At 68.9% G+C, this 52,926-nt stretch carries 23 protein-coding genes; 13 read left to right on the plus strand and 10 right to left on the minus strand.

Annotated features, from left to right (window positions below):
* From dnaX to ACE3T5_RS08320, 8 genes are all read left to right on the plus strand, one after another.
* Window positions 1–1,742 (plus strand): DNA polymerase III subunit gamma/tau (gene dnaX, locus ACE3T5_RS08285; RefSeq protein WP_374666396.1); only part of this gene is annotated, 1,742 nt, incomplete at its 5' end.
* Window positions 1,743–1,755: 13 nt separating this feature from the next.
* Entirely contained in the window at window positions 1,756–2,088 is a 333-nt protein-coding gene (locus tag ACE3T5_RS08290) for a YbaB/EbfC family nucleoid-associated protein (RefSeq protein WP_374666398.1), read from the plus strand.
* A gap of 7 nt (window positions 2,089–2,095) precedes the next feature.
* Window positions 2,096–2,689, plus strand: a complete 594-nt coding sequence (gene recR / locus ACE3T5_RS08295) for a recombination mediator RecR (RefSeq protein ID WP_374666400.1) — start codon at window positions 2,096–2,098, stop codon at window positions 2,687–2,689.
* Between the two features lie 5 nt (window positions 2,690–2,694).
* A complete protein-coding gene (locus tag ACE3T5_RS08300; RefSeq protein WP_374666402.1) occupies window positions 2,695–3,114 on the plus strand; it encodes an MAPEG family protein in 420 nt (139 codons plus the stop codon).
* 103 nt (window positions 3,115–3,217) lie between these two features.
* On the plus strand, window positions 3,218–4,252 hold the full coding sequence (locus tag ACE3T5_RS08305; protein WP_374666404.1) for an ABC transporter substrate-binding protein: 1,035 nt from the start codon (window positions 3,218–3,220) through the stop codon (window positions 4,250–4,252).
* An 86-nt stretch (window positions 4,253–4,338) separates the two neighbouring features.
* Window positions 4,339–5,298, plus strand: coding sequence for a Bug family tripartite tricarboxylate transporter substrate binding protein (locus ACE3T5_RS08310; protein ID WP_374666406.1), 960 nt, complete (start codon window positions 4,339–4,341; stop codon window positions 5,296–5,298).
* A gap of 87 nt (window positions 5,299–5,385) precedes the next feature.
* The gene (locus ACE3T5_RS08315; RefSeq protein ID WP_374666408.1) at window positions 5,386–6,204 is read left to right on the plus strand and encodes an ABC transporter ATP-binding protein; all 819 of its coding nucleotides are present in this window, start codon (window positions 5,386–5,388) and stop codon (window positions 6,202–6,204) included.
* Window positions 6,201–7,040: an ABC transporter permease gene (locus tag ACE3T5_RS08320; protein WP_374666410.1), complete on the plus strand. Its 840-nt coding sequence runs from the start codon at window positions 6,201–6,203 to the stop codon at window positions 7,038–7,040. Before ACE3T5_RS08315 ends, ACE3T5_RS08320 begins: the two co-directional genes overlap by 4 nt.
* A gap of 24 nt (window positions 7,041–7,064) precedes the next feature.
* Here the strand turns inward: ACE3T5_RS08320 and ACE3T5_RS08325 are convergent, their stop codons facing one another.
* Window positions 7,065–8,606 carry a transglycosylase SLT domain-containing protein gene (locus ACE3T5_RS08325; RefSeq protein WP_374666412.1) on the minus strand — a complete coding sequence of 514 codons (1,542 nt, stop codon included), beginning with the start codon at window positions 8,604–8,606 and terminating at the stop codon, window positions 7,065–7,067.
* Window positions 8,585–9,358 carry a hydroxyacylglutathione hydrolase gene (gene gloB, locus ACE3T5_RS08330; RefSeq protein WP_374666414.1) on the minus strand — a complete coding sequence of 258 codons (774 nt, stop codon included), beginning with the start codon at window positions 9,356–9,358 and terminating at the stop codon, window positions 8,585–8,587. The genes ACE3T5_RS08325 and gloB overlap by 22 nt, the downstream gene beginning before the upstream one ends.
* On the opposite strand from gloB, the gene ACE3T5_RS08335 reads away from it, so the two are divergent.
* The 4 genes from ACE3T5_RS08335 to ACE3T5_RS08350 all read left to right on the plus strand — a co-directional run bounded on the left by ACE3T5_RS08335 (window position 9,357) and on the right by ACE3T5_RS08350 (window position 15,312).
* A complete protein-coding gene (locus ACE3T5_RS08335) occupies window positions 9,357–10,154 on the plus strand; it encodes a class I SAM-dependent methyltransferase (RefSeq protein ID WP_374666416.1) in 798 nt (265 codons plus the stop codon). The genes gloB and ACE3T5_RS08335 overlap by 2 nt on opposite strands.
* The gene (gene rnhA / locus ACE3T5_RS08340) at window positions 10,151–10,606 is read left to right on the plus strand and encodes a ribonuclease HI (protein ID WP_374666419.1); all 456 of its coding nucleotides are present in this window, start codon (window positions 10,151–10,153) and stop codon (window positions 10,604–10,606) included. Before ACE3T5_RS08335 ends, rnhA begins: the two co-directional genes overlap by 4 nt.
* A 140-nt stretch (window positions 10,607–10,746) precedes the next feature.
* Window positions 10,747–12,147, plus strand: coding sequence for an efflux RND transporter periplasmic adaptor subunit (locus ACE3T5_RS08345; RefSeq protein WP_374666421.1), 1,401 nt, complete (start codon window positions 10,747–10,749; stop codon window positions 12,145–12,147).
* A 15-nt stretch (window positions 12,148–12,162) separates the two neighbouring features.
* Entirely contained in the window at window positions 12,163–15,312 is a 3,150-nt protein-coding gene (locus ACE3T5_RS08350; protein ID WP_374666423.1) for an efflux RND transporter permease subunit, read from the plus strand.
* 23 nt (window positions 15,313–15,335) lie between these two features.
* On the opposite strand, the gene ACE3T5_RS08355 is transcribed toward ACE3T5_RS08350, so the two are convergent.
* From ACE3T5_RS08355 to ACE3T5_RS08390, 8 genes are all read right to left on the minus strand, one after another.
* Window positions 15,336–16,691 carry a TylF/MycF/NovP-related O-methyltransferase gene (locus tag ACE3T5_RS08355; protein WP_374666425.1) on the minus strand — a complete coding sequence of 452 codons (1,356 nt, stop codon included), beginning with the start codon at window positions 16,689–16,691 and terminating at the stop codon, window positions 15,336–15,338.
* The gene (glp, locus tag ACE3T5_RS08360) at window positions 16,691–17,974 is read right to left on the minus strand and encodes a gephyrin-like molybdotransferase Glp (RefSeq protein ID WP_374666427.1); all 1,284 of its coding nucleotides are present in this window, start codon (window positions 17,972–17,974) and stop codon (window positions 16,691–16,693) included. The genes ACE3T5_RS08355 and glp overlap by 1 nt, the downstream gene beginning before the upstream one ends.
* Window positions 17,971–18,588, minus strand: coding sequence for a molybdenum cofactor guanylyltransferase MobA (gene mobA, locus ACE3T5_RS08365; RefSeq protein ID WP_374666429.1), 618 nt, complete (start codon window positions 18,586–18,588; stop codon window positions 17,971–17,973). Before mobA ends, glp begins: the two co-directional genes overlap by 4 nt.
* A complete protein-coding gene (gene moaA, locus ACE3T5_RS08370) occupies window positions 18,585–19,700 on the minus strand; it encodes a GTP 3',8-cyclase MoaA (protein WP_374666431.1) in 1,116 nt (371 codons plus the stop codon). Before moaA ends, mobA begins: the two co-directional genes overlap by 4 nt.
* A 36-nt stretch (window positions 19,701–19,736) precedes the next feature.
* Window positions 19,737–20,156 carry a BLUF domain-containing protein gene (locus ACE3T5_RS08375; RefSeq protein WP_374666433.1) on the minus strand — a complete coding sequence of 140 codons (420 nt, stop codon included), beginning with the start codon at window positions 20,154–20,156 and terminating at the stop codon, window positions 19,737–19,739.
* Window positions 20,157–20,228: 72 nt separating this feature from the next.
* Window positions 20,229–20,648, minus strand: a complete 420-nt coding sequence (locus ACE3T5_RS08380; protein WP_374666435.1) for a BLUF domain-containing protein — start codon at window positions 20,646–20,648, stop codon at window positions 20,229–20,231.
* 63 nt (window positions 20,649–20,711) lie between these two features.
* Window positions 20,712–22,145, minus strand: coding sequence for an aldehyde dehydrogenase family protein (locus ACE3T5_RS08385; protein ID WP_374666437.1), 1,434 nt, complete (start codon window positions 22,143–22,145; stop codon window positions 20,712–20,714).
* Between the two features lie 56 nt (window positions 22,146–22,201).
* The gene (locus ACE3T5_RS08390; protein ID WP_374666439.1) at window positions 22,202–22,570 is read right to left on the minus strand and encodes a hypothetical protein; all 369 of its coding nucleotides are present in this window, start codon (window positions 22,568–22,570) and stop codon (window positions 22,202–22,204) included.
* Window positions 22,571–22,811: 241 nt separating this feature from the next.
* On the opposite strand from ACE3T5_RS08390, the gene ACE3T5_RS08395 reads away from it, so the two are divergent.
* The gene (locus tag ACE3T5_RS08395) at window positions 22,812–52,826 is read left to right on the plus strand and encodes a calcium-binding protein (RefSeq protein WP_374666441.1); all 30,015 of its coding nucleotides are present in this window, start codon (window positions 22,812–22,814) and stop codon (window positions 52,824–52,826) included.
* Window positions 52,827–52,926 lie beyond the last annotated feature (100 nt).

A 52,926-nucleotide genomic window follows, 5' to 3' on the forward strand; every position in this document is an offset into this window, starting at 1 on the left:
AGCAGCGGCTGCATCACGCCTACCTGTTCACCGGCACGCGCGGCATCGGCAAGACCACCGTCTCGCGCATCCTGGCCAAGGCGCTCAACTGCGTGGGTCCGGCGGGCGATGGCGGCATCACGGCCGAGCCCTGCGGGCAGTGCGCGGCCTGCCGCGACATCGACGCCGGCCGCTTCGTGGACTACACCGAGCTGGACGCCGCCTCCAACCGCGGCGTGGACGAGGTGCAGGCCCTGCTGGAGCAGGCGGTCTACAAGCCGGTGCAGGGCCGCTTCAAGGTGTTCATGATCGACGAGGTCCACATGCTCACCGGGCATGCGTTCAACGCCATGCTCAAGACGCTGGAAGAGCCGCCCGAGTACCTGAAGTTCGTGCTGGCCACGACCGATCCGCAGAAGGTGCCGGTGACGGTGCTGTCACGCTGCCTGCAGTTCAACCTGCGGCCGATGGCGCCCGAGACCGTGCAGGAACACCTGGCGCACGTGCTGCAGGCCGAGCAGGTGCCCGCCGAGGCCGGCGCGCTGCGGCTGCTCTCGCGTGCTGCGCGCGGGTCGATGCGCGATGCGCTGTCGCTCACCGACCAGGCCATCGCCTTCGGTGGCGGCGAGGTGCGCGAGGAGGGCGTGCGGTCCATGCTGGGCGCGGTGGACCGCAGCCATGTGTTCCGCCTGATCGAGGCCCTCGCGGCGGGCGATGGCCGCGCGGTCGTGGAGACGGTGGAAGGCCTGCGCAGCCAGGGCCTGGCCGCCGCCGCGACGCTGGAGGACATGAGCCTCATCCTGCAGCGCATGGCCGTGGTGCAGGCGGTGCCTTCGATGGCCGCGGCCAGCGACGACCCCGAGGCCCGCGAGACGGCCCGCCTGGCCGGCCTGCTGCCAGCCGACCAGACCCAGCTGCTGTACAGCCTGTGCCTGCACGGCCGCGCCGAACTGGGACTGGCACCCGACGAGTACGCCGGGCTCACCATGGTGCTGTTGCGCCTGCTGGCCTTCCAGCCGCCGCCCGATGGCGGCGCGGCTGAAAAAAAAACACTGAACGCGCCTGAGGGGGCGCGCCCGACGGCGCCGGCACCTGTGGCAGCGCAGGCCGTGGCCGTACCGCCCGTGGCTGGACCGCCCGTGGCCGCGCCGCACGAGCCGATCCCTGCTGCCGCCGCGGCCTCCGGCCCCGCTACGCCCCCTGGGCAGCGCCTGCCCGTGGTCGACCCGTCGCCGCCTGCCCGTGTGCCGGCGGTCGCTGCGCGGCCGCCCGCCGCCGCACCCGCGGGCGAGGTGCTGGGCATGCCGGTGCGCCTGCAGCCCGAGCCCCTTCGCGAGGCGCAGGCGGCGGCCACCCCGGCGGTCATCCCCACGCCGGACGGCGACTTCTGGCAGGCGACGGTGCAGGCGCTGGTGCAGGCCGAGGCCGTGACGGCGCTGGTGCGCGAGCTGGCGCTGCAGTCGCAGCTGGTGGGCCGCGACGAGGGCCACTGGCTGCTGCGCGTGGAGCGCGAGTCGCTCAACCAGCCGGCCAGCCGCGAGCGCCTGCGCAGCGCGCTGCAGGCCGCCGGCCATGCGGTGGCCCTCTCGGTCGAGGTGGGCCCCGTCACCGACAGCCCGGCGCGGCGCCTGGCCGAGGCGCAGGCCCGACGCCAGCGCGCGGCCGAGCAGATCATCCTGGACGACCCGTTCGTGCAGCGGATGATGCGTGACTTTGGCGCGAGAATCGTGCCTGGCAGCATCAAACCCGTCGAAAGACACTGAAAGATCCCACACCATGATCAACAAAGGGCAACTCGCCGGCCTCATGAAGCAGGCGCAGGCCATGCAGGACAACCTGAAGAAGGCGCAGGAGGAGCTGGCGCAGATCGAGGTCACCGGCGAGTCGGGCGCGGGCCTGGTGAAGGTCGTCATGACCTGCAAGCACGACGTGAAGCGCGTCACCATCGATCCCAGCCTGCTGGGCGACGACAAGGACATGCTCGAGGACCTCGTGGCTGCCGCCTTCAACGCCGCCGTGCGCAAGGCCGAGGAGACCAGCAACGAGAAGATGGGCAAGCTCACCGCCGGCATGCCCGGCCTGCCCGGCGGGATGAAGTTCCCGTTCTGAGGGCCTGGTGGCCGAGACCGCCCTGCCTGCGCTGGTCGAGGCGCTGCGGCGCCTGCCGGGGGTGGGCGTGAAGTCCGCCTCGCGCATGGCGTATCACCTGCTGCAGCATGACCGCGAGGGCGCCGTGCGGCTCGCGCACGCGCTCACCCACGCGGTGGAGGGCGTGCGGCACTGCAGCCTGTGCCACACCTTCACCGAGGAGGCGGTCTGCCCCACCTGCCGCGATCCGCGGCGCGACCGCGCCAAGCTGTGCGTGGTGGAGACGCCGGCGGACCAGGCCGCGGTGGAGCGCACGCAGGCCTATGCCGGCCTCTACTTCGTGCTGATGGGCCGGCTGAGCCCGCTCGATGGCATCGGTCCGCGCGACATCGGCCTGGCCAAGCTGTTCGAGCGCGCCACCGGCGGCGAGGTGCAGGAGGTGATCCTCGCCACCAACTTCACCGCCGAGGGCGAGGCCACCGCGCACGTCATCGGCGAGGCCCTCAAGCAGCGCGGCCTGCAGGTCACCCGCCTGGCGCGGGGCGTGCCGGCGGGCAGCGAACTCGAATACGTCGATCTGGGCACCATCGCGCATGCGCTGGTGGACCGCAGGAGCAGTTGATGGGAATGGGATACGGTGTCGCGCGATTCACGGTCGCCTACTGGTGCGTGCTGCTGGCGGCATTGATGCCGATCGCCTGCGCGGGCCTCGCGAAGTACCGTGGCTTCGGCAAGCCGCGGCGCGAGGGCGGCTACGACAACGCGGATCCGCGCGGCTGGCTCGCGCGGCAGCAGGGCTGGGCCGCGCGCGCGAATGCCGCGCAGTCCAACAGCTGGGAGGCGCTGCCGTTCTTCATGGGCGCGGTGATCATTGCCCACCAGCTCGGCGCGCCGCAGACCCGCGTCGACATCCTGGCGGTGCTCTTCATCACCCTGCGCACGATCTACGTCGTGATGTACGTGGCCGACCTGCCGCGCACGCGATCGGCCATCTGGACCCTGGCCTTCCTCATCAACCTCGGCATCTTCTTCAGCGGCTGGCGCTGACCCCTCTGCGCGTTACGTGGAAACCCGCAGGGGATCCTCCCGATGCGGCGCGACGACGCGCTGTCTAACCTGCGGGCAGTCCGAGAAGAACAGAGAGGCACGCATGTCCGTCACGCTCAGCCGCCGCCAGTTCGCCGCGCTGGCCGCCGCCGTGGTGGCCGCGCCTGCGCTGCGCGCGCAGGGCCGGCCCGAGAAATCCAAGGTCGCCATCGCCGTCGGTGGCAAGGCGGCCTTCTACTACCTGCCGCTCACCATCGCCGAGCAGCTGGGCTACTTCAAGGCCGAGGGCCTCGATGTCGAGATCGCCGATTTCGCGGGTGGCTCGCGCGCGCTGCAGGCCGTGGTGGGCGGCTCGGCCGACGTCGTGAGCGGGGCCTACGAGCACACCATCAACCTGCAGGGCAAGAACCAGTACTTCCAGGCCTTCGTGCTGCAGGGCCGTGCACCGGCCATCGCCCTGGGCGTCTCCACCAAGGCCATGCCCGGCTACAAGACCGTGGCCGACCTGCGCGGCCGCAAGATCGGCGTGTCCGCGCCGGGCTCGTCGACCAACATGGTGGCCAACCTGGTGCTCTCGCGCGCCGGCATCAAGGCATCGGAAGTGAGCTTCATCGGCGTGGGCACCTCCGCCGCGGCGCTGGCCGCGCTGCGCTCGGGCCAGATCGACGCCATGAGCAACGTCGACCCGGTGATGACCATGCTGGAGCAGAAGGGCGAGGTCAAGATCATCAGCGACACGCGCACGCTCAAGGGCACGCAGGAGGTGTTCGGCGGCCCCATGCCGGCCGGTTGCCTGTATGCGCCGCTCGAGTTCGTGCAGAAGCATCCCAACACCTGCCAGGCGCTGGCCCACGCGATCGTCCACGCGCTCAAGTGGCTGCAGACTGCGGGCCCGAGCGACATCATCAAGACCGTGCCCGAGGGCTACCTGCTGGGGGACCGCGCGCTCTACCTCGCGTCGTTCAACAAGGTGCGCGAGGCCATCGCGCTCGACGGCATGATCCCGGACGAGGGCGCGCGCACGGCGCTGCGCGCGCTGGCCAGCTTCGAGCCCTCGGTGAAGGCAGACAAGGTCGAGCTCGCCAAGACCTACACCAACGAGTTCGCGCGCCGCGCGAAGGATCGCTACAAGGCCTGAGGGTTTCCACCAGGGCGGCTGACAGGAGACTGACAGCGCCCGGTCCGACCATGGCGTCACCGGGTCTTCACCCGGCTGGAGACACCATGCGACGCGATCAATTCCTGAAATCCCTGGCGGTGTTCGCCGCCGCCGGCACGGCCGCGCCCTGGGCGCTGGCGGCGCCCACGCTGAAGATGATGATCCCGGCCAATCCCGCGGGCGGCTGGGACACCACGGGCCGCGCGCTCGGCAAGGCCATGATGGAGGCGCGCCTGGCGGACGCAGTGCAGTACGAGAACAAGGGCGGTGCCGCGGGGGCCATCGGCCTGGCCCAGTTCGTCAACTCGGCCAAGGGCGATCCGAACGCGTTGCTGATGATGGGCGCGGTGATGGTGGGCGGGCTGATCACGGGCAAGTCCCCGGTGCAGCTGCAGCAGTGCACGCCCATCGCGCGGCTGACGAGCGAGTACAACGTGTTCGTGGTGCCGGCGGCCTCGCCGCTGCGGACGATGAAGGACGTGGTGGACCAGCTGAAGAAGGACCCCGGCAGCGTGAAGTGGGGCGGCGGTTCGCGCGGTTCCACCGAGCACATTGCCGCCGCCATGCTGGCGCGCACCGTGGGCGTGGACCCGAAGAAGGTGAACTACGTGGCCTTCCGCGGCGGCGGCGAAGCGGTGGCGGCAATCCTGGGCGGCAACGTCACGGTGGGCGGCAGCGGCTACAGCGAGTTCGCCGAGCACATCGCGGCCGGCAAGATGCGCGCGATCGGCGTCACCTCGCAGAAGCGCCTGCCCGGCATCGCCGTGCCCACCATGAAGGAGCAGGGCTACGACGTGGTGCTGGGCAACTGGCGCGGCCTCTATGGCGCGCCGGGCCTCTCGGCGGAGCAGCGCGCGGCACTGACGGACCTGGTCGTGAAGACGACCAAGCACAAGAGCTGGCAGGAGGCGCTGGACAAGAACGGCTGGACGGCCGCCGTGCTGGCTGGCAAGGACTTCGAGGATTTCGTCGACTACGAATTCACCAGCCTGCGCGCGATCATGTACCTGTCGGGGATGCTCTGAAGCCCTGAGGCGCGGCGTGCCCCGGGGCGGCCAGCCCGTGCAAGCCCCAGGGCCGCGCCTCGCGCGGCTTTGCTACGCTTGGCCTCCATGACCGCGCCGGCGCTGGAACTCGACGACATCACCGTGTCCTTCCGCGCCGCGAAGCCGGGCGCGGCCGGCTACACCGCGGTGGCGGCCCCCACGCGGCAGGTGGCGGCCGGCGAGTTCGTCTCGGTGGTCGGGCCCACGGGCTGCGGCAAGTCGACCCTGCTCAACGTGGGCGCCGGCCTGCTGCAGGCCTCGGCAGGCACGGTGCGGGTGTTCGGCGAGCCCCTGCAGGGCCTGAACCGCCGCGCCGGCTACATGTTCCAGTCCGATGCGCTCATGCCCTGGCGCAGCGCGCTCGCCAATGTGATGGTCGGCCTGCAGTATCGCGGCGTGCCCGAGGCCGAGGCCCGCGCGCAGGCCGAGGGCTGGCTGGCCCGTGTCGGCCTCACCGGCTTCGGCGACCGCTATCCGCACCAGCTCTCCGGCGGCATGCGCAAGCGCACCGCGCTCGCCCAGGTGCTCGCGCTGGACCCGGACATCATCCTCATGGACGAGCCCTTCAGCGCGCTCGACATCCAGACCCGTCAGCTGATGGAGAACGAGGTGCTGGCGCTCTGGCAGGCGCGTCGCAAGGCGGTGCTGTTCATCACGCACGACCTGGACGAGGCGATCGCCATGAGCGACCGCGTCGTGGTGCTCTCGGCCGGTCCGGCCACGCGGCCCATCGGCGAGTTCACGATCGATCTGCCACGGCCGCGCGACGTGGCCGAGGTGCGCACCCATCCGCGCTTCGTGGAGCTGCATGGCGCCATCTGGGCCGTGCTGCGCGACGAGGTGCTCAAGGGCTACCAGCAGCAGCTGCGCAAGGGGGCGGCATGATCCTGGATCCCCGCGCCAGCGAGCGCAACCTGCGGCTGTGGCAGATCGGGGTGCTGGTCGCGGTGCTCGTGGTGTGGCACCTGGCCTCGCGGGACGCGCAGACGGCCTTCTTCCTGGGCGAGCCGGTGAAGGTGGCGGGGCGCATCTGGTCGTGGTTCCTGCCGTTCGAGCTGCCGCCGAACGCGCTCTTCACCGAGGGCCTGCCGGGCCGCGCCGACATCTACGTGCACCTGGGCGTGACCCTGCTGGAGACGGTGCTCGCCTTCGTCATCGGCACCGTGCTCGGTCTGGTCGTGGGCCTGTGGCTGGCGCTGGCGCCCACGGCCAGCGCGATCCTCGACCCCTACATCAAGGCGCTCAACGCCATGCCGCGGGTCATCCTGGCGCCGATCTTCGCGCTGTGGTTCGGGCTGGGCATCTGGAGCAAGGTGGCACTGGCGGTCACGCTGGTGTTCTTCATCGTGTTCTTCAACGTCTACCAGGGCGTGCGCGAGGTCAGCCCGGTCGTGCTGGCCAATGCCCGCATGCTGGGCGCGAACCGCCGGCAGCTGCTGCGCACCGTCTACCTGCCCAGTGCCACCAGCTGGGTGTTCTCCAGCCTGCACACCTCCGTGGGCCTGGCCTTCGTGGGCGCGGTGGTGGGCGAGTACCTGGGTTCGGCGCGCGGCGTGGGCTACCTGATCCTGCAGGCCGAGGGCACCTTCGACGTCAACACCGTGTTTGCGGGCATCGCGGTGCTCACGGCCTTCGCGCTCGCGCTCGATGCGCTGGTCGGCGTGGCGGAACGGCGCCTCATGACCTGGCAGCCGCGCCAGGGCGAGACCGAGAAGCTGTAGCGGGCGCGGCGTGCCGCGCAGGCCTCAGCGGCGCACCGGCTTGGCCGCCGCGCGGCGCGGCGCCGGGGCCACGTTGCGCGCGCCCTTCTTGCCCGCGGCGCGGGTCGCGGCCGGGCGCACCGGCAGGTGCAGCACGATCTGCTGGCCGGCCTTGAGCGCGCTGGTGACGCCCAGGTCGTTCCATTCGGCCACCTGCACCGGGTTCAGCCGGTAGCGGCGGGCCAGCGCCGTCACGGAGTCCTTCGGGCCGGCCTTCACCACCGTGCGCCGGGTCGTGACCACGGGTTCCAGGCGCAGCTGCCCGTTGTCGGCCACATGGCTGCCGACGTCGTCCCCCGCATTGCGGCGCGGCACGATCAGCACCGAGCCGGCCTTGATCAGCATGCGCGGCGGAATGGCGTTGACGGCGCGCAGCTCGGCCTCGGACATGCCGACGCGTTTCGCGGCCTCGGCCGCGCTCAGCGTGGCGGGCACGCTCCAGGCTGTCCAGCTGGCGAGCTTGCCCTCGGTATAGGCCTCGAAGTTGCGCTTGAACACGTTGGCGTTGTCCCAGGGCAGCAGGATCTCGGGCGTGCCGGCGGCCAGGATGACGGGGCGGTGGTGCTGGGGGTTGAGCGCCTTGAAGTCGTCCAGCGACACGTCTGCCAGGCGCGCGGCCAGCTGCACGTCCATGTCGCGGGTGAGCGTGACGGTCTGGAAGTACGGGTGGTTCTCGATCACCGGCAGGTCCACGCGGAAGCGCTCGGGGTCGGCCACCAGGTTCTTCATGGCCTGCAGCTTGGGCACGTAGTTGCGCGTCTCGTTGGGCATGGCCAGGTCGGTGTACCGGGTCGGCTGGCCCGCGCGCTGGTTGCGTGCGATGGCGCGGCCGACGCTGCCTTCGCCCCAGTTGTAGGCGGCCAGCGCCAGGTGCCAGTCGCCGAACATGCCGTACAGGCGCTGCAGGTAGTCGAGCGCCGCGCGGGTGGAGGCCAGCACGTCGCGCCGGTCGTCACGGAACACGTTCTGCTTGAGGTCGAAGTCCTTGCCGGTGGCGGGCATGAACTGCCACATGCCGGCTGCGCGGGCACTGGAGACGGCCTGCGGGTTGAAGGCGCTCTCGATGAAGGGCAGCAGGGCCAGCTCGGCCGGCATGTTGCGGCGCTCCAGCTCCTCGACGATGTGGAACAGGTACTTGCGCGAGCGGTCCGTCATGCGCTGCAGGTACTCCGGGCGCGAGGCATACCACTGCTCGTGGTGACGCACCAGGTCGGTCTGCAGGTCGGGCATGGCGAAGCCGGTGCGGATGCGCGCCCACAGGTCGGGCGGCGGCTCCAGCGGGGCGACCGAGCGCGAGGCCAGCTCGGCCGGCGCCAGCTCGGACAGCGGGCCGGCGGGGTAGGCTGCGGGCAGGGCGGGCGCGCGCGGCGCGGCCGCCGGGGCGGCCGCAGGGGGCGGTGCGGGTGGCGTGGCGGGCGCCGCGGGGGCGTCGGCCGGGGCCGTCCCGGTGGTGGCGCAGCCGGCCAGCAGCACGGCAGCGAAGGCGGCAAGCAGGCCGGCCAGCTTCATCGGAAATCGTTCTTCCATTGTCGGATGGCGGCCAGCACGGCCACCGGATCGGCAGGGTCGGCGCCGGCGTGCAGGCGGGCGGCCGCTGCGACCGCGGGCTCGGCGGTGCGCAGGAAGGGGTTGATGCGCTGCTCGCGGGCCAGCAGCGCGGGCAGCGTCGGCTCGCCGCGGGCGCGCAGCGCCACGCATTCTGCCTCGTAGGCGCGCAGGTCCTCGTTGTCGGGCTCCACGGCGCGCGCGAAGCGCAGGTTGGACAGCGTGTACTCGTGCGTGCAGCACACCCGGGTGCTGCCGGGCAGCGCGGCCAGCCGCGCGAGCGAGGCGTGCATCTGCGCCGGCGTGCCCTCGAACAGGCGGCCGCAGCCGCCGGAGAAGAGCGTGTCGCCGCAGAACAGCAGGGGCGCCCCATCGACTTCGGCGCAGTGGTAGGCAATATGGCCGGCGGTGTGGCCGGGCACGTCGATCACCTCGAAGCGCAGGCCCAGCACCTCGACCGCGTCGCCGTCGGCGAGCGGGGTGAAGGGCTCGGGGATGCGCTCGCGCGCCGGGCCCCAGACGGTGGCGCCGGTGGCCTCGCGCAGGGCAGCCACGCCACCGGTGTGATCCGGATGATGATGGGTGACTAGAATCGCGACCAGCCGCAGGCCATTGGCTTCGAGGCAGGCCCGCACGGGCGCTTCGTCACCGGGATCGACCACGAGGGCCTGCCGCCCGTCGTGCAACAGCCACAGGTAGTTGTCCTGGAAGGCGGGCAGCGGCAACAGCTTCATGAGCGACCAGTTTATCGGAATGCAGCAATGGTTCGAAACGCCTCCCGGCCAGTACCTCCTGGCCTGGGAACAGGCCGCATTCGACCGTGCGGTGGGTGACATCTTCGGCTACCACGCGCTGCAGCTCGGCGTGCCCGAGGTCCGTGCGCTGGCCACCAATCGCATGCCCCACAAGTGGCTGGCCGTGTCCCGGCCCGAGCTGGCCACGCCCGCCACGTCCGCAGCCCTGGTGACCGACTTCTCCGCGCTGCCGTTCGAGTCCGCCAGCATCGACCTGGTGGCGCTGCCGCACTCGCTGGAGCTGCACCTCGATCCGCACACCACCCTGCGCGAGGTGGAGCGCGTGCTGGTGCCCGAAGGCAAGGTGGTGGTGTGCTGCCTCAACCCCGCCAGCCTGTGGGGCCTGCGGCAGCGGCGCGGCCACCTGTGGCGGCGCATGGGCTTCGGCGAGCTGTTCCTGCCCGACGCCGGCGAGTTCATTGCCTACCGGCGCCTGCGCGACTGGCTGCGCCTGCTGGGCTTCGAGGTCGAGCGCAGCACCTTCGGCTGCTGGCGTCCCGCCTTCGCGACCGAGGCCTGGTTGCAGCGCAGCGCTTGGATGGATGGCCTCGGCGAGCGCTGGTGGCCGTTCTTCGGCGCCGCCTATTTCATCGTGGCCGTCAAGCGCGTGCGCGGCGTGCGGCTGATCGGCCCGGCCTGGAAGACGGCCCAGTCGATCGCCACCGCCCCCGTGCCCATGGCCAACCGCAGCCATCGCGCGCGCGGCGGCCGGCGGCCCCACCGGATCACCGGATGAACCCGATCGAGATCTACACCGATGGCGCCTGCAAGGGCAATCCCGGCCCGGGGGGCTGGGGCGTGCTGCTCAAGGCTGGCGCGACCGAGAAGGAACTGCATGGCGGCGAGGCCAGCACCACGAACAACCGCATGGAGCTGATGGCCGTGATCCAGGCGCTGGAAGCGCTGAAGCGGCCCTGCGCGGTGACGCTCTACCTGGACAGCCAGTACGTGCTGAAGGGCATCACCGAGTGGCTGCCCGGCTGGAAGGCCAAGGGCTGGCGCACCGCCGGCAAGACGCCGGTGAAGAACGTGGACCTGTGGCAGCGGCTGGATGCGCTGGTGCAGAACGGCGGGCATCGCATCGACTGGCGCTGGGTGCGTGGCCACAATGGCGACCCGGGCAACGAGCGCGCGGATGCGCTGGCCAACCTGGGCGTGCAGGCGGCCTCGACACGCGGGCGACTGTAAACGGCGGGTAAAGCCGTCTGCACGGGGGCGTGCGCGCCCGGGGTTTCACCGCGGGCTGCGCGCGCCACCGGCATTCCGCTGCTACATTGGCCGTTTCGCCGGCCGCGGGCCGCGCGCACCCCCCCTACAACAGCAGTTTCATGGCATTGAAGGCATTCCATACCGTCGTGGCGGTCGTCGGCATCGCGGCCGCCTCGGGCGTGGCTTGGTGGGTTCAGAACAAGCCGGCCGCACCGGCAGCAGATGCATCGGCACCCTCGGCACCCGCTCGCGGCGCACCGGGTGGTGCGCCGGGTGGCGGGCCGGGTGGGGGCCCGCAGCGGCCGCCGGCCGTGGAGGTGGCGCGCGTCGAGGTCGTGCGCCTGACGGACGACGCCCAGGCGGTCGGCAGCCTGCGCTCGCGCCAGAGCGTGGTGCTGCGGCCCGAGGTCTCGGGGCGCGTCAGCCAGATCCTGTTCCGGGATGGCGAACGCGTGCGCAAGGGGCAGTTGCTGGTGCAACTGGACGACCAGCTGCCGCAGGCCCAGGTGAAGCAGGCCGAGGCCGAGCTGTCCATCGCCCGCGCCAACCACAAGCGCAACCAGGAACTGGTGGAACAGAAGTTCATTGCCCAGCGCGCGGTGGACGAAAGCGCGGCCAACCTGGAGGTGGCCGAGGCGAAGCTGGCATTGGCCCGGGCCACGCTGGCGCGCCTGCGCATCGTGGCGCCGTTCGACGGCATCACCGGCATCCGCAACGTGAGCGTGGGCGACTACCTGAAGGATGGCGCCGACATCGTGAACATCGAGGACCTGGAAGCGATCTACCTCGACTTCCGCCTGCCCGAGCGCTACCAGTCCAAGGTGCAGCCGGGCCAGACCGCGCTGGTCGACCTCGACGCGCTGCCCGGCCGCCGCTGGCGCGCGACCATCCTGGCCATCGACCCGCTGGTGGATGCCAACGGGCGCTCGGTCGGCGTGCGCGGCTGCATCGACAACCGCGCGCTGGCGCTGCGACCCGGCATGTTCGCCCGCGTCAACACCGTCTTTGCCGTGCGCGAGGGTGCCCGCGTCATCCCCGAGGAAGCCATCGTCCCGCAGGCCGGCCGGCAGTTCGTCTACCGGCTCGCCGATGGGCCCGACCAGGACGCCAAGGTCGCCCGGCGCGTCGAGGTGAAGGTCGGCACGCGCCAGCCCGGCCGCGTGGAGATCCTCGAAGGCCTGAACCCCGGCGACGTGATCGTGACGACGGGCCAGCAGCGCATCCAGCGCGATGGCATGGCCGTGCGCGTGCTCGAACTCGGCCGCGGTGGCCCCGGCGGGCCGGGCGCGAACGGACCCGTGCGCGGCCCGCAGGCCGCGGCCAGCGGGCCGGTGGCGGCCGCAGCGCAAGCCGCGGCGTCCGGCTCGGTGGCGGCGGGTGCGGCGCCCGGCGCACGTGCCCGGGGCGGCGCGCAGATCGTCGAATCCGGCCCGGGCAATCCCTGCCTGGTCGCCGGGGCCCCACGGCCCGCGCCGGGCGCGCCTGGCGCACGCCCCGGCCCTCGGCCGGCTGGTGCCTGACACCCGGAGCGCCCCATGCAACTGCCCGAGATCTCGATCCGCCGCCCGGTCTTCGCGACCGTGCTGTCGCTGCTGGTGGTCCTGGTGGGCCTGGTCAGCTTCAACCGGCTGTCGGTGCGCGAATACCCCAAGATCGACGAACCGGTCGTCACCGTCAGCGTGCGCTACCCCGGCGCCTCGGCCGAGGTCATCGAGTCGCAGGTCACCAAGCCGCTGGAGGACTCCATCGCCGGCATCGATGCGGTGGACGTCATCACCTCCATCAGCCGGGCCGAGCAGAGCCAGATCTCGGTGCGCTTCCGCCTGGAGAAGGACGCCGATGCCGCCGCCGCCGAGGTGCGTGACCGCACCTCGCGCGTGCGCAACCGCCTGCCCACGGCCATCGACGAGCCGGTGATCGCCAAGGTCGAGGCCGATGCCTTCCCCGTGATCTGGATGGCCTTCACCAGCGACACGCTGAACCCGCTGCAGATCAACGACGTGGTCAACCGCATCGTCAAGCCTCGCCTGCAGACGGTGACCGGCGTGGCCGACGTGCGCATCTTCGGTGAGCGCAAGTACGCCATGCGGGTCTGGCTCGACCCCGACAAGCTGGCCGGCTACCGTCTCTCCACCCAGGACGTGGAAGACGCCATCCGCCGCAGCAACCTCGAGCTGCCGGCCGGCCGCATCGAGAGCCAGCAGCGCGAGTTCAGCGTCACCTCGCAGACCGACCTGTTCCGGCCCGGCCAGTTCGCCGAGATCGTGGTGAAGAACGTGAACGGCTTCCCGGTGAAGATCCGTGACGTGGCGCGCGTGCAGGAAGGCCCCGCCGACGAGCGCAGCTCGGTCCGCCTCAATGGCCGCCAGGCCATCTCCGCCGGCGTGATCCGCCAGGCCACGGCCAACCCGCTTACGCTGTCGGCCGGCGTGCGCGAACTGCTGCCCAAGCTCAAGGCAGACCTGCCGGCCGACGTGGAGGTGACGATCGCGAACGACAACTCGCTGTTCATCGACCGCTCGGTGAAGAACGTGTACCGCACCATCGCCGAGGCCGTGGTGCTGGTGGCGCTGGTGATCTTCTTCTTCCTGCGCACCTTCCGCGCGTCGATCATCCCCATCGTGACCATCCCGGTCAGCCTGATCGGCACCTTTGCCATGATGGCGCTGGCCGGCTTCACCATCAACACGCTCACGCTGCTGGCGCTGGTGCTGGCCATCGGCCTGGTGGTGGACGACGCCATCGTGATGCTGGAGAACATCTTCCGCCACATCGAGGAAGGGCTGGATCCGTTCTCGGCCGCCATCAAGGGTGCGCGCGAGATCGGCTTCGCGGTCATCACCATGACCTTCACGCTGGTGGCGGTGTATGCGCCGCTGGCCTTCACGCCCGGGCGCACCGGTCGCCTGTTCGCGGAATTCGCGCTGGCGCTGGCCGGCGCGGTGCTGGTCTCGGGCTTCGTGGCGCTGACGCTCACGCCCATGATGTGCTCCAAGCTGCTGCGGCACAACCCCAATCCGAGCTGGTTCGACAGCCACATGGAGCGCTGGCTCAACGCGCTCTCCGGCGGCTATGAACGCGCCATCCGATGGGTCATCACTGCGCGCTGGCGGCCGGCTGCGGGGCAGGCCGGCGGTGCGCTGCGGGGCGGCCTGCTGCAGGCGCGCTGGCTGGTGCTGGGCGTGATGGCCGCGAGCGCGGCTGGCATCGCCACCGTCTGGCCCACGATGAAGCAGGAACTGTCGCCGCTCGAAGACCGCGGCGTGGTGCTGGCCAGCGTGACCGCGCCCGACGGCTCCACGCTTGACTTCACCAACCGCTACGCGCAGATGCTGGAGCGCATGGGCCAGCAGTACAAGGAGTTCGATCGCATCTTCGCCAACGTGGGCAACCCCACCGTGGCGCAGGCCAGCGTGGTGTACCGCGCCATCGACTGGGAGGAGCGCAAGCGCACCACGCTGGAGCTGGCGCGCGAGATCGGGCCCAAGGCCAACTCGCTGCCCGGCGTCAACGCATTCATCATCACGCCGCCCTCGCTGGGGCAGGGCTTCCGTGAGCGGCCGCTGAACTTCGTGATCCAGACTTCGGACAGCTACGAGAACCTGAGCCGCGTGACGCGCGCGCTGCTCGACGAGATGGCCAAGAACCCCGGCATCGTGGCGCCGGACGTCGATCTGCGGCTGAACAAGCCCGAGCTGCGCATCGAGGTCGACCGCGAGAAGGCGGCCGATCTGGGGGTGAGCGTGGAGGTGGTGGCCAAGGCGCTGGAGACCATGCTGGGCGGCCGCGTCGTCACGCGCTACAAGCGCGACGCCGAGCAGTACGACGTGATCGTGCAGACCCAGGCCAGCGGCCGCACGACGCCGGAGGACATCGACGCCATCAACGTGCGCGGCCGCGGCGACGTGATGATCCCGCTGTCGGCCCTGGTGAAGGTGCGCGAGAGCGTGAGCCCGCGCGAGCTGAACCACTTCGGCCAGCGCCGCTCGGCCTCGATCACCGCCAACCTCGCGCCCGACTACTCGCTGGGGCAGGCGCTGCAGTTCATGGACGAGGCTGCCGCCCGCGTGCTCAAGCCCGGCTACACCACCGAGCTGAACGGCACCTCGCGCGAGTTCCGCAGCTCGCAGGGCGCGCTGGCCATCGTGTTCGTGATGGCGCTGCTGTTCATCTTCCTGGTGCTGTCGGCGCAGTTCGAGAGCTTCGTGGACCCGTTCGTCATCATGCTGGCGGTGCCGTTGTCCATGATCGGGGCGCTGCTGGCGCTCAAGTGGTCCGGCGGGTCGCTCAACGTGTACTCGCAGATCGGGCTCATCACGCTCGTGGGGCTGATCACCAAGCACGGCATCCTGATCGTGGAGTTCGCCAACCAGTTGCGTGAACAGGGGCTGGATGTGGTCGATGCCACGGTGAAGGCCGCCTCGCAACGGCTGCGGCCCATTCTCATGACCACCGGCGCCATGGTGCTGGGTGCCCTGCCGCTGGCCCTGGCCACCGGCGCGGGCGCCGAGAGCCGCATCCAGATCGGCTGGGTGATCGTGGGGGGCATGTCGCTGGGCACACTGCTCACGGTGTTCGTCGTGCCGACGATGTATGCGCTGTTCGCGCGCCGCACCGTACCGGGCGCCAACAAGGCGCTGGCCCGCGACCACGCGGCCGTGCCGCATGACCTGATCGCGAAGTAGGCCCCGGCGGGGGCGGGGCCCCGTCAGCGCTTGACGACGACCGCGTGCCCGTTCAGGTTGTGCAGCACCAGGCGGTCTGGCAGGCCGCGCTGCTCTTCCACGTGCTTGGCGATGCCGGTGCAGGTGTGGAAGCCGAAGTCGTCGTACACCACCACGCCGCCGGCCGGCATGCGGGGCCAGGCAAAGGCCAGCACGTCGCGCGCGGACTCGTAGACGTCCACGTCGATGTGCACCAGGCGGAACTGCCGGTCCGCCACGGCCTGGCCGGTCTGGTCCGGGAAGATGCCGCGCAGCACGCGCGTGCGGGCGCCCGGCGCCAGGCGGCCGACCAGGGCCTGCACCTCGTCCACGGAGGCGCCCTTGTGCTCACCCCCCTTGTAGTGCAGGTCTTCGGGGCCGGCCTTCACCACGCCGTCGAAGGTGTCGCACATCACGAGCTGAGGGCCCACGCCTTCCTGCAGCAGCCGCCGTGCCATCACCGCGGAACTGCCGCCGCGCCAGACGCCCACTTCCAGCACATCACCAGGCAGGTGGCGCGTCTCGCCGACCAGGCACCACAGCTCCCACAGGCGGTAGATGTCCACCAGGGTGAAGCCCTGCACGGCCTGCACGGCCGACAGGAAATCCGGCTCGGCCATCCACGGCGCGTAGTTGGCGACCGGGCGGACCTGGGTATAGGGCAGGCGGCCCACGTCGACGGTCTTGCCGTTGTGATGGGTCACGGTCGCGGCGGGCGCCGCGGCGGCTGCGGGCGCCTGGACTGGCGTTGACGCCGGCACTGCAACGGCGGGCTGCGGCAGCTTGCGCAGCACGATCTCGATGGCGCATTCGCCCACCGGCGTCATCGTCTGGTCCATGCGCCGGCCCACGCGGTAGCGGAAGGAGGCGTCCAGCGTCTCGATCTTCACCGGCTGCGCCACGCCGGCGAAGCGGGCCAGCAACTCGGTGACGTTCACGCTGCGGGGTGACCAGCTCGCTGTCTTGCACAGCGTGAAGGTCCACTTGTGGTCGCTGTTGTAGGTGGAGGGAAACACACCCTGTTCATACAGGTCCTCGTCGGGCACCAGCACCACCAGGTGGCCGCCCGGCTTGAGCACGCGCAGCCAGTGGCCCAGCGCCTCGTACGGGTCGCGCATGTGCTCCAGGCAATGGCTGGAATGCGCGAAGTCGAAGCTGGCGTCCGGCACGGTGGCGAGCAGTTGCGCGTCGCCATCGGGCAGGTCCCAGGCCCGGCAGCTGCGCATGCCGGGGAAGAACTCCTGGTACTGGCCCAGGCTGTCCTTGCCGGCGCCGATGTCGATGCCGTCGCCGATGAAGTAGCGGGTGGCGAAGCGGCTGTCGTGCAGGCGGCGCATCACCGCCTTGCTGGTTTCATGCATCAGAGAGGGCCCTCGAACATCATCACATCCACCTCGTCGCCCACGGCCACGTGGCCCTGGTCGTGGTGCAGCACGATCAGGCCGTTGGCCTGCACCATGGAGCTGAGCACGCCGGAGCCCTGGTTGCCGGTGGTCCGTACCTCCAGGCCGCCATCGGCCGCGCGGCGGACCACGCCGCGCTGGTACTCGGTGCGGCCGGGCTTCTTGCGCATCGGCTCGGCACTGCGCGCACGCAGCCACACCTCGGGCTCGGGTCGCGCACCCATCATCCGCAGCAGCGCCGGGCGCACGAAGGCGAGGAAGGTGACCATCACCGCCACCGGGTTGCCCGGCAGACCGAACAGCACGGCCTGCCGTCCGCCCGTGGCAATGCGGCCCACGGCCATGGGACGGCCGGGCCGCATCGCGATCTTCCAGAACGCCACATCGCCGAGCTGGCGCATCATGGCCTTGGTGAAATCGGCCTCGCCCACGCTCACGCCGCCGCTGGTGACAATGGCGTCGGCCTCGCCGGCGGCGCGCAGGAAGGCGGCCTCCAGCAGGGCGGGATCGTCCCGCACCACGCCCAGGTCGACCACCTCGCAGCCCAGACGGGTGAGCATGCCGTGCACGGTGTAGCGGTTGCTGTCATACACCGCGCCTTCGCGCGGGGGCTCGCCCAGGCTCAGGATCTCGTCGCCGGTGGAGAAATACGCCACACGCAGGCGCCGGCGCACCTCGACCTGCGGGATGCCGAGGCTGGCCACCAGGCCGCACGCGGCGGGGCCGAGGCGCTCACCGGCCGGCAGGGCCGGGCGGCCCTGCATCAGGTCCTCGCCGGCCAGGCGGCGGTTGTCGCCGCGCGCGACCACGCCGGCGGGAATCTCGATGCGGTCGTCACCGGCGCCGCGCGTGAACTCCTGCGGCACCACGGTATCCAGGCCGGCCGGCATGATGGCGCCGGTCATGATCTTCACGCACTGGCCCGGCGCCACCGTGCCCTGCCAGGCGCGCCCGGCGAGCGCCGTGCCCACCACCTGCAGCTGCAGCGGGGATCCGGCGACCAGCGCCTCGCCGTGGAAGGCATAGCCGTCCATCGCGGAGTTGTCGTGCGGCGGCACCGACAGCGGCGAGATGAGGTCGCGCGCGAGCACGCGACCCAGTGCCTCGCGCAGGGGCACGGCTTCCGTCTCGGCCACCGGTTGCGTCAGTCGCGCCAGGAACTCGCCGACCATGCCGGCCGGCAGCGCCTGCGGGTCATAGCCCTGCAGGCCGGCGGCGATTTCGGCGAGCGATGGGCTCACGAGGACCGGCCCTCCAGCTCGCGCAGCTCGGCGAGCGTGTTGGCGTTGAAGAACGCGGCGGGGTCGTCGCCAGGCTGGTTGAACGGCACGATGACTGTGCGGTGCTGGCCTGTCCAGGCGTCGATCTTGCGGCCGCCGCCATGGGTGAAGCGCACCAGGCTTTCCAGCAGCTCTCGGCGCAGCAGGCAGAACACGGGCTGCGGGCGCACCTGGCCATCGGGCTCGGGGGCGGCGGCCATCGCGATCTCGGCGTCGTCGCGCAGCGCGGCCTCGCCCAGCCGCGCGGCCAGATCGGCGGGGAAGAGCGGGGTGTCGCACGGGACCGTCAGAACCCAGGGCGTTTCGGCCCGTTCCAGGCCGACCAGGAAGCCGGCCAGCGGGCCGGCGAAATCCGCCAGGGCGTCGGGCCAGACCTCGACCCCGAACGACTCGTAGGCCGACAGGTTGCGGTTGGCGTTGAACAGGACGTGGCCCACCTGCGGCTGCAGGCGCATGAGCGTGTGCAGGGCCAGCGGCAGGCCGCGGAAGTTCTGCAGGCCCTTGTCGACGCCGCCCATGCGGGCGCCGCGTCCGCCGGCCAGGACCAGCCCGGTGATGTCTTGCGGGGAGATCATCCGCCGATGTAGCTCATCTCGACCCGGCGGCGGCCGCTGCCGGTGTCGGCCGCGAGGCTGCCGCGCAGCTGCGAGTAGCGGTCCGCGCGGCCCTGCCAGATGGCGCCGATGGCGGAGGCGATGTCTTCGTCGCTGGCACCGCCGCGCAGCAGCTCGCGCAGGTCGTAGCCATTGCCCGCGAACAGGCACAGGTACACCTTGCCTTCGGTGGACAGGCGCGCCCGGTTGCAGTCGCCGCAGAAGGCCTGGGTGACGCTGCTGACCAGGCCGATCTCGCCGGCGCCATCCGCATAGGCCCAGCGCTCGGCCGTCTCGCCTTCGACCGTGGGATCCAGCGGCACCAGCGGAAACTCGCTCGCGATCAGGCGGCGCACCTCGGCGGAGGGCAGTACCTCGTCCATGCGCCAGCCATTGGTGGCGCCGACGTCCATGTATTCGATGAAACGCAGCACGATGCCGGTGCCACGGAAGTGCCGCGCCATGGGCAGGATCTCATGCTCGTTCGTCCCGCGCTTGACGACCATGTTCACTTTCACCGGCGCCAGGCCTGCCGCCTGCGCGGCCTCGATGCCGGCCAGCACCTCGGCCACCGGGAAGTCGACGTCGTTCATGCCGCGGAACACGGCGTCATCCAGCCCGTCGAGGCTGACCGTCACCCGCTGGAGGCCGGCCTCCCGCAGCGCACGCGCCTTGCGGGCCAGCAGCGAGCCGTTGGTGGTGAGCGTGATCTCCGGCGGCGTGCCGGCCAGCGTGCGCAGGCCGGCGAGCTGCCCGATGAGGATCTCGATGTTCTTGCGCAGCAGCGGCTCCCCGCCGGTGAGCCGGATCTTGCGCACGCCGTGCGCGAGGAAGAGGCGTGCCAGGCGCGTGATCTCCTCGAAGCTCAGCAGGGCGGCATGCGGCAGGTAGGTGTAGTCCTTGTCGAACACCTCCTTGGGCATGCAGTAGCTGCAGCGGAAATTGCAGCGGTCGGTGACGCTGATGCGCAAATCGCGCAGCGGTCGGCCCAGCTGGTCCGTCACGTGGCCTGTCGGTGCCACGGCCTGCGCCGGCACCGGCGCGCGCAACGCGGTGAGTCGCTGGTCGACCAGGGGAATGACGCGCTCGGCCATGCCCCGATTGTGCCTCGCGGCGGTGGCCCCGGCGGATCAGGCCAGCCAGCGCACGTTCGCCTGCACCTCGACGAACAGGGCACGCAGGCTGGCGGCGCTCATGGCATAGGGGTCGAACTCGGCCCCGCTGGCGTAGGCCAGGAACAGGTCGCGGTTCTCCTCGGTCGCGGCGAGCAGGCCCATGGACCAGCGGGTGAACTGGCGGCGGTTCACTTCGGTGAAGTCGAGGATCGCCGCGTCACGGTGCCGGGTGTCCTGCACGATGCGGTGGTACAGCGTATTCACCGCGCCGCGCTCGCCTTCCAGGGTCTGCAGGAACACGCCGTTGTGCAGGCACAGCGCCCCGGTGACACCCAGGCGGGCGTTGTTCCGGCGCGAGCTGCCCAGGATGTCCTTGATGTCGCCCGGGCCCAGGGGGCGGGCACTCCGGCTGGCGTAAGTCATCTGAACGAGCATGCGTGATCTCCTGGTTGGGCCTGGAGTGTGTCATGGCGCCAAAGCCATGGTACGGCGCCGTGGAATCACCACTCAGGACAGCCATTCGACGTGGTCATGCACCAGGTCGAACAGGTGGCTGGCACTCGGGCCGTCCAGCGTCGGGGGGTCGAGCATGGCATCACCGACCTGGCGCCGGAGCACTTCCTGCTTGTCCCCGGTCATGGGCAGCAGCCCCATCGACCATTCGGCGAAATGGGGGCGGTCGATTTCCGAGAAGTCCAGTTGCACCGCGCTGTCGTGCATCGGATCGGCCAGGATTTCCTGGTACAGCTGGCAGATGGTGGCGGGCTCGCCTTCGAGCAGCTGGACGAAATAGTCGCCCTGGACGATCAGGGCGCCCGAGACGCCGAGCCGGTCGTTGTTGCGGCGGGCCCGGTGCAGCATCTGCTGCAGTTGCGCATCGTCGACCGTGCGGGTGGCACGGCTGGCGTAGATCAGGTGGAACAGCACTTCAGGAGGTCAGGCTCTCGGTTGGAATCGCAAGGGAGGTGCGGCTGCCCGGGCGGCCCCTGCTCAGCCGTGCCGGATGGCCACCGTCTTCAGCGTGGTGAAGCCGTAGAGGGCCTCGAACCCCTTCTCGCGGCCATGGCCGGACGACTTGACGCCGCCGAAGGGCAGCTCCACGCCGCCGCCGGCGCCGTAATTGTTGATGAACACCTGGCCACTGCGCAAGCGCCGGGCCATGCGCAGCTGGCGGCCCCCGTCGCTCGTCCAGACGCCGGCCACCAGGCCGAACTGGGTGGCGTTGGCCAGTTCGACGGCGTGATCCTCGTCCTTGAAGGACATGGCGGCCAGCACGGGGCCGAACACCTCCTCCTGGGCGAGGCGATGGTTCACCGGCACGTCGCGCAGCAACGTGGGGGCCTGGTAGTAGCCGGACTCGGGGGCCTCCTCGACCACCTGGCCCTGGGCCACCATCGGGATGCCGGCATGCTGCGCATCCGACAGGAAGTCCCACACCCGCTGCTGCTGGCTCTGACGGATGAGCGGGCCGACGTCGAGATCCATGGCCGCCGGGCCGACGCGCAGGTTGGCGAAGGCCTGGCCCAGGCGGGCCAGCAGCGGCTCATACAGGCTCTGCTCCACCAGCAGGCGCGAGCCGGCCGAGCAGGTCTGCCCGGCGTTCTGCACGATGGCGTTGATCACCACGGGCAGCACGGCATCGACATCGGCGTCGGCGAAGACGATCTGCGGGCTCTTGCCGCCCAGCTCCAGCGTGACGGGGCAGTGCCGCTCCGCGGCCACCTGCTGGATGAGCGTGCCCACCCGCGGGCTGCCGGTGAAGCTGATGTGGTCGATGCCGGGGTGCCGCGCCAGCGCGTCACCCACCTCGTGCCCGTAGCCGGTGACGATGTTGATGGCGCCGGCCGGGAAGCCCACCTCCGCGGCGAGCTGCGCCACGCGGATCAGCGACAGGCAGGCGTCTTCCGAAGGCTTGACCACGCAGACGTTGCCGGCTGCCAGCGCGCCGCCGACGCTGCGGCCGAAGATCTGCATGGGGTAGTTCCAGGGGATCACGTGGCCGGTCACGCCATGCGGCTCGCGCCAGGTGAGCACGGTGTAGCCCTCCTGGTAGGGCAGGGTCTCGCCGTGCAGCTTGTCGCAGGCGCCGGCGTAGAACTCGAAGTAGCGGGCCAGGGCGGTTGCGTCGGCGCGGGCCTGCTTGGTGGGCTTGCCGCAGTCGCGCTGCTCGATGGCCGCGAGTTCGTCGGCGTGCTCGGCGACCTTCAGCGACAGGCGCATCAGCAGCCGTCCGCGCTCGGCCGCGCTCAGCTTGCTCCAGACGCCTTCGAAGCAGTGGCGCGCTGCCTTCGCGGCGGCGTCGATGTCTTCGGCCGTGCCGCGCTGGATGGCGTCGTAGGGCTGGCCGTCGGAGGGGTCGATGACGGGAATGGTGCGCTCGCCGCTGGAGCGCACTGCCGCATTGGCAATGAAGTGGTGCTGCATGGCGCGATTTTGCGCCATGTGCGTGGATGGGGCGGGCGGCAGCGCAACCCCGGCGATCAAGGCGCGCGCCGTGCCAGCAAGTCGTCCATGGCCCGCTCGATCAGGGGGGCGAGTTCGGCATCCTGTTCCATCTGGCGCTGCACGCGGTCGACCACCGTGGTGAACTGCGGGCTGGCCATGAAGGCCTCTCCCATCTCGGCGGTCAGCACGCTCTCCAGGAAGACCCGCATCGCCTTGCCGCGCCGCTGGGGATCGTCATCGCCGAGCGTTCGCAGGCGCGACGCAAGCAGTTGAGGGAGATCGGTGGCCGAAGCCCCAGGCCGATGGCCGCGCGATGGACCAGGCGCAACCGACCCGGCCCGGGCGACCGCCGTGCGGCCGAGACCGAGCGTGATCTCATGAATCCTGCGCTGCAGCGGGTCCATGGCAGTTCTTCCGCGGGTTGGCGCCAAGGATTTAGCGCGGGTCAAGTGTCCCACAAAGGCAGTGGGGCATCACGCTGGATTGCTACATGCAATAGAGCCTGCAAGCGCTTGATTCAAAACAGGAATCGGTATCGGGGTGTTATCGGGCTAAACAATTTGTATTTACCTCTGAAGTATTGACTGAGCATTTTTCCACTCAGGGCAGGCCGCCTTCGGCGGGTGCAGTTTCAGGGGATTCCAGATGGTTTCGATCACGGGCACCGGCGACCTCCAAGCCGGCATGCTGGCCAACCAGACCAACGGCCAGAGCGCCACATCCGACGGGTCCGTGTCGACCCAGCCGCCGCCGCAGGACCTGCAGGACGGCCTGGCGGAATCCCAGGCGGGCGAAACCGGCTTCCAGACCTACAACGCGCAGGGGCAGCTGCTGGACGAACAGGGCAACCCCTTGAATCAGGTGGCCGGCACCGACGGCGCGGACGACCTGGCGGGAACGGAGGACGCCGATCACCTGACGGGCCTGGCGGGCGACGATGTCCTGCAGGGCCATGGCGGCCCTGACGTCCTGGCGGGCGGCCCCGGCAACGACATGCTCGACGGCGGGGAGGGTGACGACACCTACCTCATCGAGGCGGGCGACGGGCTCGACCGCGTGGAGACATGGACCGGCGTGGACCCGTCCGCCGGGCGCCTGGCGACCGACGTCATCCGCTTTGCCGAAGGGATCACCGCCGCCGACCTGGAGGTTCGCCGAGCCGGATGGGACCTGTGGCTCCAGGTCCGCGGAACCAGCCAGCAGGTGCTGCTGGGCGACTTCTTCCAGGACGCGGTCGGTGACGGCCGCCTGCGGCCGGAGCAGCTCACCGGCGTCGACCGGGTCGAGTTCGCGGATGGCAGCACGTTGTCCGCGGCGGATCTCATCCGCATGGGGCAGCAGGGCACGGCAGGCGACGACTGGCTCGCGGGTTCGGACGACGCGGAAGATCTGGCCGGGCAGGCAGGGGCTGACTGGATCGTGGCAGGCGGGGGCGCTGACACGCTGGCGGGCGGCTCGGGCGACGATGGCATCGAAGGCGACGCCGGTGATGACCTCCTGGATGGTGGCACCGGCACCGACTGGCTCACCGGCGGCGAGGGCAGCGACACCTACCGGTTCGGCCGCGGCGATGGCGCGGAGACGATCGCCAACGCCAGCTGGGAGGGGCCCCATGCCGACGAGGCCGCGACCACCGACCGCCTTCGATTCAACGAGGGCGTGGCACTCGGCGATCTGCAGGCGCTGCGCGAGGGCGACGACCTGATCCTGGCAATCCGGGGCACGCCCGATCGGGTGCGGCTGCTGATGCACTTCGCGGGCAGCCCGGAAGGGCAGTCCGTCCCGAATGCCGCCTACCGGGTGGACGTGATCGAACTGGACGACGGCACGCCGGTCGATGACGCGTTCATCGAGCAGCTTCTCCAGCAGGCCGTCGACCAGCCCTTCCTCCACGAGGGCGACGCGGACGGCAACTACTACCAGGGCCTGGTCGGCGACAACCTCTATCGGTGGGGTCCGGGCGACGGCAACGACTGGATCTACAACCCGACGGCGTTCGGCGCAGACGGCACGCTGCGCTTCCGGCCGGGCGTGGCGCTCGCGGACCTGAGCTTCAGCCGCGAGTACGACGATCTGCTCGTGCGCATGGCCGGCACGGGCGAGACACTGGGTATCGGGCAGTACTTCCTGCCCGAGTACCGCCTGGCCCGTGTCGAACTCGACGACGGCACCGAGATCACCCATTCGGCCATCGTCGAGGCACTCGTTGCATCCACGAGCGGCGACGACAACCTCATCGGTGGCGAAGGGGACGACACACTCGACGGCGGCGCGGGCAACGACACGTTGCGCGGCGGCCGTGGCCATGACACCTACCTGTTCGGCCGCGGCGACGGCGTGGACGTGGTCGCCAACAGCGCGGCCGGCGGCATGGCGGACTCGAACGACTGGACCTACCTGTCGCGCCAGAACCGCGAGGACGACGCCGACGCCACGGTCGACACGCTTCGCTTCCGCACGGGCATCACGGCGGCGGATCTCCGGATCGAGCGTCGCGATGCCCACCTCGTGATCGGCATCGTCGGCACGGCCGATGAGGTGATCGTCGAAGGCTACTTCGCCGCGAATCGCACCGACGGCGGCTACGGCGTGGACCGCATCGAGCTGGCCGACGGCACCGAGATCACGGCTGACGAGATCCGCCTCGCGGTGGTTCCGCAGGGCACGGCTGGGCACGACGACCTGCTGGGCCTCGATGGTGACGAGACCCTGGATGGCGGCGCGGGCGACGACTACCTGCGCGGGGGCGAGGGCAGCGACACCTACCGGTTCGGCCGCGGCGACGGCAGGGACACCATCGTCAACAACCGCTTCACGCGGGACGGGGCGGGCGACTACTGGCAGTGGGACTATCTGGAGCCCGATGCCGACACGGCCATCGACGTGCTGCGCTTCAAGGCGGGTGTGACCCGGGACGATCTGGCGCTGCAACGCGAGGGGGATGACCTGGTCATCGGCATCCACGGAACGACGGACGCCGTCACGGTGCGCGGCTTCTTCGCGCAGGGCGACATCCACCATGGCTACGGTCTGGACCGCATCGAGTTCGATGACGGCAGCGTACTGACCGACGCCGAGATCCGGGCGACGCCGCCTCTGCTCGGAACCCCCGGTGATGACGCGCTGGACGGCGGCGACGGCGACGACACGTTGGACGGTGGCGCTGGCAACGACACGCTTCGCGGCGGCGGCGGCGCCGACACCTATCGCTTCGGCCCGGGCGATGGCGTCGACCGTGTCCTGGAAGGGCCGGTCTCCGGTGTGCCTGACCCTACGGACTACGCCTATGTGGCGGCCCTGGCCGGTTCAGAGCCTCCGGCCTCGCCCGAGGCGGATGTGCTGCGCCTGAAGCCGGGCACCACCGAGCAGGACCTCCTGATCCGCCGTGACGGCGCGCATCTGGTGCTGCAGGTCGCCGGCACCGACGACGCCGTCATCGTGGAGGGCTACTTCGCACTCAACCGCGTCAACCTCGGTTCCGTCATCGACCGCATCGAGTTCGCCGACGGCACGCAGCTGAGCGAGGCCGTCATCCGGGCCGCCGTGGCACCGGTCGGCTCCGAGGCGGCCGAGGACCTGCACGGACTCGAAGGTGACGACACGCTCGACGGTGGCGCGGGAGACGATTTCCTGCAGGGCGGCGAAGGCAACGACACCTACCTCTTCGGCCGCGGCGACGGCCGCGACGTGATTGCCAACAGCCGTGCGCGCTACACCTATGGCGCCGATGACTGGGCCTACTCGCAACCCGAGTGGCTGGAGCCGGACGCGGATTCGACCACAGATGTCCTGCGCTTCAGGCCCGGCATCGCGCGCGAGGATCTGACGCTTCGCAGGGATGGCGCGGACCTCACCCTCACGCTGCGGGAATCGGGCGACACCGATTCGGTAACGCTCAAGGGCTTCTTCGCCCAGGGCGACTTCGGCAGCGCCCACTCGGTGGACCGTATCGAGTTCGCCGACGGGTCCATCCTGACCGCGGCCGACATACGGGCCATGCCGATCGTGGGCACCGCTGGCGACGACGTGCTCGACGCCTGGCCCGGCAACGCCACGCTGCAGGGGCTGCAGGGGAGCGATGATCTGCGTGGCGGCACAGGCGATGACCGGCTGGACGGCGGCGAGGGCGACGACACGCTCACAGGCGGACGAGGCAGCGATGTCTACGAAGTCGCGCCGGGCGGCGGCCACGACCGCATCCGCAACAGCGCCGGCTACGCGCCGCTGGATCCGACGGACTGGGCCTACGTCGAGGGCTGGGGCGCCGAGGACGATGCCGCGACCACGACGGACGTGCTCCGGTTCCAGGCCGGCATCTCGGTGGATGACCTGCGCATCCAGCGGCATGGTGCCCACCTGGTGCTGTCGCTGCAGGGCACGGATCAGTCCGTCACGATCGAGGGCTTCTTCGGCGGCGCCGGCATCAACCACGACTTCGGCGTCGACCGCATCGAGTTCGCCGATGGAAGCACGCTGGACGACGAGACCCTCCTGGCCCGGGTCGAGGTCTATGCGACCGACGGAGATGACGTCCTCTACGGCCTGGACACCGATGACACGCTCGACGGCGGCGCCGGCAATGACACCTTGTACGGGCGCGGTGGCAGCGACACCTACCTGTTCGGGCGGGGCAGCGGGGCGGATACGGTCGTCAATCACCGCGCAGGCTGGGCGCCCAACGCATGGGACTACTGGTGGGACGACTTCTTCGAGGCAGACCACGCGTCTGCCACGGATGTCCTGCGCTTCAAGGAGGGGCTGACTCCCGCCGCTCTCGAACTGCAGCGCAACGGCGTCCATCTCACCATCGGCATCCGCGGAACGGCCGACCAGGTCACGATCCTCGGTCTCTATGCGCGCAACGAGGTCCACCACGGCTTCGGCGTCGACCGCATCGAGTTCGCCGACGGCACGGTGATCACCGACGAGCAGTTGCTGGCACTGCCCCTGGTGGGCACCGATGCCGGTGAGCAACTGGAGGCATTGCCAGGCACCACGCGGCTGGAAGGCCGTGCGGGGAATGACACCCTGGCCGGCTTCACGGGTGACCAGACGCTGGACGGCGGCGAAGGCGCGGACCTGCTGCAGGGCGGGCCGGGCAGCGACACGTACCTCTTCGGCCGCGGCGACGGCGAGGACCGCGTCCGCAGCAACCGGGCCTATGGCGTGATCGATCCGGGTGACTACACGAACGTGAGCGAGGGCTACGCGGAGGACGATGCCGCGACGGCCACGGATGTCCTGCGGTTCAAGGCGGGCGTGGTGGCCGCGGACCTGCAGATCGCGCGTCAGGGTGCTCACCTCGTCCTGCAGATCGCCGGCACCGAGGACCGCGTCATCGTGGAGGGCTTCCTTGCGCGCAATCAGCTGAATCATCGGCACTCCGTCGACCGCATCGAGTTCGACGACGGCAGCGTGCTCACCGATGCAGACATCCGGCTCGCGATCGGCGAACCGGCGGGGACCCCGGGTGACGACGTGCTGCATGGGCTGGAGGGTGACGAGACCCTTGACGGTGGTGCCGGCAACGACACCCTGCAGGGCGGCGAAGGCAGTGACACCTACCTGTTCGGTCGCGGTGACGGCCAGGACGTGATCCGCAATGCGCTGGCCACTGGCGCCGAGCCAGGTGACTGGATCTACCAGTCCACCCAGCCCGACTTCCTCGATGCCGACCATGCCACGTCGGACGACGTGCTGCGCTTCAAGGCGGGTGTCTCACGCGAGGACATCGCGATCGCGCGCGAGGGGGCGCATCTCGTCCTCTCGATCATCGGTACCGACGACCGCGTCACCGTCGAAGGCTTCTTCGCCCGCTACGACATCAATCATGCGTTCGGGGTCGACCGCATCCTGTTCGCGGATGGCACGGCCCTGACCGATGCGGACATCCGTGCGGCCTTGCTCGACCCCATCGTCGGCTCCGATGGCAATGACGTGCTCTACGGCGATCTCCTCCGGCCGGTCCAGGGCGGTGCCGGCCAGGACACCCTTTACGGCCATCAGGGCCCCGACACACTGGATGGCGGCGCCGGCAGCGACTTGCTGCAGGGCGGCGAGGGCGGCGACCTCTATGTCTTCGGCCGCGGCAGCGGGCACGACGTGGTGCGGAACCACCGCTACCCCGGCACGTGGAATCCGGCGGCCGCCGGCCCGTGGCTCGCGGAGGCGGACGAGGCCCGCACGACCGACGTGGTGCGCCTCGCTCAGGGGCTCACCCTGGAAGACCTCGTGTTCCGCCGCAGCGTCTCGAATCTCGTGATCAGCATCGTCGGCTCCCCGGGCGACAGCCTCACGATCGATGGCTTCTTCGCCGGCAATGCCATCAACCATCAGATCGGTGTGGATCGCATCGAGCTGGCGGACGGAACCGTCATCGATGACGTCTACCTGCTCTTCATGCTGGATCAAGGCGGCGCCGGCGACGACCTGATGGTGGCCGGGTCCGGCAACGACGTGCTGCGTGGCAATGGCGGCGCCGACACCCTGCGGGGCGGTGCGGGACATGACACGCTCGATGGCGGCTCCGACCAAGACCTGATGGAAGGCGGCACGGGCAACGACGTCTATCTCTTCGGGCGCGGCGACGGCGTGGATGTGATCCAGAACAACCTCGCCGGGGACGCGCTGGACCCGATGGGCGCGCCCTACATCAACGACACGCAGATGCTGTCGGACGCCCTGCTGACGCGGGATGTGCTCCGGTTCAAGCCCGGGATCGTGCCGGCCGATGTGCTGGTGAGCCGCGACGGCGCGCACATGCGACTGCAGATCCGCGGCACCGACGACGCGGTGGAGATCCGCGGCTTCTTCGCCCGCAACCGCCTCCTGCGCGACTATGGCGTCGATGTCATCGAGTTCGACGACGGCACCGTGCTCTCCGACGCGGCCATCCAGAAGGCCCTGGGAACCGGCACCGAACTGTCGGACGAGCTCGACGGCCTGTCCCTGGCCGATGTGCTGGCAGGTGGCCTGGGCGACGACACGCTGCGCGGCGGGATCGGCGACGACACCCTGGAGGGCGGCGCCGGGGACGATCTGATGCAAGGCGGCCCGGGCAGCGACGTCTACCTGTTCGGCCGCGGCGACGGGCGGGACCTGCTGAGAAACAGCGCCGGCGACGGAACCCAGGCGGAAGCCGACGAGGCCGCCACCACCGACACGCTGCGCTTCCGGCGTGGGGTGCGGCCCGAGGACATCGTGGCCCGGCGCGAAGGGGATCACCTCATCCTGCAGATCCGCGACACCGAAGACGAGATCACGCTGGAGTCCTACTTCCAGGGCAGCCCGGCTGGCTACAACGTGCCGAACCCGCGTCGCAGCATCGATCGCATCGAGTTCACCGAGGGCGGCACATGGTCAGGCGCGGACATCGAGGCCCGCTTGGGGCAGCCCGCGCAATCGCTGCCGGCGGCGACAACGGGCGTGCAACTGCAGACCGCCAGTTTCAGCGGCGGCCTTACGGGTGGCGCCGGCAATGACCGCCTCACGGCCTTGGTGGGCGGCAACGTCTGGGACATCGAGTTCAGGGGCGGGCAGGGTGCGGACACGCTCACGGGGAGCTACGCTCGCGACACCTTCCGGTTCGAGCGCGGCGACGGGCATGACGTGATCGCCGATGACGTCCGCTTCTATTCCAGCGGCGCAGCCAGCTACTTCGCGGCCAACCAGAACCATGAGGAGTACCTCGACTGGATCCGTTTCGGCGAAGGCATCGCCCCCGACGACGTGACCGCGCGCCGGGAAGGCAATGACTTGCTGCTGCGGGTCGATGGCGGATCGACCGACAGCCTGCGGATCGCGGGCTGGTTCGATGGCACCGTCTTCAGGAAGATCGAGCGCATCGCGTTCAACGACGGCACCATCTGGACCGTGGCCGACACCGAGGCCCGGGTCGGCATCGAACCCTCGGGCGCCACTGCCAGTGGCGCGGGGCTGGTGCGTGGCACGGCAGGCGCTGACGTGCTCGCCGCCACCGAGGGCGGGACCACCCTGTTCGGTGGCGGGGGCGCGGATGACTTGTCGGGTGCGGCGGCGTCTGGCACCTCAGGCATCGTCTTCGAAGGGGGCCGCGACGATGACCACATCGTCGGCTCGGCCGCCGCGGACACCTACCTCTACCAGCTGGGCGATGGCCATGACGTGATCGAGGATAGCCCGGGCAGCGGCAACCGGCTCGTCTTCGGCCCCGGCATCGAGCAGGCCCACATCGGCAGCGAGCGAATCGGTAATGACCTGAAGCTGCACGTCGGCACCGACGGCACCGGCAGCGTGACGCTGCGCAACTGGTTCGCCACCGAGGGCGGGCGCTGGCTGCAGCAGATCGACTTCACGGGCGGCGCCTACCTCACCGGGGAGGACGTGAACCAGCTCCTGCTGTCGGGTGGTGAGGAGACGGTGCGAGATGGCGCGACCGAGACGCTGATGCAGGGTGCGGCCGGCAACGACACGTACCTGTTCGGGCGTGGCGACGGCCAGGACATCGTGCGCAACCGAAAGGCCGACGCCCCGGGCATGGCGGAGCCCGATGCCGCGGTGTCACGCGACATCCTCCGGCTCAAGGCCGGCGTCGCGCTGGCCGACCTGAATGCGCAGCGTGTCGGCGATCACCTCGTGCTCCAGATCCAGGGCAGCACGGACCAGGTGACCGTGGAAGACTACTTCCTCGGCGGCGCTCCGAACCACGCGGTGAGTGTCGACTGGATCGAGTTCAACGACGGCACACGTCTGACAGATGCCCAGATCCAGCAGATGCTGCTGGAGGGGACCGACGCCAATGACATGATGACCGGCACCTCGGCGGGCGAACGCATCGGAGGCGGTCTCGGCAACGACCAGCTGTACGGCCAGGGTGGGGACGACACGCTCGATGGTGGCGCAGACAACGACGTCCTGCACGGCGGCCTGGGCAATGACGTCTACCTGTTCGGTCGTGGCGATGGCCAGGATGTGGTGCTGAACAACGATGTGGGTGATCAGCCCGATCCCCTGAGCTGGCCCTACTGGACCGGCAGCTATCAGCACAGCGACCAAGCTCTCACGACGGACATCCTGCGCTTCAAGGCGGGCGTTACCCTGCAAGACCTCGACATCAGCCGCAGTGGTGCGCACCTGGTCCTGAAGATCCGTGACACGGGCGACCAGGTCATTGTGCGAGGCTTCCTCGCCAATAACGTCATCAATCATGGCTATGGCGTGGACCGGATCGAATTCTCCGACGGCAGCGTGCTCACGGACGAGACCCTCCGCGCCCTGCTGTCCATGGGCGGCGATGGCAACGACACCATCAATGGTCTGGGCAGTAGCGACCTGATCGACGGGGGTGCAGGTGACGACGTCGTGAATGCGGCGGAGGGGGCGGACACGGTTGTCGGGGGTCTGGGCAATGACCAGCTCTATGGCCAGGGCGGGGACGACACGCTGGACGGTGGCGCCGACAGCGACATCCTGCACGGAGGTCTGGGCAGTGACGTCTACTTGTTCGGTCGCGGCGATGGTCAGGACGCGGTGCTCAACAATGATGTGGGCGATCAGCCGGATCCGCTTCGCTGGCCGTACGGGACCGGCCTCTATCTGCATAGCGACCACGCCTCGACCACCGACGTCCTGCGCTTCAAGGCAGGCATCACAGCCGAAGACCTGATCGTCAGCCGCAACGGCGCGCACCTCGTGATCGGCCTTCGCGAGAGCACCGATCAGGTCACGGTGCGAGGCTTCTTCGCGAGCAATGTCATCAACCATGCGTACGGCGTCGACCGGATCGAGTTCGACGACGGGACGGTGCTGACCGACGCGGTGATCCAGCAGCGAGTCGACGACAACGAGACGGCGCCCAACATCGCGCTGCGCGTGACCTCGATCACGACAGCGCCCGACACGCTGGTGACGGGCCAGGACCTGGCCGTCACGTGGAACGTGTCCAACATCGGCACGCTGGACGCCAGGGGCACCTGGAACGACCGCGTTTTGCTGCGCAACCGGGAGACGGGCGCCACGCTGGTGGCGGCCACCGTGCCGTACGACGGCGCATCCGACGCCAGCCAGATCGGCCCTGGCGGGTCCATCCAGCGGACCCACACGATCCGCATTCCGGATGGCTTCGGCGCGGCGGGCAACCTGCAGGTGACCGTCATCACGGACGCGGACCGCTTCTTCGCCAAGACGTCGAACAGCAACACGCGGACGATCGACATCCAGGTGGCGCCTGCGGGTTACCCTGATCTGCGCGCGGAGACCATCACGGTGACGGCCCCTGGCGACTGGTCGCCAGGGCAACTCGTGGAAGTCACTTGGCAAACCACCAACCAGGGCACCGGCCCCACGCTCGCCACCTGGCAAGACCGCTTCCAGCTGGTCAATGCCGTCACGGGCGCCGTGCTGATCACGCGCATGGTCACGGCCACGCCGCCTTCGGGCGCACTCGCCGCGGGCGAGGCGATCCAGCAGCGCGTCGAGTTCAACATGCCTACGGGTGCGGCTGCGGCCGGACGCTTCGTGTTCCGCGTGACAGCCGATCTCGGCGCGCAGGTCACGGAGTACAACGCCGGCAGCACGGCAGAGACCAACAACACCACCGATCTCGTGCGCGAGTCCGGGCCGGACCTCCAGATCCAGGCCTTGCAGGTGCCAGACAGCGCGGCGCTGCAGGCAGGCGGCTTGCTCACCCTGACCTGGACCGATGTCAACACAGGCCAGGCTCCCGTGCCCGCGGGCTACAACGCCCGCGTCCGCGTGCGCAACGTGGCGCGCAACGAGTTCGTCGTCGACACGCAGGTGGCGTTCACGGCGCCTTCGGATCTCGCCACCTGGTTGGCGCCGGGCCAATCGCAGGCGCGCACCTTCAGCTTGCGGCTGCCGGAAGGCCTGCGGGGCACGGGTGAACTGGAGATCACCGTCACCGCGGACCAGGACACGCTGGCGCGATCGAGCCTTCATGAGGTGAACGCCAGCGGAACAGCCGAGGCCAACAATTCGGCGGCCGTGATCGTCACGGCGCAGGGCAAGGCCTATGCCGAACTGCGGCCCGGCGCGGCCACGTTCGAGGCGACCGCGGTCGCCAGTGCGCCGCTGCTGGTGCAGTGGGCGGTGACGAATCACGGTGCCACCGAAACCGCGCTCGCGTGGAACGACCAGGTGGTCCTCAGCCGCGATGCGACATTCGGCAACGGCGATGACGTCGTGCTCGGCACCGTCCGCCACACGGGCGTGCTGGCCGCGGGCGAGAGCTATCCGCAGTCACTGCTGGTCAACCTGCCCGAGCTGGCCGCAGGCACCTACTTCATCGGCATCCGCGCCGACAGCGCCGCCGAAGTCCTGCAGCCGGATACCCGTGCCGGAACCCTCGGCCCGCTGCAGGCGCTGGCCGTCAGCGGCGCCCAGCGTGACCTCACCGTCGAGAACGTCTCCGCCCCCACGGCCCTCCTGAGCGGGCAGGATCTGGTGGTGACCTGGCAGGTGCGCCATACCGGCAACGTGCCGACCAACACGGCGAGCTGGGCGGACCGCGTCGTGCTCTCGCGCGGCCTGCAACCCCGCAATGACGACATCGTGCTGGCCGCGTCCGTGCCGCACACCGGCGTGCTGCAGCCGGACGGCACCTACACGGCCACGGCGCGCGCCACCCTGCCGATCGATCTGGAAGGCACGTTCTACGTCCGCGTGTACACCAACGTGGGCCGCACCGTGCTCGAGTACGGTGCCTCCGCGGACAACAACACGGCCATCATGGCCGAGCCTGTGCAGATCGCGCTGCAGCCCATGGCGGACCTGCGGCCGCGCGACGTGACCGGGCCTGCCGTCGCCCTGCCGGGCCAGATGGTGAGCGTGAGCTACACGGTGTCGAATGAGGGCCAGTCCGTGGCCACAGCGCCCTGGCGCGACCGCATCTACCTGGAGACGGCCACCGGCTTCGTGGAAGTGGCCCAGCACTGGGACACCGCGGCGCTCGAGGTGGGGGCCGAGCGTCTGCGCACAGCCATGTTCGTGCTGCCAGACACTGTGCCGCAGGGCACGCTGCGCTGGGCCGTGCGCACCGATACCGACAACGCGGTGTACGAGCGCGCCGGTGAAATGAACAACCAGGCGATCGCGGAGTCCTTCGTCTTCGTGAGCCGGGCGGATCTGGCCGTGACGGCGGTGCGCGGGCCCTCTGTGGCCCTCTCCGGCAGCGCCATCCACGTCGAGTGGGATGTTCTCAACGCGGGCAATGCCACGCCCGCCAGCTGGGTGGACCGCATCTATCTGCTGCAGGGTGGCCAGGTCAGGCTCACCCACGATGTGCCGCGGTCGCAACCCGTGGCCAGGGAAGGCACCTACACCGGTGCGGCCGAGTTCGAGTTGCCGCTCGGCTTCTCGGGACCCTACGAGGTGCGCGTGGTCACCAACGATGTGCCGGCCGTGGGCGCTCGCATGGGCGAGCGCAGCTTCACCGACAACACCGCGTCGGCTGCCCAGGCCGTGGAAGTCGCGCTCTCGCCCTACGCCGATCTCGCCGTGACGGCCGTCTCGGGCCCCACTCGGGTGATCGCGGATCCGGCCTCCATGGCGGTGACCTACACGGTCACCAATACCGGCACGGGCGCGGGCCGCACCGACACGTGGACGGACCGCGTGATCCTCTCGCGCGACGCGATCGTCGGCAACGCTGACGACCTTCTGGTCGGCGAGTTCGTGCATGCCGGCACGCTGGAGGCGGGGCAGAGCTACACCCAGACGGTCAGCGGCCTGCTGCCCGCCTACACCTCGGGCCAGTTCCAGATCTTCGTGATCGCGGACGCGAAGGCGGCCGTCTTCGAGAACGCGCAGGAAGCCAACAACACGCGCGCGGCCGCCGACCTGGTGGAGGTGATGCCGCTGCCCTATGCCGACCTGGTCGTGAAGTCGGTCACCGTTGCCGGTGTGGACGCAGACCCCGCGAGCGGCAAGCCGCTGCGCATCACCTACTCGGTGGCGAACGAGGGTATCGGCACCACCAGCACAGCCAGCTGGAGTGATCGCATCTGGCTCAGCCGCCATCCGGATGGAAGTGGCGTTGCGGCGGAGCTCGGTGGCGCGAGCCACCTCGGTGCGCTCGCCGTCAACGACTCGTATGAGCGCTCCGTGGTCGTGACCGTCCCCGAGGGCCTGAGCGGCAACTTCTACGTGAACGTCAGCACCGGCGGCCCGTTCGAGTTCATCCACACCACCAACAACCGGCTCAGTTCCTCGGTGGTGCCGATCACCCTGTCGCCTTCCGCGGACCTCATCGTCGAGGCCGTCACCCTGCCTTCGGATGGAAAGGAAGGTGAACTGGTCGAGCTCTCCTGGACCGTGCTGAACCAGGGCACCGCCAGCGCCACCGGTCGCTGGAACGACCTGGTGCTGCTCACCCCGGTGAACGGGGGCGGGCAGCTCTCCCTGGGCAGCTTCAACTATGACCGCGGCCTTGAGTCCGGGCTGCGTTACACCCGCACCGAGCAGGTTCGTCTGCCGTACCGCATCGAGGGCCAGTACCGCGTGCGCGTCGTGACCAACGTGGACCAGGGTGTCTATGAACACGGCGACGCCCGTGTCAACAACACGACGCAGTCGGCGGACATCACGCAGATCTCGCTGAACGACCGGCCGGACCTGCGGGTCGGCACCGTGACCGCGCCCGCGCGCGTCACTGCGGGCGGCAGCGTCGCCGTGCAGTACACCATCGGCAACTACGGGCCCGCGGCCGCCTCCGGGCGGTGGTACGACAGTGTCTACCTCTCGCTCGATGGCCACCTGAGCAGCGACGATGTGCGGCTGGGCCTCTTCGAGAACGGCAGCGCGCTGGCACCGACCGAGAGCTACAGCTCCGCCAGCCTGAGCCTGGACATCCCGATCCGCATGCGGGGCGACGCCTACCTCATCGTCGTGGCCGACGGCAACAACTACCTCGATGAGCACCCGAACGAGGCGAACAACGCCAAGGCGGTCAAGTTCACCATCGACTCGGTGCCCTTCGCCGACCTGGTGACGAGCCAGGTGGTGGCACCCGACCAGGCCGTGCATGGCGCCAGCATCACGGTGAACTACAAGGTCACGAACAACGGCAGCGCATCCACGCGCGGTGTTGCTGCCACCCAGACCACCTGGACCGACGGCATCTGGCTCACCCGGGACCGCACGCGCCCGCATCCCGGCAAGGGGGACATCTTCCTGGGCAGTGTCACGGACACGGGCGCGCTGGAGGTGGGCCAGGACTACCTGGGCTCGGCCCAGGTCACGATCCCGGGCAACGTGCTCACCGGTCAGTACTACATCACGGTCTGGTGCGACGCCTATGACGTGATCCTGGAAGACAGCCTGTCCATCAACATCAACCCCGATGCGCCCTCCGACGTGGATGGCAGCAACTTCAAGGCGCGGCCCATCGGCATCCTGGGCATCGCGCCGCCCGACCTGACGGTCACCCAGGTGTCCGCGCTCAACCCGGCCAGCGCCGGCGGCGGCTACAGCTTCAGCTACACGGTGCAGAACAAGGGCGAGCAGTTCAACGGCTTCTGGCGCGACCGGGTGTTCATCACCGATTCGCCCAACGCTGCCACCGCCACGCGCCGCACCCTGGTGGGGGAGTTCGACCAGCGCCGCACGCTGGGCAACGGCGAGCAGTACACCGTCACGCAGACGCTGCAACTCGGCCCCTCCGTCCAGGGGAGCCATGTGGTGGTGGAGACCGACTTCCAGAACTACATCTGGGAGAGCACCGACGCCAACAATGCCAGACCCGCTGATTCGGTGGTGACGGGTGAGGCGGCTGACCTGCGCGTGACCGCGGTGGCCGCCCAGCCGCAGAACGAATCCGGCGAGGAAACCACCGTCACGTGGACGGTGACGAACCACGGGGCGGCCGTGTGGGCCGGCACCGATGGCTGGACCGACACGGTCTTCCTCAGCCCGGACCCCGTGTTCGACGTCCGCCGGGCCACGCTGCTCGGTTCGGTGTTCCACAGCAACGTGGGCGGCTTGGCGAGCGGCGGCACCTACAACGCGTCACTGCGGGCGAAGCTGCCGCCGGGAACCGATGGGCCGTACTACGTCTACGTCGTCACCGACTCCGGCTCGCCGGCCTACCGCGCGCAGATGGAGGCCACGGCCACGGCGAGCAACGCGGATATCCGCAACCTGTACCGCTACAGCGCCTACGAAGGTGCGCGCAACGACAACAACATCGGCCAGGGGGCCCTTCAGATCACCTACCGTGAGCCCGACCTGGCCGTCGAGCACATCGAGTTGTCGCAATCCACTGTTGGATCCGGCGAGTCCGTCACGGTCACCTGGACCGTCACCAACCATGGCACCCGTGCCACCCGCGTCAACGGCTGGACCGACGCCGTCTACCTCTCGCGCGATGCGTCGCTCGACGTGAACGACTACATGGTCACGGAGTTCGGCAAGCGGGTCACGCTGGGCAGCAATGCCGACGGCAGCCTGAAGACCCTGCAGCCCGGTGAGTCCTATACGCGCAGCCTCACCTTCGACGTGCCGGAGTCCATCAGCGGCGACTTCAAGGTGATCGTCAAGGCCGACGCCGGCAGTCTGCGATCGATGCAAACCGGCAGTACCGTGCGCGATGGCCTGCAAGGCATCGACGAAAGCGACGACCGGCAGGCCGTGCGCGAGTTCCGCGACGAAGGCAACAACGTCGCCAGCACCGACCTGCATGTCGAGCTGCTCACGCCGCCCGATCTGCAAGTCGCCACGGTGGCGATTCCTGAGCGCGTGCTGGCCGGCCAGGGCTTCACCGTCACCTACACGGTGCAGAACGCGGGGGGCGGCACGCCGGATGCCCAGGGCAACTGGACGGATCTGGTCTACCTCTCGAAAGACCGCTTCCTGGACGTGACCAAGGACCGCTACGTGGGCTACGTCTCCCACTACGGCGGCCTGGCGGCGCAGGGCGAAGCCGCGAGCAGCTACGACGCGCAGCTTGCAGTGAGCGCGCCGCGCGACCTGGAAGGCAGCTACTACGTCTTCGTCGTGACCGACGCGGCCAACGCCTTCGGTGCCGGCCCCACAGGCCGCGTGCGGGAGTTCGGCAAGGACCTGAACAACGCTACGGCCGCCGCTCAGCCGATCATCATCGACACGCCGCCGCCAGCCGACCTGCAGGTCTCCAACGTGCAGGTGCCTGCCTCGGCCGTCGTCGGCCAGCCGGTCACCATCACCTACACCGTCACCAACGACTCGCAGAACCCGGCGCACGGCGGCTGGACGGACGCGGTCTACCTCTCGGCGGACAACGGCTGGGACCTGGGCGACATCCTGCTGGGCAAGGTCAACCGTTCCGGCGGTCTCGCCGGCGGCGCTGTGTACAACGGCCAGCTCACGGCCACCTTGCCGCCCCTGAAGGACGGCAACTGGCGCGTGATCGTGCGGCCCGACCTCTTCAATGATGTCTACGAAGGCCCGATCACCTACACCGCGACCGGCCTGAACCTGGCACCGGGCGAGGCGAACAACCGCATCGCCTCCGGCTCCACGCTCGAGGTGCAGGTGCCGGCGATGCAGATCGCCACGCCCATCGAGACGACCCTGGCCACCGGCCAGCAGCACCTGTACAAGGTGACCGTGGCCGCTGGCGAGACGCTGCGTGTCAGCCTCGATTCCGTCGCCGAGGCCGGCGCCAACGAGGTGTACATCCGCTACGGCGACATTCCCACGCCGTACAGCTACGACGCCAGCTACGGCAACCCCGTGGCGCCGGATCAGGAAGCGCTGATCCCCAGCACCCGGGCGGGCGACTACTACGTGCTCGTCAAGTCACGCCAGAGCGCGGCCGGCACGCCCGTGACGCTGCGGGCGGACTTGATGCCCCTGGCCATCACGCGCGTCACGCCCGATTCGGGCGGCACGGGTGACCTCGACCATCGCTGGGTCACGTTCGACATCCATGGCGCGCACTTCAAGCCCGACGCGCTGGTGAAGCTCTCGCGCCCCTCGGTGACGGAGATCGAGCCGGCCCGCTGGCAGGTGCTGGACGCCACGCACATCCGCGCGGTGTTCGATCTGCATGATGCGCCCCTGGGCCTGTACGACGTGGTGGTCATCAACCCCGACGGCCAGCAGGTGACCGATGCCTACCGCTACCTGGTGGACCGCGGCATCGAGGCCGACGTGAGCATCGGCATCGGTGGGGACCGTACGGTCAGCCCGGGCGCCAATGCCGTCTACAGCGTCTCGCTGCAGAGCCTGACCAATGTCGACACGCCCTACGTGCGGTTCGACCTGGGCGTGCCCGAGATGGGCCGCAACGACTACCTGCTGGAAGGGTTGAGCCTGCCCTTCCTGGTGTTCGGCAGCAACATCGGCGGCCAGCCGGATGGCCGCACGACCGACACGGCGGGCAACACGCAGGCCTACGGCCCCACGCCCACCAGCCTGCCGCCGAAGAACGTGCCGTGGGCCAGCCTGGATGGCGCGGTCAACACCAGCGGCTTCACGCTGGCGCCTGGCTACGCCTTCGACGTGGCGGCGGGCGGACTCGTCGGCGCCACGTTCAACATCCAGACGTACCCCGGCCTGGCCGAGTGGCTGGCCTATGACTTCGAAGGCCTGCGCGAGAAGCTGTACGCGATCCGCCCTGACTGGAAGGCCGCCGGTCTGCTGGACGAGGGCATCGACGGCCTGGACCACATCGCCACGGGCCTGGCCGACAAGTTCCGTTCCACCGACGCGGAGACCCACGTCACGCCGCTGGAATCGCTGGCGATGCCGTTCCGCTTCAACGTGCTGGGCGCCGCCACACCCATCACGCGTGGCGAGTTCATCGCCGACCAGACGGCGCACGCGCGCAGGTTGCGAGATGCCATCCTGGCCGACGCCTCCGCGCCCAGCAGCCTCGCCAACCTGGCGGCCGATGAGCCCCAGTGGGTGCAGGGCTGGCTGGCTGCGCTCGAAGCCGCGGGCCTGCTGCGACCGCTGGACGAGGCGCCGCCGATCCGCCTGGATCCCAAGGTCATGAGCCTGAACGCCACGCTCGCCACGGGGATCCTGTTCAGCAAGGGCGGCGACAGCTACCAGAGCCAGGCCGACATCCTGGGCTTCTTCACGCAGGTGCAGAAGTGGTACGGCGACACCGCGCGCCATGGCGGGGATCCGCAGGCGCTGAAGGCCGCCATCGAGTACATGCAGGTGCGGCGCACGCTGGACGGTGAAGTCGAGATCCCCGTGCCGGTGATGGGCAACCCGGCGGACTACGCCATGGCCGTCTCCGCCGACACCCACTTCATCAACTTCAACGTGTTCGCGGGCGGATCCACCGAACTGGAGTACCTGCAGCACCTGGGCCTCACCAACCCGGGCGCCACGGCGCTCAATCTCTCGCAGTACCTGCAGCAAGCTGCGGAGCAGACGGCGCTGGCCGGCGCGGTGGCCAGCATGCAGGGCCCGCGCGTCAACGTGGCCGACGTGACGGCCGCGACGAGCGAGTTCTTCCTGCCAGCCGGCTTTGCGCTGCCGTACACCGTGGGCTTCAACAACCCCGCGGAGCGCGCTGTCGGTGAACTGCGCATCACCACCCAGCTGGACGCCGACCTCGACGCACGCTCGCTGCGCCTGGGTGACCTGAAGCTGGGCGACATCAACGTGCACGTGCCGGAAGGCCGCGCCAACTTCCAGGGCGATTTCGACTTCACCGGCAGCAAGGGCTTCATCCTGCGCGTGAGCGCGGGTGTGGACACCGAGGCGCGTATCGCCACCTGGCTGCTGCAGGCCATCGACCCGGACACGGGCGAGGTGATGCGGGACGCCGCGCGTGGCCTGCTGGCGCCGGCGGAAGCCGGTGCTTCGGCCAGCGCCATCGAAGCCGCCAAGCGCGGCTGGATCAGCTACACCATCCAGGCCAGCGAAGAGGCCGCCTCCGGCGCCGTCATCACGGCGCAGGCCAGCATCGTCTTCGACGGCTCGCCGCCCGTGGCGACCAACACCGTCAGCCAGAAGCTGGACGTAGGCGCACCCGTGACGACGCTCAGCGCCACCGCGCTGGGGCAGAACGCTGAAGGCCAGCCGCTGATCGACGTGAAGTGGAGCGCGACGGACGACGCCAGCGGCGTGAAGCACGTGACCGTCTATGTCGCGGAGAACGGGGGCGACTTCCGCATCTGGAAGCGCCAGGTGCCCATGGAGGGCGGCTTGCCCGGCCAGGCCATCTTCACAGGCCAGGCCGGTCATGCCTGTGAGTTCCTGGCTGTCGCCACCGACCGCGCGGGCAACCGCGAGGCGGCCAGTGTCGTCAACGCGGTGCTGCCGGACGACGGATCCCGCCAGGCGACGCTCGACGCGCTGGGTGCCAACGAAACCGTGACCCAGACGCAGGAGCTGCCGCTGGCCACGCCAGGGCGCACCTACGCGAGCAACACGCTGTTCTCGCAGGCCGGCCAGCAGTTGCCAGGCTTCGTGCCGCCGGCGCAGCAAGGCGAGCTGCAGAGCGTGGTGGCGCCCTTCACGGCGCGCAGCTTCGCCAGCGGCTTCGACGATAGCCCCGCGCAGATCGGCGCGCTGGCGATGGTGCAACTCGCGGACGGCACCGTGCTGGCCAGCGGCGGCGCGGGCCGCAATGAAGTCTTTGCCTTCGGCAAGGAGGGCGGGCGCAGCACCACGCCGCTGTTCAGTCTGGACGCGCCCGTGATGGACATGGCGGTGGACGGCCTGGGTCAGCTGTGGGTGATGACTGGCGCCGAGCTGCTGCAGGTGGATGCCGCCAGTGGCGCGGTGCTCCGCCGCCTGCAGGGCCCCAACGGCGCTGCACTGACGCACGCGCTGGCCATCCACCCGGGCACGGGAGACATCTACGTCTCCTCCGGCAGCGGCATCGAGGTATTGCTCCCTCCCCCTCCGGGGGAGGGCGGGGGTGGGGGCGCCGGCGCCGGCGAGGCCGCCACCTGGACGCACTTCAGCAACGAACGCGTGGGCGACCTCGCCTTCGGCACCGACGGCCGGCTATGGGCCGTGCGCTGGAGCGGCCGCCACGTGACAGCCGCCGACCCGCAAGGCACCACCGACATCATCAGCTTCCCGATGACGGGCAAGCTGAAGGGCCGGGCCGAGCTGGAGTACCGCCTGCTCGGCACCATCGACAGCATCGCTTTCGGGCCAGCGGGCTCGCCGCTGGAGGGCCTGCTGCTGGCCAGCAGCAGCGAGCGCCAGCGCCCGACGAGTGTGGGCGGAGAAGCCGCCGCGCATGAATCCGCCCTGTGGGCGATCGGCCTGGCCAACCGCGGCGTGCTGCAGCTCGCCCGGGGCGGCACGCGCGGCGAAACCGTGCTGACGACGGCGGATGGCCGCGTCCTGCTGGCGCAGACCGGCGGCATCGACGAGATCGCGCCGCTGAAGGCGCCGAAGGTGACCGGCCTGAGCGTGCCCGACGGCGCGCTGCTGCCGCTGCCGCTGGGCAGCATCTCCGTGGTGTTCGACCAGGCGATGCTGGCGGATGACGCTGAAGGCAGCGTGCTGAATCCGGACAACTACACGCTGACGCTGCTGGGCACCAACGCCGACGGAACGCCAGCGGACGTGACGATCACGCCCGACGCGGTGAGCTGGAACGCCGCCACGCGTACCGCCACGCTGCAGGTGAGCAGCTTGCAGGCCGGCCAGTACCAACTGCGCATCGCCCACACGCTGGTGAGTGCGGCTGGCACGCCGATGGCTGCCAACGTGGTGAGCTCGTTCACTGCCGTGGTCGACCTCACTTCCCAGCTGCGCCTGGACTTCTCCAATACGCGAGGCAACCGCGCCACGGGCGAGGTGAGCTACGACATCAGCATCACCAACGTGGGCACCGACGACCTGCGCGGCCCGCTGATGCTGCTGCTGGACCCGGGGCGCTACTTCGGCGACCAGGTGGTCGGGGCGAATGCTGGCACCGGCGCGCAGCAGGATCTGTGGGTGCTGGACCTCACGGCCGAACTCGAAGCCACCGGCAACAAGCTCGCAGCGGGCGCGACGCTGGCGAACCAGACCGTGACCGTGCGGCCGGTGAGCAGCTTCGCATACGGCCCGGGCGGCGCTGCGCTGGCCAAGTTCGACCTGGGGCACGGCGTGTATGCGCTGCCGCTGCCGAATACACCGCCTGAGGTCTACCCAGTGGTGCTGGAGGAGGATGGCGAAGGCGGGTTCGTCGAGGGGCTTGGGTACGAAGACATGGTGCCCGCGGTCGTGGGCCAGCCCTGGACGCAGACGCTTGAGGCCAGCGATACAGACGGCACGCAGTTCTACTGGCAACTGGTGCAGGCGCCTGTGGGCATGACGATGCAGCAGGCCGGCTTCCACACCACGGACGAAGCGGGCTATCACAACCGCGCGGTGCTGAGCTGGACGCCCACCTCGAGCGACCTGGCCGAGACGGAGGTCATCGTCCGCGTGCAGGACAGCCGTGGCGGCGTTGTGCTGCGCACATTCACGGTCGCCGTCGATGGCGGCAACCACACAGCGTGGGTGGACGCCATCGACGACATCGTGGTTGCCGAAGGCCAGCCGCTGCAACTGCCGCTGACGGCGAGCGACGCCGACGGCGATTGGCTGACGCTCACGGTCCGCAACCTGCCCGCAGGTGCCGTGTTCGATGCAGCCACCGGCATGCTGAGCTGGACCCCTGGGTACGACCAGGCCGGCAGCTACGAAGGCATCGTGGTGCTGGCCAGTGACGGCAAGAGCGTGACGCAGCGCAAGTTCAACCTGCTGGTGGAGCAGGGCTATGCGCGGCCGGTGCTGGCGGCGGTGGCGTCGCAGACGCTGCGCGAGGGGGACCGCTTCGCCATGCAGCTGGCGGGCAACATGCCCGGCGGGCTGCTGCAGGCCGACGGCACGACGATCACGCTGGCGTACAGCGCGCCGTGGCTGCCCGGCGGCGCCACGCTGAACACCGAAACCGGCTGGCTGGAATGGACGCCTGGCTACAGCCAGAACGGCACCTTCACGGTACCGGTCACCCTGACCGCAACCTATACCGTGCCCGCCACGGGCGAGACCGTCACCACCGAAGCCACGCAGGACGTCGTCTTCAACGTCCTCAACGCCAATGGCGCGCCAGTCTTCGAGCCGGCCGAGACATGGAACATCCTCGAAGGCCAGCCGCTGCAAGTCAGCGTGTTCGCCTTCGACCCGGACAACCCCGGGTTCGAGCCGCGCATCCGCCTGAACCCGTTCAACCCGAACTCGGTGGCGGCAGGGCCGGAGACGTCGGCGCCCACCGTGAGCTACCAGGTCACCGGTCTGCCACCCGGCGCCCGCTTCGACGCCGAGACGCTGGAGGTGATCTGGCAACCAGGCTATGACCAGGCCGGCACGTACTACGTGCATGTGATTGCCACCGATGACGGCGACGGCACGGGCATCCCGGCCGCGAGCGAGATGACAATTCCGATCGTCGCCACCAACGCCAACCGCGCGCCGGTGATCGCGCCGGTGTCCAACGCCTTTGTCGATCGCGGTGCCGTGCTGGAGATTCCCTTCAGCGCCACCGATGTCGATGGCAACCCGGTCACGATCACCGTGAACGGACTCCCGGCCTTCGCGACCTACGTGCAGGGCGAGAGCGGGCTGGGCGCCGATGGGCGCTACACCAGCGGCGGCGTGCTGCGCTTCGCGCCGAGCGAAGGGCAGCGTGGCGACTACACCATCACCATCGTCGCGCAAGACAACGGCGGCGGCGACCCGAACCAGGTGCAGGCGCAGTCGCACACCTTCGTGGTGACGGTGCGTGCGGCCAGCGAGCCGCCCATCCTGACGATGCCCTCGCAGGTCGTCGCCGTGGTCGGCCAGCCCATCACCGTGCCGATCAGCGTGCGTGACCTCGATCAGGATGCGTTGACTTTCAGCGTGCCCGGCCTCCCGCCCGGTGCCGTGCTGGAGATGCTGCCGCAGTACGGCCAGGCGCTGCTCAAGTGGACGCCGACCGAAGAAGACATCCGCGTGCATGACCTGCAGGTCGTGGTGCGTGACAGCGGCCTAGGCCCGCAGGATGCGGGCTACATGCCCGATCCGGCCAACCCGCCGGTGCCGAACGAGCGCAGCCAGACTTTGCGCGTGAGCGTGCGCTCCGCCAACCTGGCGCCGGCTGTGCTGGGTGTCACTGCGACCGGCGCTGAAGTCGTGCCCGGTGCGTCGCAAGCCACGGTGCAGGCCACCGAAGGCGTGCCGCTCGCCCTCACGATCTTCGCGCAGGACGGCGATGCCGACCGCCTGAACTGGAGCGTGACCGGCCTGCCGCCGGGCATGGTGCTGGACGTGGATGCCAGCACGGGCCAGGCCACGCTGCGCTGGACACCGGGCCTGTTCGCCGCGCAGGACGCCGGCTTCGGCAGCCAGGCCGGCACATACCCGATCACCGTGACGGCCAGCGACGGAACATCGTCCGTGTTGCAGCAGATCACGCTGCAGGTCGCCAACGTGAACCGCGCCCCGCGCATCCTGCCGATGCCGCTGCAGCTGGTGCAGGAAGGCGAGACGCTGTCGTTCGCGGTGCTGGGCGCGGATGCGGATGGCGACGCCACCCGCCTCGCCTTGCAGTACGACGAGAACACGCCCGAGGGCCTGTTCTTCGATCCCGCCACAGGCCTGCTCGAATGGACGCCGACGCAGGACGTGGTGAACAACAGCGAAGGCGGATCCCGCGCCTACACCCTGAACTTCACCGCCACCGACGGCACCCTCAGCAGCCAGCAGAGCGTGCAGGTGCGCGTGTTCGACGTGAACCGTCCGCCGGTGCTGCAGGTGAGCAACCATGCGCTGGCGGTGGGGCAAAGCTTCACGCTACCGGTGCACCTCGGCTTGCTCCCTCACCCTCCGGGGGAGGGTGGGGGAGGGGGCGTGCGCGCCACAGACCCCGACGGCACCGCCCAGAGCGCCAACCTCGCCATCAGCTTCCTCAACCTCCCCGAAGGCGCCAGCTACGACGCGGCCACCCGCCAGCTCACCTGGACCCCAGGTCCCGGCCAGGTGGGTGACTTCGTGGTGACTGCCCGCGCCTGGGACGGCTTCAACGCCACGACGGAAACCTTCACCCTGCGCGTGGCCGCCGATGCCACCGGCATGGAACCGAACGTGCTGGTCAGCACCACGCCCAGCACCCCCGTGCAGCCCGGCCAACTGGTGGTGGCCAGCGTGCGCGCGTCCAGCTACGGCGACATGCAAAGCATCGCAGTGGAAGTGCAGGGCCTGGACCCCGCTCACCCGCAGGCCTGGAGCACCGTGGCCCTGGACGCAGCGGGCCGCTTCCGCCTGACGCCTGCAGCGCCTGGCCTGTTGAACATCCGCGTGACTGCCACCGATGTGGACGGCTTCAGCAAGACGCACGTGCACGCCGTGCGCGTGAAAGACCCCGCTGATGTGCAAGCGCCACAACTGGCATGGACCGGCCCGCTGGCAAGCGCCACCGCGTTCAGCGATCCGCCGACGGTGAGTGCACCGGTGGTGCTGCGCGCCGCCGTGCAGGAGCAGCAGCTCATGGGTTGGCGGCTGCAACTGGCTGCCGCAGGCACGGCAGCCTGGCAGACGATCGGGCAGATGGCATCCGACGCGGCAGCGCAGAGCGGCAGCATCGATCTCGCCACCTTCGATCCGGCGGCGTTCGCCAACGGCGTGTACGACCTCCGCCTCACCGCGTGGGATCTGCAAGGCCGCACGGCGGAGATCGAGGCGCGTGTCGTGGTGGACAGCGGGGTGAAGCTTGCCCCACAGGCCGTGGCTAGCGACGCCACGTTCCAACTAGGCGGCCACACCTTCACGCTGACCAGAGAACTCCCTCTCCCCTCCGGGGAGAGGGTGGGGGTGAGGGGCGCGCCCGCCCCCGACTTCGGCAACTGGCAGCTCTCCGGCCTGCAGACCCAGCTCACCACCGACCAACCCGCCACCGACGACCAGGGCATGCTGGCCCCCTGGAGCGAGGGTGCCCGCATCTGGCTGCGGACCCCCTCGCTCACCGGAGCCGCGGCAACCCCCTTGACGTTCACCCTCGGCACCGTGAGCGAACGCCTGGCCAACGTGGCCGGTGCGCCGGTGGTCATCCGCCCCGTCTTCGCCACGACAACCCCGGGCTGGACCCTGCAGGCGCACGCCGACACCGGCCTCGACACCCGAATTGGGCTTCTGGGCGGCAATGCCGAAGCGCTGCAGCGCCAAGGCGGCCGCCTGTACGAGCAGGTCACGGGCCTGCCCTGGGTGCCGGCCAGCTTCACCCTGACCGGCCCGGACGGCACCCGCTACCAATTGGATGCGCAAGGCCAGGTCACGGCGGTCGAGTTTGCCGATGGTGCCCAGTGGATGGTGAGCGACGCGGGCATCGCAGCGATCACCTCGGCAGGTGCCGAGCAACGGGTCGACTTCGTGCGCGACGAGCAAGGGCGCATCAAGCGCGTCACCGGCATGATGGAGGGCATGCAGACCTCCTATGCTTACGTCTATGGCGCCCGCGGCCGGCTGGAGCTGGTTCGGGACATCACGACCGACAACGGCGCACGCACCGGCCAGCCATACGGCTACGAGGCTGATGGCTCGTTGCTGAAGGACACGCTGTCGGCGGACTTTGGTGCCGCGATGCGCTGGCACACGGGCGCGCTGGCGGGATCGGGAAGCGGCCTCACGGCCGCGGGCTGGAGCGGCACGCTGGCGAACGGCCAAACCACCAGCTTGGGCTTCACGATCCGCGAGAGCGAGATCGCGGCCACGGTGAAGGTTCCGGGCGCGCAGGGCGCAGTGATCGTGGCGATCGAGGCGGAGTTCGCGCAGGCCGTCGGCTCGCTGCAGGTGACCGGCGCTACGGTGTTGGGCACGTCCACGGTCGGCAGCAAGCTGACGACGCTGGTCCGCGTGAGCGAAGCCGGCTTGAAGATGATCCGTTTTGCCGGCGAAGGCCAGGTCACGGTGCGCCTGCGCTTGGCTGGTGACTTGAACCTCGATGGTTTGGTCAACGGCTCCGACAGCGCCGCATGGGCGCAGTCGCCGTCGGATCTCGACGGCGATGGACAGGCCACGCAGGTGGATCGGCAGGTGCTCTACGCGAACTATGGGCTGCGCGCCAACCAGGCACCGGTGGCCGCCGGGACGACGAACCTCAAGACCCACACGGACCTCGCTGCGCGTACGAGCCTGGCCAGCGTCGCGCGCGACCTGGAAGGCGACAACGTGTTCTGGCGGGTGCTGGGCGCGACGCATGGCACCGCCAAGCTCTCCGTGGATAGCGAGCGCATCGAATTCATGCCCGAAGTGGGCTACGCGGGACAGGCGACCATCACCGTACAGGCCGATGATGGCTTTGCGGCAAGTGGCCCCATCGAGATCGACATAGTCGTGAGTGCGGCTCGCTTGCTGACCATCCACGTGCAGAGACTGGCGGGCCTGGTGGCCGGTCAAACCGGGCAGTTGGCGGTGACGGGTGATTTCGAGGATCAAGAGGGCGTCGTGCTTACTGGCAACTATGCGATGTACACGTCCTCTGACAGTTCGGTGGTGAGTGTCAGCAGCACCGGCGCGGTGCGGGGCATAGGCAACGGCATCGCCCTGGTGCAGGTCCAGGCCCGAGGAATAGAAGGGGTGAACGCCTTCACGGTCTCGCTCGATGGATACGGCCCCGATCTGGACGACAACGGCTTCGAGGTCGACGTATATCCGCGCGCCATCACGCTGCCGTTGATGGGTCAGCGTCAACTGAACGTGACGCTGCCAGACACGGCCGGAACCAACGGCGGTGTGCCGGTCAACATATCGGCAGCGGCTTTGGGCACGCGCTACTTCGTCAGCGATGCCGCCATTGCCGAGGTCAGCCCCGATGGCCTGATCGCGGCAAAGGCCACAGGCACGGCGACCTTGAGCATCGTCCACCAGGGCCGCCAGCAGGACATTACCTTGAACGTGCAGCCCGCGACTGTCGGTACCGCAACTGTGACAGCCAAGCAAGGGGCTGTCGTGCAGGACGCAGAAGGCAACCTGCTGATGGTAGCGCCAGGGGCGCTTGCTTCTGGCACTCAGGTTAGTCTTCACAGCGTGGCGCTCGCGCAAGTCGACACGCCACTTCCTTCGCCACAGCTGTTGCACGCGTTTGCTGCTGTTGACATCAGCATCGGCGAAGAAATTGCAGAACTTCCCCTGCAGCTTTCGGTTCGTGCCCCCGCCGGTGTGGAGGCAGGCAAACAGGTTCAGTTCTGGAAACAAGGAAGCATCCTTGACGATGATGGTACCGAGCATCAGACGTGGTGGTTGGTGGACAACGGCGTCGTCTCGCAAGACGGCTACGCACGCACGTCCAGCCCACCCTTCGATGGCCTGCTGGGCACAGGGCGCTACTTGCTGACGCTGAGTGACAGCGTATTGGACATTGTTGACACCCAACTCGTCGAGTGGGCGGGTGCGTGGAGCGCATTCTGGTCGCCAGAGACCAACATCGCAGCCAGAGCGGCGGAGTATCTCTCCACCGCTATGGTCGATCTGTTCTGCTCACTCGCGAGCTTCTTTGCGCTGAAGTACGGCGCTGCAGGCGCAGATAAAGCGGTCATTCCTGGAAGCGCCTTGCGGCGCTCGAACACGACCAACATCTATCCTCCCATAGCTGCTGGCGGCGAGTTGCTTCCGAACATCACGCGCATACAGTTTGATCCGAGTACGATGAAGTTGACCATCACCGGGCAGAACATCGTGCCGGAGGGAACCAAAGCCAAGACCGCAGACATCAAGGTTTTACTGAGCCCCCATGGTCCCCAATCGTGCGCGCGTGGCGCCCCGTCGCTCAAGGGCTTGGCAGAGCTGGAACTTGTCGCAACTGACCTCGGCTTCGGGTCGATAGAGGTCACTGTTCCACAGGGTGTTGCGCTCTCACTGCACAACATCAGCATAGTGCGACGCGGCGTCAGCACGCTTAACGGCAAAACCAGCCTTACTACGGACTATGTGCGTTCAGAATCGGTGGAGGGGGCGACGTTCACGCCTGGTTGGAGCCTGGTTGTAACGCCAGACAGCATCAATGTGTTTGCAGCCAAGACCAACCCCGCGGACGGGCTGGACTTCTTGCGGCAAATCAAGCAAGACCAAGCCGGTAGCCCGCTGAACCTGGGCGGTCGCTACGGTGAGCAGGTTGTCCACAGTGCCGATGGAACGATGGCCTACATCGCAGGCCGCGAGGGCAAAATCTACGTGATGGACATGCGCACCCTGCGTATCGTTCACACCCTCAAGGTGCCGCCAGGGGCCACGGCGCCGATTTCGAGCCTGGCGGTGTCTGGCGATTGGCTCTATGTGTCTGAGGGAAGTTCAGTATCGCCAACGGGTGGTCGTCTGCTGCGCTTCAACATCGATCCGGACAGTTCAAGTTTCTTGTCGGATGCTTTGCAGATCAAATTCGGCGCGAACGCTCCCTATGGCTTCCAGGATATGGCGATCAACAGCGACAGCTACCTCGCCATCACCGCACCACAGGGGCGTGACAGCCTCAACCTGAATGATAGATCGGCCGGGCGGGGTAACGTCTACATCCTGGACTTGGCGAAGACAAGCGACAAAGGTGTCCTGCAAGGCAAGGCTGTCACAACGATGAGTGCCGAATCATTCCCAGTAGCGTCGAACGGCACCTATCCCCGCTATGTGACCAGCGGCGCCGGTAACGCGCAGTTCCTCCTTTCGAGCAGTAAGGACCCCAACAGTGGATTGATCGCGCTGAGCGCCAATGTCGATGCGCTTGGCTATCTTTCTGGCGGTGCATCGGCCCGGGCGATTCAGATGACGCCCACAGAGCAAGTCTCGGGTTGGATCAACACCAAGTTCCAGCAGAACATCCAGCGTACGGCTGGCAGCGTCATCGTCACCTACAAGGGTAAGCAGTACGCACTGGTCGCCGACTACAACTTCCTGTTCAACGACGCTCACTTCGTCGACTACGAGAACTATGGGGAAGGCAAAGCGATCGGCGGCAAGATCGGCATCGTGGAAGACCCGTTTGGCGAACCTCGCTACCTTGGCGCGACATCGCCGATCATCGGCGGGGCGGTTGATCGTCTGATGTTGGGACCGGAAGGTACGTTGTACGCTGACGTGTTTCTGGATGAAGCCACGCCCACAGGCTGGCACACGTTCCGAACCCTTTTCACGTGGGATGCGGCCAAGCTGGTGGAACTGGCGGTTCAGGCGGACAAAGCCAACCGCAGCCGCACCATACCCATCGATCGTGCAGGTGAATCTTTGTCTGGCGGTGTCTACTACGGCGCCGGGACCATTCGTTACGACGGAGTGGCCGAAGGCCAGCTCTTTGGCAGCGTGACTGGCTTTGGTGCCTATAACCCAAGCCCTGCACCGCTAGACGTGGGAGATCCGTACGCGCGAGGCGACGTCATTGAGTTGAGTCAGGACGACGGCGCGGGCCCACCCACCATTGCGACAACCGGATCTGCAGTGGATGCCACCGAAAGCTTCTTGCTCAAAGTGGGCTATCACATCCTCGATGGCTTCACTGGGGGCTTCTTTGAGGCGCGGGACAAGCTGCGCCAACAGTACAACGCGGGTGTGATCAAGAAATATGCGGACTATGAGCGCGAGGTGTTCAAGCTGGTGCTGGCCCATGGTTTGGGTGTGACGGTGAGTTTCGCCGTCACCGGCCCAACCTTCGTCATCGCCAAGGGCCTGGGCGGCACCGTAGCCGCGAGCGCCGGCGCCAGCGCCCTCATCAGCCTCAAGACCATGGATGCGGCGATCCAAGGCTTGCTTGGCCAGATGGCACCGGCGTTGCAACGCGGCGAGCAGACCATTGCGCAAGTGTTGGCCGGGCTGGCAGAGGACCAAATAGCTCTGGTCTTGGGGGGCTTGCTTGGGCCGGGCGTAGCGCGGGAAGTCTCGCCGCGCGCCATCGCCTCCATCAAGCAAATGTTCACCTACCTGAGCAACCTGATCACCAGTCCTGGCAAATTGGCGGTCGTGGGTGGCGCCAGCTTCCTCGCCGACGAAACCCAGGCGGCCGGAGTGAAGTTGAAGTCCGCTGTCAGCGGCTCGGAGCGCATCAAAGTGAGCGTTTCGCGCATCCCCGATAGCGCACCGGCCGGCTGGTTCGTCCTCAAATTCGGTAATCTGACCCTTAAGCTTCCCGAGCCCGGCACCAAAACGCTGAGCGAGGCGACCCAGTTCTACCGCGTCGAGGTGACCAAGCTCATCAAGGGTTTGGACAAGAGTGAACTGTCTGTGAGGGATCAGATCTTGCTATTCGAGAAAATGAACCGTATGTTGCAAACAGGGGTCAAGAAGTCGTTGCTCGACCAGGGCAGCGCGCCGGCGGAGTTCCAGGCTGCCTTTGGGGCCAGGAAAACGCTCAAGGAAGTCAAGCGTGAATTGGCAAGCACAGGTCAGGGGACCGGGCAAATCCTGGAAAAAAAGATCCTGGATGATCTGAAGAAGAGTATCGATTTATCCAAGAAGTGGTACGAAACCGATGCTTGCTTTGCTGCCGGTACGCTGGTTCATACCAAGGAAGGCCTGGTGCCCATCGAGCAGATCAAGGTCGGCGACTGGGTGTTGTCAAAGCATGAAAGTGGTGAGGGGGAACGGGCCTATAAACGGGTTGTTAAAACGTTTGTGCATGAGGATGAGCAGGTGGGTCGGTTCTCCTACATTGGTCGCGATGAGGATGGCCGATTCAGCTGGGGTGATGGTCTTTTATTGATCCGGCAGCAAATAACTTGAACTTTTCCGACCCGCCGTGATCCATCAGTGATGGAAACAGCTGACATGAGATCGCTGTCGCGCGAGGCGCGGCACGAACGACGGGTTCAGGTCATCCGCC

Origin of the sequence: Ramlibacter sp., from assembly GCF_041916345.1 — a bacterium.
Lineage (GTDB): Bacteria > Pseudomonadota > Gammaproteobacteria > Burkholderiales > Burkholderiaceae_C > Ramlibacter.

Excerpts from the sequence above, each read along its gene's own strand:
- ACE3T5_RS08290 (WP_374666398.1), top strand. The coding sequence starts at position 1,756 with ATGATCAACAAAGGGCAACTCGCCGGCCTCATGAAGCAGGCGCAGGCC.
- ACE3T5_RS08300 (WP_374666402.1), top strand. The coding sequence starts at position 2,695 with ATGGGATACGGTGTCGCGCGATTCACGGTCGCCTACTGGTGCGTGCTG.
- ACE3T5_RS08305 (WP_374666404.1), top strand. The coding sequence starts at position 3,218 with ATGTCCGTCACGCTCAGCCGCCGCCAGTTCGCCGCGCTGGCCGCCGCC.
- ACE3T5_RS08310 (WP_374666406.1), top strand. The coding sequence starts at position 4,339 with ATGCGACGCGATCAATTCCTGAAATCCCTGGCGGTGTTCGCCGCCGCC.
- ACE3T5_RS08315 (WP_374666408.1), top strand. The coding sequence starts at position 5,386 with ATGACCGCGCCGGCGCTGGAACTCGACGACATCACCGTGTCCTTCCGC.
- ACE3T5_RS08320 (WP_374666410.1), top strand. The coding sequence starts at position 6,201 with ATGATCCTGGATCCCCGCGCCAGCGAGCGCAACCTGCGGCTGTGGCAG.
- ACE3T5_RS08325 (WP_374666412.1), bottom strand. The coding sequence starts at position 8,606 with ATGGAAGAACGATTTCCGATGAAGCTGGCCGGCCTGCTTGCCGCCTTC.
- ACE3T5_RS08335 (WP_374666416.1), top strand. The coding sequence starts at position 9,357 with ATGAGCGACCAGTTTATCGGAATGCAGCAATGGTTCGAAACGCCTCCC.
- gloB (WP_374666414.1), bottom strand. The coding sequence starts at position 9,358 with ATGAAGCTGTTGCCGCTGCCCGCCTTCCAGGACAACTACCTGTGGCTG.
- rnhA (WP_374666419.1), top strand. The coding sequence starts at position 10,151 with ATGAACCCGATCGAGATCTACACCGATGGCGCCTGCAAGGGCAATCCC.
- ACE3T5_RS08345 (WP_374666421.1), top strand. The coding sequence starts at position 10,747 with ATGGCATTGAAGGCATTCCATACCGTCGTGGCGGTCGTCGGCATCGCG.
- ACE3T5_RS08350 (WP_374666423.1), top strand. The coding sequence starts at position 12,163 with ATGCAACTGCCCGAGATCTCGATCCGCCGCCCGGTCTTCGCGACCGTG.
- ACE3T5_RS08355 (WP_374666425.1), bottom strand. The coding sequence starts at position 16,691 with ATGCATGAAACCAGCAAGGCGGTGATGCGCCGCCTGCACGACAGCCGC.
- mobA (WP_374666429.1), bottom strand. The coding sequence starts at position 18,588 with ATGATCTCCCCGCAAGACATCACCGGGCTGGTCCTGGCCGGCGGACGC.
- moaA (WP_374666431.1), bottom strand. The coding sequence starts at position 19,700 with ATGGCCGAGCGCGTCATTCCCCTGGTCGACCAGCGACTCACCGCGTTG.
- ACE3T5_RS08375 (WP_374666433.1), bottom strand. The coding sequence starts at position 20,156 with ATGCTCGTTCAGATGACTTACGCCAGCCGGAGTGCCCGCCCCCTGGGC.
- ACE3T5_RS08385 (WP_374666437.1), bottom strand. The coding sequence starts at position 22,145 with ATGCAGCACCACTTCATTGCCAATGCGGCAGTGCGCTCCAGCGGCGAG.
- ACE3T5_RS08390 (WP_374666439.1), bottom strand. The coding sequence starts at position 22,570 with ATGGACCCGCTGCAGCGCAGGATTCATGAGATCACGCTCGGTCTCGGC.
- ACE3T5_RS08395 (WP_374666441.1), top strand. The coding sequence starts at position 22,812 with ATGGTTTCGATCACGGGCACCGGCGACCTCCAAGCCGGCATGCTGGCC.